Genomic DNA, 54,756 nt, shown 5'->3' with positions numbered 1-54,756 from the left:
GCTCGCCGCTGGCGCGCAAGATCATCGTCTTCAACCTGACGGCCCTCGTCCTGCTGGCCGTGGGGGTTCTGTTCATGAACCCCTTCCGCGACAGCCTGGCCTTGCAGCGCCAACTGGGCATGGTGCGGCAGGCGGAACTGATCGCCTCGGTCTACGAGGCGCATCTGCGGACCGGCAACACCGGCTTCGACTTCCGTGTGCCCTTGCAGGACATCGAACTGGACCCGGTGCTTGAGGTCTTCGTCTTCGATCCGACCGGCCAGCTTCTGGCGTCGCGCGTGGGGCAGGGGACCGGAACGCTGGTGCCGAACCCGGCTCAGCCGACCTTCCTGACCGATTTCCTGGAGAACGTCTGGGATCTTGTGACCGTCCTGTTCCGGCAGGGGCGGCCCGATGTGACCGAGACGATCAACCCCGCCGACAACGCCCGCGCCGCCTTCGAGGGCGCGCGGGGCGGGGACGTCGTGACCCGCGTCACCCGCAACGGCGAAGGCAGCATGTATTTCACCGTGGCCACGCCGATCAACGTGGCCGGCGATCTGGTCGGCGTGGTCGCGATCACCTCGAACAGCCAGGAGATCGACCGCCTGGTGCGCTATGAACGCGAGCAGGTGTTGCAGATGTTCCTGCTGGCGGTGGTGCTGTCGATCAGCCTGAGCCTGATGCTGGCCTCGACCATCTCGAACCCGCTCTCGGACCTTGCCGCCGCCGCCGAAGTGGGCCGCGACCGCGACTCGCGCCGGGTGGCGCCGTCCCGCGTCCGCATCCCCGACCTTGCCGCGCGCCCCGATGAGATCGGGCGGTTGTCGGTGGCCATGCGGGGGATGGTGTCGGCGCTGTATGACCGGATCGACGCCAACGAGCAGTTCGCGGCGGATGTCGCGCATGAGATCAAGAACCCGCTGGCCAGCTTGCGGTCGGCGGTGGGGTCGTTGCGGTTCGTGAAGAAGGACGAACACCGCGACAAGCTGCTGGATGTGATCGAGCATGACGTGCGGCGTCTGGACCGGCTGGTCAGCGATATCTCGAACGCCTCGCGGCTGGATTCGGAGCTGGTGAAGGAGGAGGAGGAAGAGTTCAACCTGCTCAAGACCCTGTCCAACCTCTGCCAGTATCTGAGCCAGCAGGCGGGCGAGAAGGGGGTGGATTTCATCATCGACCTGCCGCCGGACCCGATCGTGATCCACGGGCTGGAGGCGCGGCTGGCGCAGGTCTTCGTGAACCTGGTGACCAACGCGATTTCGTTCTGCGAGGATGGCGATGCGGTCCGCGTCTGGGCGCGCAGGCGGGAAAACCGGGTGCTGATCGTGGTGGAAGACACCGGCCCGGGCATCCCGGAACAGGCGCTGACCAAGGTGTTCAAGCGGTTCTATTCCGAACGCCCGCAATCCGAGTTCGGCAAGCACTCGGGCCTTGGCCTGGCGATTTCCAAGCAGATCGTCGAAGCGCATGGCGGGGTGATCTGGGCCGAGAACATCCGCCCGACGGCGGCCGATCCGACCTCGGACCCGCTGGGCGCGCGGTTCGTCGTCGGCCTGCCGGTGTGACCACGGACAGCATTCTTCTGCACGCAACCTGCGTGGCGGTCGACAACCGGGGGCTCTTGATCCTTGGGCCTTCCGGGGCGGGGAAATCGTCGCTGGCGCTGCGGCTGATCGCGCTGGGCGCGGCGCTTGTATCGGACGACCGGACCCGGGTGACGGCCGAAGCCGGGCGCCTGCGGGCCAGCTGTCCGAACCCGGATCTGACCGGCGTGATCGAGGCGCGGGGCGTGGGGCTTCTGCGCGTGCCGTCCGTGCGGTCAGCCGACATCGGCCTGGTGGCCGACCTGGGCCGGCAGGAGAGCGAGCGCCTGCCGCCGCGCCGCACGGTCACGATCGCGGGAGTTCCCCTCGCCCTTGTCCTGCACGTGCAGAAAGACCATTTTCCAGAGGCGCTGATGCTTTATCTTCGTCATGGACGCGAGGCATGACCGCCCCGGAACCCCGCCAGATGCCAGATCTCGTGACGGATCATCACCTTGTCTTCGTGACCGGCCCCTCGGGCGCCGGGCGGACGACCGCGATCCGGGTGCTGGAGGATCTGGGCTACGAGGGCATCGACAACATCCCGCTGTCGCTGGTGCCGCGCCTGGTCGAGGGCACGCCGCTGGGCCGCCCCATCGCGCTGGGGCTGGACGTGCGCAACCGCGATTTCAACGCGACCGCGCTGATCGAGCTGATCGACAAGCTGACCCGCGACCCGAAGGTCGGGCTTGAGGTGCTGTATCTGGACTGCGCGCCAGGGGTGCTGATCCAGCGCTTTTCCGAAACCCGCCGCCGGCATCCGCTGGCCCCGAACGAAACCCCGGCGCAGGGGGTGGAGCGGGAGATCGACCTTCTGGCCCCGATCCGGGTGCGGGCCGACCATCTGATCGACACCACCGAGCTGACCCAGCACGACCTGAAGGCGGAAATCACCCGTCTGTTCGATGCGGGGACGGGCGGGCGGCTGTCGGTCTCGGTGCAGTCCTTCAGCTACAAGCGCGGGGTGCCGCGCGGCATGGACATGATCTTCGACTGCCGGTTCCTGGCGAATCCCCACTGGCAGCCGGCGCTGCGCCCGCTGGACGGCCGCGACCCGGCGGTCGAATCCTTCGTCCGCGCCGATCCGCGCTTTGCCGAATTCTATCGGAAGGTGAGCGAGCTTCTCCTGTTTCTCCTTCCGGCCCATGTCGATGAGGGCAAGGCGCATCTCGCCATCGGGTTCGGCTGCACCGGAGGGCAACATCGGTCGGTTGCCATGGCGGAAATGGTCGGTTCCGCGCTTGCGGAAGCCGGCTGGCCGGTGTCAAAACGGCATCGGGAACTGGAACGCAAGGCGGCCACCGTGCAGCCGGACGCAACGAAAGTGGCAAGCGCTTGATCGGAATCGTGATCGTGGCACATGGCGGTCTGGCGCGAGAGTATCTCTCGGCGGTGGAACACGTGGTGGGCCGCCAGCATGGGGTGCGGGCCATTTCCATCGAGGACGACCATGACCGCAGCGCCAAGCAGGCGGAAATCTGCGCGGCCGCCGATGATGTCGATACCGGGCACGGGGTGGTGCTGGTGACGGACATGTTCGGCGGCTCGCCCTCGAACCTGTCGCTGCCGGCCTGTGCGGCCTCGGGGCGGCGCATTCTTTATGGCGCGAATCTGCCGATGCTGATCAAGCTGGCCAAGTCGCGCGACCTGAGCGTCCAGGAGGCGGTGACCGCCGCGCTGGACGCGGGGCGCAAGTATATCAACAGCCTCGACCTTGGCGGCGGGGCCTGAGGGACAGAATGACCCGTCGCACCCTGCGCATCGTGAACGAGAAGGGCCTGCACGCCCGGGCCAGCGCGAAGTTCGTCGAAGTGGTGGAGGCGCATGACGCGCGCGTCACGGTCGCCAAGGACGGGATGGAGGTTTCGGGCGATTCGATCATGGGCCTTCTGATGCTGGGCGCCTCGCGCGGAACCTCGATTGACGTGACGTGTCAGGGCGAGGAAGCGGAGAAACTCGCCGATGCGCTGGAGGCGCTTGTTGCGGCGCGCTTCGGAGAGGATTATTGAGGCGGATGCCCTGACTCGTTCCGGGCAGTTCCGGGGAACGCTGCTTCGTGACCGAACACAGCCAGATCGTCGTCGAGGCGCCGCCTGCCTTCCGTGGCAGGTCAGAGCGGAAATACGACATGCGCCGGCTGTCCTATGCCGGCACCTTCAAGAATCCGTGGAAGGCCGGCACGATCCGCGCCATCGAATGGCTGACCGCGAAGGTCCAGCTTCTGCGCCTGATCCGCAAGTTCGAGAAATCCGGCGCCCCCTTCGGCTCGCCCTTCTGGCCGAAGGCGATCCGGCACATGGGGATCACGATCCAGACCCCGCCCGAAGAGATCGCGCTGATCCCGCCGACCGGGCCGCTGGTCGTGGTGTCGAACCATCCGTCCGGCCTGGTGGACGGGATGGTGCTGGCCGAGATGGTCAACCGCGTGCGGTCGGACTTCAAGATCCTGACGCGCAGCCTGCTGACCGGGATCCCCGAGGTCGAGGAGTTCATGATCCCCGTCCCCTTCCCGCACGAGGACAATGCCCGCGAACTGGGTCTGTTGATGCGGGACGAGACGATTGCGCATCTGAAGGCCGGGGGGGTGATCATCCTGTTCCCGGCGGGCAAGGTGGCGATGTCCGAAGGCTGGTGGGGGCCGGCGGTGGAAGCCGAGTGGAACGTCTTCACCCACAAGATCGTCAAGTCCACCGGGGCCACGATCCTGCCGGTCTATTTCCCCGGCCAGAACTCCCGCCTGTTCCTGATCGCGAACAAGATCAGCGACACCCTGCGACAGGGCTTGCTGCTGCACGAGATCAAGCGCTGCCTCTTCAAGCCGACGCGGCCCGTGATCGGTGCGCCGATCCCGGCCGAGGAGCTGAAGAAATGGGAAGGCAACCCGCGCGGGTTCCTGGCCTGGCTGCGCGCGCATACGCTGGCGTTGAAGGACCGGGCGTAGGGTGCGCTGCGGCGCACCGTTGCCCTACCGTGTCGGCACGGGCACCTCGCCCCGGTAGTCGTAGAACCCCCGCTGCGTCTTGCGCCCCAGCCACCCCGCCTCGACATATTTCGTCAGCAGGGGACAGGGCCGGTACTTGGTGTCCGCCAGCCCCTCGTGCAGCACGTTCATGATCGACAGGCAGGTGTCCAGCCCGATGAAATCCGCCAGTTCCAAGGGGCCCATCGGGTGGTTGGCGCCCAGCTTCATCGACTCGTCGATCGACTTCACGTTGCCCACGCCTTCGTAAAGGGTATAGACCGCCTCGTTGATCATCGGCATCAGGATGCGGTTGACGATGAAGCCCGGGAAATCCTCGGAGCTGGAGGCGGTCTTGCCCAGCTTGCGGACCACCTCGTGCAGCGTCTCCCAGGTCTCCTGATCGGTGGCGATGCCGCGGATCAGTTCCACCAGCTGCATCACCGGCACCGGGTTCATGAAGTGGAAGCCCATGAACCTTTCCGGCCGGTCGGTGCGGCTGGCCAGCCGGGTGATCGAGATCGACGAGGTGTTCGAGGTCAGGATCGTCGTCGGCTTCAGATGCGGGATCAGATCCTCGAAGATCGCCTGCTTCACCGTCTCGCGTTCGGTTGCGGCCTCGATGATGAGGTCGCACTGGCCAAGGTCCGCCAGTTTCAGCGTGGTCCGGATCCGCTCCATCGCCGCGCGCTTGTCGGCGGGCAGGACCTTGCCGCGCGCGACCTGGCGGTCGAGGTTCTTCTCGATGGTGGCCAGCGCCTTTTGCAGGCTTTCCTCCGAGATGTCGGTCATCAGCACATCGTATCCCGCCAGAGCGAAGACATGGGCGATGCCATTGCCCATCTGCCCGGCGCCCACGACGCCCACCAGCCTGATCTCCATTGCCCGAACCTCCATCTGTCGCCCCCGGTTATGCCCGGGCGATCCGGCCCGCGCAAGGACGGGCAAAATGCCGGGCCTTTTAGACAACCGCCCGATTTTAGCCATTCGGCAACCACTCTCGGCCACAGATTGTGACGGGTGACTGCAAACGGGTGGTGGGATGATGCATCATGATGCGGGCGCGGGGGCGCTTGACTATTTTCCGTGTCGCTATGGCGCGTCCCGGGCGGTGTTCCGGGGGCCGCAGCGCGACCTGACACGACCTTACGTCGCGGTGCTGGGCGGATCGGCCAGCTTCGGCAGATATGTGGCCCAGCCCTGGCCCGCGCTGCTGGAGCGGGCGCTGGACTGTCCGGTGGTCAATCTTGCCGCGCAGAATGCGGGGCCGGACCTGTATCTGGGCGATCCGGCCACGCTGGAGATTGCCGCAGGCGCGGCGGTGGCCGTGGTCCAGATCACCGGGGCCGAGGGGCTGAGCAATCCGCTTTACAGCGTTCATGCCCGGCGGAATGACCGGTTCCTGGCCGCGACCCCGGCGCTGCGGGCGCTGTATCCGCAGGTCGATTTCACCGAGATCCATTTCACCCGGCACCTGCTGACGGCCCTGCGCCGCGCCGATCCGCTGCGCTTTGCCACGGTGCTGCGGGTGCTTCAGGATACCTGGGTTGACCGGATGCGCAGCCTTCTGGCGCAGCTGCCGGGGGCGCGGGTGCTGGTCTGGCTGTCCGAGACCCCGCCGCCGCCCTCTGCGACCGGGCCTGAGGCCGGGTTCGGCCCTTCGCTGGTCGACAGGCGGATGCTGGCGGCGGTGCAGGGCATGGCGACGCGCCTGGTCGAGATCGTGGCCTCACCCGCCGCGCTGAGCGAAGGGGCGGCGGGGATGCTTTTTCCGCCCACCGAGGTCGAGCAGGCCCGCGCGCTGCCGGGGGCCGCCGTCCATGCCGAGGCGGCAGAGCGGCTTGCGCCGGAGATCGGGCGGCTGGTCGCCAAGGCAAAAGGGGCCACCTTGCGGTGACCCCCTCGTAGGGTGGGCGTTATCGCCTGCCTACCTTACAGCTTTTCGATCATCTCCGGCACGGCCTGGAACAGGTCGGCCACCAGCCCGTAATCGGCGACCTGGAAGATCGGGGCCTCTTCGTCCTTGTTGATCGCGACGATGACCTTGGAATCCTTCATCCCCGCCAGATGCTGGATCGCGCCCGAGATGCCGACGGCGACATAGAGATCCGGCGCCACGACCTTGCCGGTCTGCCCGACCTGCCAGTCGTTCGGCGCATAGCCCGAGTCCACCGCCGCGCGGCTGGCGCCCACGGCGGCGTTCAGCTTGTCGGCCAGCTTTTCGATCAGCGCGAAGTCGGCCTGGCTGCCCACGCCACGCCCGCCCGAGACGACGATGCCCGCGCTGGTCAGCTCGGGCCGGTCGGAGGAGGCCACCTTGTCCTCGACCCAGGCCGAAAGGCTGCCATCAACCGAGGCCGAGACCTTCTCGACCGGGGCCGACCCGCCCTTGCCCGCCGCGTCGAAGGTCGCGGTGCGGATCGTCAGGACCTTCTTCGCATCCGAAGTCCTGACCGTCTGGATCGCGTTGCCGGCATAGATCGGCCGGTCGAAGGTCGCGGCGTCATGCACGGCCAGAACTTCCGAGATCACCATCACGTCCAGCAGGGCCGCCACCCGCGGCAGGACCGATTTCGACAGCGCGCCCGAGGCGGCGGCGATGTGTTCGTAGTCGCCCGAAAGCGACACGATCAGCGCGGCGGTGGGTTCGGCCAGACCATGGGCATAGGCCGCATCCTCGGCCAGAAGCACCTTGGCCACGCCGTCCAGCGTCGCGGCCTCGGCGGCTGCGGCGCCGGCATCGGGACCGGCGACCAGCACGGTGACCGGACCCAGCGATTTCACCGCGGTCAGGGCCTTGGCGACCTGGTCGGTTGCCAGTTTCCCGTCAACGACATCGGCAAGAAGAAGAACGGCCATCTCAGATCACCCCCGCTTCGTCTTTCAGTTTCCGGATCAGTTCATCGACCGAGCCGACCTTCACCCCCGCCTTGCGGCCCGCCGGTTCGACGGTCTTGACCACCGACAGACGCGGCGAGATGTCCACGCCATAGTCGGCGGGGGTCTTGGTGGCCAGCGGCTTGGCCTTGGCCTTCATGATGTTCGGCAGGCTGGCATAGCGCGGCTCGTTCAGCCGCAGATCGACGGTGATGATCGAGGGCAGCTTGACGGAAATCGTCTGCAACCCGCCGTCCACCTCGCGCGTGACGCGGGCCTTGTCGCCTTCGATGGCGATCTCGGAGGCGAAGGTGGCCTGCGACCAGCCCAGAAGGGCGGCCAGCATCTGGCCGGTGGCGTTCATGTCGTTGTCGATCGCCTGCTTGCCGCAGAGGACCACGCCCGGAGCCTCTTCCTTCACCACGGCGGCCAGCAGTTTGGCGACGGCCAGCGGCTCGATGTCCACATGCACGTTGTCGGTGGCCTCGATCAGGATCGCCCGGTCCGCGCCCATGGCCAGCGCGTTGCGCAGCGTCTCCTGCGCCTGCTTGACGCCGATGGAGACGACGACGACCTCGGTCGCCACGCCCTTTTCCTTCAGGCGGATCGCCTCTTCCACGGCGATCTCGTCGAAGGGGTTCATGCTCATCTTGACATTGGCGAGGTCAACCCCCGACCCGTCCGCCTTCACCCGCACCTTCACGTTGTAGTCGATCACCCGCTTGACCGGGACCAATACCTTCATGGGCCGCAACCTCCTCATCCACCGCGGCGCGAGGCCGCACAAGCTCTCGACCGCCTGTTACCGGAACAGGGGGCGTCGGAACAGAGCAAATACGACAGGTTGGCGCGACGCGACGCCGCGTTTTGATCGCTGGCGCCGATCAGACGGTCAGCGCGTCAGGCCCGGCACCCACAGCACGTCGTCCTTGCCGTCATTGTTGGCGATGCGGCCCGCGACGAAGAACCAGTCGGACAGGCGGTTGAGGTAGCGCACCGCCTCGGGGTTCACGTCCTCCATCGTCGCCAGTTCCACCACCAGCCGCTCGGCCCGGCGGCAGACGGTGCGGCAGAGATGCAGCTGCGCCGCCAGCACCGATCCGCCCGGCAGGATGAAGGACCGCAAGGGCGTAAGGCGGTCGTTCATCGCGTCGATCTCGCGTTCAAGCCGCGTTACCTGGCCTTCGATCATGCGCAGGGGCGTGTAGGACAGCGTGGCGTCCAGATGCCGGTCGGGGGTGCAGAGGTCGGCGCCCAGGTCGAACAGGTCGTTGGAGATCCGCTTCAGCGCCTCGGCCATCTCTCCGGTCGCGTGGAGCCGCGCGAGGCCGACGGTGGCGTTGGTTTCGTCCACGGTGCCGTAAGCGCTGACCCGCAGGCTGTGCTTGGCCACCCGCGCGCCGTTGCCAAGCGCGGTTTCCCCGGCATCGCCGGTCTTGGTGTAGATCTTCGACAGGACGACCATGGCTCAGCCCCGCGCCCGCAGCCAGGCGAAGGCGACGATCGCCACCACCGCCACGAATTGCACGCCCAGCCGCCAGCGCATGATCCGGTTGGCGTTGCGCCGGTTGAACTCGCCCCCCCTGGCGAAGGTGCCGATGCCGAACAGCAGGATGGCCAGCACCACGAAACAGGCCACGGCGGCGAAGATGAACAGCGGATCGGACAGCATCGGCATTCTCCCTTTGCGGCTGATCTAGGACAGCGGCGGGCAAAAGCGAAGCCGAATTTCCCGAACCTGACGGCGGGCGCGGGATCCGGCCGAAGTCGAAGCCGGAACGCGGTCAGTCGGCGTAGCCCGGATCCTCGGCATCGAGGATGGCGCGCAGCTCGCGCAGATGTGCCTCGGCAAAGCCCGGATAGTCCTCCCATTCCCGCGCCGTCTTCTCGGCGATCTCGTCGGGCAGGATCCGCAGGGGACGCCCCGTCTGCAAGGCGCGGATGTAGGTCTCGGCGGCGCGTTCGAAGTAGTAAAGCCGGTTGAAGGTCTCGGCCACGCTGCGCCCGATGACCAGGACACCATGGTTGCCCATCACCAGCGTGGTGATCTTCGGATCGGCCAGAAGTCGCGCGCAGCGTTCGCCTTCGGCCTCGAAGGCCATGCCGCCGTAGTGGTCGTCCACCACGTGCCGGTTGTGGAACATCGCCGTGTTCTGGTCGATGGCCGGCAGGCGCGAATCGGCCAGGCTGGCCAGGACCGTGGCATGGACGGAATGGACATGCATCACGCAGGCCGCATGCGGGCAGGCGCGGTGGATGGCGCCGTGCAGGCCCCAGGCGGTCGGATCGGGCGCATCGGGACGGCGCATGGTCGCGGGGTCGGTCGCGTCGATCTCGACCATGGACGAGGCGGTGATCCGGCTGAAATGCCGCCCGTTCGGATTGATCAGAAAGCGCGTGCCTTCGGGAGTCACCGCCAGCGAGAAATGGTTGGCCACCGCCTCGTGCAGGTTCAGCCGCGCGCACCAGCGGAAGGCTGCGGCAAGGTCCTGCCGCCGCTCGATCTCTGTCATGTTGACGTGACGGTTCATCATGGCTCCTCGCCCCGAATCGGATTGCAGCATTGCAATGGGCTGCTTTTCCCCGTGAAATAGGTTAACAGCTTGAGCATCCGAGTCACGGCCGACTGACGGATGATTCATGCAACCAGGGTTTGCAGGCGACTGCGGAAGAGGGCAACTCTGGCGTGAATGTGGCGCGGTAACAGGTATCTTTCTGCAAGTTTCCTTTATTCGGGCAAATGCTCTCCGCATTGTTGGTGTGACTGGCAAGGGATAGTGGAGGAGTGCGCGTGCAGACTTTCATCCAGACCGATCGCCAGGTTTTTGCCTCACATACCCTGGGCGTGCGGGTCATGCTGTTGTCCGACCGGGCCGACAGCCTGACCGCCCGGCGCCTGACCGGCTATGGCAGCCATGTGGACATCGCGGGTGCGCTTGAAGCCGCGGTCGCTGCCATCCTGAACGACCGCTTCGGCTATGACCTGTTCGTGATGGATTGCGACGGGTTCGGCGGTGTGGCGGGGGCCGAACAGGCGATCGCGGCGCTGATCGCCGGGGATGCCAAGATGCGGGTGATGCTGATCAGCCGCGAGTTCGACGTCCCGGTCTATCCGCTGGGCCGCCGCACGGCGGTCTGCCTGCCCGAGGACGTGTCGGACGAAAGTTTCCGCATCGGCTTCGATCACGTGCTGCGCGACAGGGCAGCGGTCACGATCAACTGACGGGGTGACGCGGCGCGATGGCGCCCGGGGTGACGGGGGCGGCAGTCCGCCCCCGCCAGGCAGGCTTACGCCAGCGCCAGATTGGTCGCGGATTCGCGGCCGTCGCGGCCGGCCTCGATGTCGAAGGTGACCGGCTGGCCATCCTTCAGGCTGCGCAGCCCGGCACGCTCCAGCGCGGTGATGTGGACGAACACGTCCTTCCTGCCGCCCTCCGGGGCGATGAAGCCGTAGCCTTTGGTTTCATTGAACCATTTCACGGTGCCCTTGGCCATCGTGAAGTCTCCTGTCTAGTATGCCCGCCCGCGGAAGTGCGGCGGCTTGGCCCCGTCAGCTGTAGTCGATTGCTGTGGCCGATGGTCGGAGACAGTGGTCGAAAAGATAACGTCGCGGGTCGAAGATAGGCTGAATCGCCCCGGATTCCAAGCGGAATTCATCGGAAATCCGTCCGGTCCGGCATCGGGCGATCAATGATATCAACGGCTTGAAAACCGACCCCGCGCCTGGTTCCCCGCATCAGATGCGAAACCCCTTTTCGCCTTGCCCGTTTCGAAATACTTCCGCCCGGGGGATCCGCGACCGGCAGCGGGCGCAAGGACGGAAACGATGATCTTCACGGTGGCAATCGACGGGCCGGCCGCGGCCGGCAAGGGCACGATCAGCCGCGCCGTGGCCGCGCGCTTCGGCTTCCGGCATCTCGACACCGGGCTTCTCTATCGCGCGGTCGGCGCCCTGGGCGGCGATCCCGTCGCGGCGGCGCGCGCGCTATCGCCCGAGGATCTGGCGCGGGATGACCTGCGCACGCTGGAGGCGGGGCAGGCGGCCAGCCGGGTGGCCGCGATCCCCGAGGTGCGCGCGGCCCTGCTGGACTTTCAGCGCCGGTTTGCCCGCAGCGAGGGCGGCGCGGTGCTGGACGGCCGCGACATCGGCACGGTGATCTGCCCCGAGGCCGAGGTGAAGCTGTTCGTCACCGCCAGCCCGCAGGTCCGCGCGCACCGGCGCTGGCTGGAGGTCGGGGGTGACGCGGCGCAGGTCCTGGCCGAGGTCCTCGAACGCGATGCGCGCGACATGGGGCGGGCGGAGGCTCCGCTGCGGGCCGCGGCGGATGCGGTGGTGATCGACACCAGCGCGCTGGGGATCGACGAGGCGGTGGAGGCCGCCTGCGCCGTGGTGGCGCAAAGGCTTCCCCGGACGCGCTGACCGGCGGCTTTCCCTTGCCTCACCGGCCCGATGGGGCTATAGGCCCGGCATCCTGAAAGGATCGCGCTGCGCCGGTTCGCCGGACGGCAGCGCATTTACGTTCAGGGCCAAGACCGGCGGAGCCAACCGCATGGCCAGTGAAAACCACGCAAAGGAAACTGATCTATATGTGCGCTAAAGCAACCATGGAAGACTTCGAAGCCCTGCTGAAGGAAAGCTTCGAGATCGACACCCCCGAAGAGGGCACTGTCGTCAAGGGCAAGGTCATCGCCATCGAGGCGGGCCAGGCCATCATCGATGTCGGCTACAAGATGGAAGGCCGCATCGACCTGAAGGAATTCGCGAACCCCGGCGAGGCTCCGAACGTCAATGTGGGCGACACGGTCGAGGTCTATCTCGAGCGGGTCGAGAACGCCCGCGGCGAAGCCCAGATCAGCCGGGAGAAGGCCCGCCGCGAGGAAGCCTGGGACCGTCTGGAAAAAGCCTATGCCGCCGAGCAGCGCGTCGAGGGCGCGATCTTCGGCCGCGTCAAGGGCGGCTTCACTGTGGACCTGGGTGGCGCCGTTGCCTTCCTTCCCGGTTCGCAGGTTGACGTTCGTCCGGTGCGTGATGCCGGCCCGCTGATGGGCATGAAGCAGCCGTTCCAGATCCTGAAGATGGACCGTCGTCGCGGCAACATCGTCGTCTCGCGCCGCGCGATCCTGGAGGAAAGCCGCGCCGAACAGCGCGCCGAAGTCATCGGCAACCTGTCCGAGGGTCAGGTGGTGGACGGCGTGGTCAAGAACATCACCGAATACGGGGCCTTCGTGGACCTGGGCGGTGTGGACGGCCTGCTGCACGTCACCGACATGGCCTGGCGCCGCGTCAACCACCCGTCGGAAATCCTGTCGATCGGCGAGACCGTCAAGGTTCAGGTCATCAAGATCAACAAGGAAACCCACCGCATCAGCCTGGGCATGAAACAGCTCCAGTCCGATCCGTGGGATGCGGTCGAGAAGATGTATCCCATCGGTTCGGTCCACAAGGGCCGCGTCACCAACATCACCGATTACGGCGCCTTCGTGGAGCTGGAAGCGGGGGTCGAGGGCCTGGTGCACGTCTCGGAAATGTCCTGGACCAAGAAGAACGTGCACCCCGGCAAGATCGTTTCCACCTCGCAGGAGGTTGACGTCATGGTGCTGGAAATCGACAGCGCCAAGCGTCGGGTGTCGCTCGGCCTGAAGCAGACCCAGCGCAACCCGTGGGAAGTCTTTGCCGAGAACCATCCGATCGGCTCGGCAATCGAGGGCGAAGTCAAGAACATCACCGAATTCGGTCTGTTCATCGGGCTGGAGAACGACATCGACGGGATGGTCCACCTTTCCGACCTGTCCTGGGACCAGCGCGGCGAGGAAGCGATCCAGAACTACCGCAAGGGCGACGTGGTCAAGGCCGCCGTCACCGAGGTGGACATCGAGAAGGAGCGTATCTCGCTGTCGATCAAGGCGCTGGGCGACGACAGCTTCAGCGAGGCGGTCGATGGCGTGAAGCGCGGCGCGGTGATCACCGTGACCGTCTCGGCCATCGAGGATGGCGGGATCGAGGTGGAATACAACGGCGCCAAGTCGTTCATCCGCCGCTCGGACCTTGCGCGCGACCGTGCCGACCAGCGGCCCGAGCGCTTCCAGGTGGGTGACAAGGTCGATGTCCGCGTGACCAACATCGACCCCAAGACCCGCAAGCTGGGCCTGTCGATCAAGGCGCGCGAGATCGCCGAAGAAAAGGAAGCCGTCGAACAGTATGGCTCCTCCGATTCGGGCGCCTCGCTGGGCGACATCCTGGGCGCGGCCCTGAAGGACCGCGGCTAGGCCGGGATCGACTGAACCTGCGATTGAACGCGAAGGCCCCGCGCAGCACGCGGGGCCTTTTCCTTTCCGCCAAGTCCCGGTTTTCATTTGCCCGAACCCGAATCCTGCCGCTATAGTCCTGCGAGAACAACAGCGTGGCGGCCTCCTGCCAGGGACCGAACCACAGGGGGGACGACTGATGATCCGTTCGGAACTGATCCAGAAGATCGCGGATGAGAACCCGCACCTGACCCAGCGACATGTCGAGCGGATCGTGAACACGGTCTTCGAAGAGATCATCGAGGCGCTGGCCAGGGGCGACCGGGTGGAGCTGCGCGGCTTCGGTGCCTTCTCGGTCAAGGCGCGCGATGCCCGCATCGGCCGCAACCCCCGCACCGGCGAGGCGGTGAAGGTCGATGACAAGAAGGTGCCCTTCTTCAAGACCGGCAAGCTGCTGCGCGACCGGCTGAACGGCAAGTAGCTGCCCCTGCGACTTGCGCCCGGGCCGGTTCGGGCCGATAGTGCCGACAGAACCGCTGGGGCGCGCGCTGCATGATCCGCTATCTTCGTCTGATCTTCCTGGGCCTCCTGGGCCTTGGCCTTCTGACCGTCGCTCTGGCCAATCGCGCGCCGGTGTCGGTGCGGCTTTTGCCGCCGGACCTTGCGGCACTGACCGGCCTGACCTGGGCGATGGAACTGCCGCTGTTCCTGGTGATCTTCGCGGCGATCATCGCGGGCGTGCTGATCGGCTTTGTCTGGGAATGGTTCCGCGAACATGGCCATCGGGTCACGGCCGCCCGGAAGGCGCGTGAAGTCGCGCGGCTGGAGCGGGAACTGGCGGTATTGAAGGACGCAAGCTCGGTTCCGCCGCAGGACGAGGTGCTGGCGCTCCTGGACAAGCGCTGATGCGCGAGGTCAGGGTCAAGATCTGCGGGCTGAAGACGCCCCAGGACCTGGCTGCGGTGGCGAGGGCCGGGGCGGCCTGTGCCGGGTTCAACTTCTTCCCGAAGTCGCCGCGATATGTGACCCCGGCCGAGGCAAGGGCATTGGCGGTCGCGGCGCCCGAGGGTCTGTGCAAGGTGGCACTTGTGGTCGATGCCGACGACGCGACGCTGGACGGGATCGTCGCCGAGGTGCCCTTGGACATGCTGCAACTGCACGGCCACGAAACCCCCGCCCGGGTGGCCGAGATCAAGGCGCGCTATGGGTTGCCGGTGATGAAGGTGATCGGGGTGGCGGTCGAGGCGGACCTTGCGCCGCTGCTGGATTACCAGCTGGTCGCCGACCAGATCCTGGTCGATGCCAAGGCGCCGAAGGATGCGGTGCTGCCGGGCGGCAACGGGCTGACCTTCGACTGGCGGCTTCTGGTGGGGCGCAAGTGGCTGAAGCCCTGGATGCTGGCCGGGGGACTGACGCCCGGGAATGTGGGCCAGGCGATCCAGCGGACGGGGGCGCGGCAGGTCGATGTGGCAAGCGGTGTCGAAAGCGCGCCGGGGGTGAAGGATGCGGGCCGGATCGCCGCCTTCGTCGAGGCGGCGCAGGGGGTGAAGGGCGGCGTCCCGATCCTCCGCTGAACCCCGATTTCCATTCGGAAATCGGTCCGGAAATCGTTCGATTTCCGGTGCCCCTTTCCGAACCGCGTCAGGAGCGCTAAACCCAATCAGATCAAAGGGGGTGCGCCATGGCCGAGGACGGGTTGAACAGCTTCATGTCGGGGCCGGACGAGCAGGGCCGCTTCGGCCTCTTCGGCGGGCGTTTCGTATCCGAGACGCTGATGCCACTGATCCTGGAGCTGGAAGAGCGCTACGAACACGCGAAGACAGACCCCAGCTTCTGGGCCGAGATGGATGACCTTTGGAAGCACTATGTCGGCCGACCGTCTCCGCTGTATTTCGCGCCGCGGCTGACCGAACACCTGGGCGGCGCCAAGGTCTACATGAAGCGCGACGAACTGAACCACACCGGCGCGCACAAGATCAACAACGTGCTGGGGCAGATCATCCTCGCCCGCCGGATGGGCAAGACGCGGATCATCGCGGAAACCGGCGCGGGGCAGCACGGGGTGGCCACCGCGACGGTCTGCGCCAAGTTCGGGCTGAAATGCGTGGTTTACATGGGCGCGCATGACGTGGAACGCCAGGCGCCGAACGTGTTCCGCATGAAGCTTCTGGGCGCCGAGGTGATCCCGGTGACCTCGGGGCGCGGCACGCTGAAGGATGCGATGAACGACGCGCTGCGCGACTGGGTGACCAATGTGCGCGACACCTTCTACTGCATCGGCACGGTGGCGGGGCCGCATCCCTATCCGGCCATGGTGCGCGACTTCCAGTCGATCATCGGCAAGGAGGTCCGCTGGCAACTGGCCGAGCAGGAGGGCGAGGGGCGTCTGCCCGACGTGGTGGTCGCGGCGATCGGCGGCGGGTCGAACGCGATGGGGCTGTTCTATCCGTTCCTCGACGACCCTTCGGTGCGGATCGTGGGGGTCGAAGCGGGCGGCAAGGGCGTGGACGACCGGATGGAACATTGCGCCTCGCTGACCGGCGGGCGTCCGGGGGTGCTGCACGGCAACCGGACCTATCTGTTGCAGGATGCCGACGGGCAGATCCTGGAGGGCTTCTCGATCAGCGCGGGTCTCGACTATCCCGGTATCGGGCCGGAACATGCCTGGCTGCATGACGTGGGCCGCGCCGAATATGTCAGCATCACCGATGCCGAGGCGCTGGAGGCGTTCCAGCTGTGCTGCCGCCTCGAGGGAATCATCCCGGCGCTGGAGCCGAGCCATGCGCTGGCGCAGGTGATGAAGCTGGCGCCGACCCTGCCCAAGGACCGGATCATCGTGATGAACATGTGCGGGCGCGGCGACAAGGACATCTTCACTGTCGCCAGGCATCTGGGCGTGCAGATGAAGGTCTGACCCCGCGCCAGGCAGGCTGTCAACGGGGCCCGCAGCCAGGCGCTGCGGGCCCCTGCCTTTTCCGCTTGGCTCCGGTCGTCCCGCGCCGTCTGCCTGGTCAAGCGGGCTGTTCCCGTCCGAAGGTCGGAATTCGCCTAAACCCGGGTTTATGCGCACCAACCGCAGGCATAGGCCGCGGAGGTTAAACCTGGGGTCAATGGTCGGACCTGCGGAAAGGCGGCCTTCTGCGGGCAGGCCCTCGACGGCGGCAGCCGCCCCAGGACGAGCAGGCCCTGCAACCAAGGAGACCGCAAATGAAACTCAGATCCAGACTTCTGTGCTACACTGCCGCCATCGCCCTCTCTGCGGGCGCGGCCTTTGCCGCCATCGACGGCAACAGGCTGGCCGACGACTATCTGGCACAGGGCTACACTTTCGTCGAGGTCAAGGTCGGCCCGACCCAGACCAAGGTCGAGGCGATCAAGGGCAACAGCAAGCTCGAAGTCGTCTACGACAACGAAACCGGACAAATCATCAAGCAGGAACTGGAACCCGCGGATCCGGAAGAGGTCGGCCGCACGGGCAAGGAGGTCAAGACCGTCCGCTACGACTTCGAGGAAATCGAAGACGAGGTCGACGATGACGATGACGACCGTGACGACGATGATGACGACGATGACGACGACGACCATGACGACGATGACGATGACGACGACGATGATGACTGAGCCCGTCTGCTGACGGACTGGAGGAAGGCCCCGGTCTTGCCGGGGCCTTCGGCATGGCACATAGTTCGGGGGCAAGGATCGGGGTATCGGAATGAAACGGCGCGAGGTCCTGCTTGGGCTTGCCTTGTGCGTCGCGGGCGTCAGACCTGCGTTGGCCGAGGGCATGGTCGATATCATCCTGCGTCAGCTGCGGCGGCAGGGCTTTCGCAATATCGTGCAGGAACGCACCCTCCTTGGCCGGGTGCGCATCATTGCCCGCCGCAAGGACGGGCGGCGCGAGATCATCCTGAACCCCAGGACCGGCGAGATCCTGCGCGACCTCTGGCTGCCAAATGCCGGCGGCACCGCAGGCCTTGCGATCATCGACGATCGCAAGGGGCGTTCCGGCAAGGACGATGACGACGGTGACGACGACGATGATGATGACGACGATGACGATGACGACGATGACGATGGCGATTGACCCGACCGGCCGGCATCGGGTCGCCGCTTGAAACGCGCGGGCCCCTATATCGCGACTCTGGTGATCCAGGCGCTCTGCGCCTTCTTCTTCGTGTCCGACATCCTGTCATCGCTGGTCGGCTTCCGGACCACCCCGATCAGCTGGGAAATGCGTGAGGCGCTGGAGATCGGCGCCGCATTCGGGCTGATCCTGGGCGTCGTGGTCGGAGGGCTGATGCTGCGGCGGGCCCTGCGCGATCGGCACAAGGCCGAGGAACGGCTGCGCCGCGCCTCGGGCGCCTTTGCCGACCTGCTGGCCGAACGCTTCGAGGAATGGGGCCTGACGCCATCGGAAAAGGATGTGGCGCTGTTCGCGATCAAGGGCCTGTCCACGGCCGAGATCGCGCAGCTGCGCTCTACCAGCGAGGGCACGGTCAAGGCTCAGACCAACGCGATCTACCGCAAGGCCGGGGTGACAGGACGGCCGCAGCTTCTGTCGCTGTTCATCGAGGATCTGATGCGTGACAACGGCCGCATCCGGCCGATGCCCGCGCCCGCGGCGGCCGATCCGGTCCCGGCGAAATAGCCGCGCGTCAGTCGCTGGCGTGCTGTTGCAGGATCTCCAGCGGGACCACGGCCAGCGTGGCCTGGTGGGTCGCGGCAAGGCGCACGCGCGGGGCCGCGCCTTCCGCGTGGGCCTGAAGGAACCGGCTTGCGCAGAGGCACCACTGATCGCCCGGTTTCAGGCCCGGAAAGCCGTATTCGGGCCGCGGCGTCGAGAGGTCGTTGCCAAGGTATTTCGACAGGGCCAGGAATTCCGCCGTCATCAGGGCGCAGACCGTGTGCAGGCCGCGGTCCATCGGGCCGGTGTTGCAGCAGCCGTCGCGGAAGAATCCGGTCACCGGATCAGTCGAGCAGGGCTCCAGCGCCTGGCCAAGGACGTTCAGGGAGGGAAGTTTCATCGCGGCTCCTTTCCCCCGAAAGGGTAGCATCGCGCGCGGCCCTGTCCATGGCCGCTGTCGCCATTTGTCGCGGCGGTCGCTGTCCCCCCCCCCCTCTCCCCCCCACCGGGCGCCGGATGTCGCCCGCAACCGGGGCAAGCGCCGGGCTGGACCGCAGCGGGGCCTTTGTCTATAAGGCCCGCCATGCAGACAGGCGCGGTTGTTTCCTTGCGAATTACCGGCCCGGCGGGCTGAACGCAGCCGCCGGGTTTCTTGTGCTGTCCCTGGTCCCTTCCGACCGCCCGTCCTGATACGAGGTCCGCTTCCCCATGTGCGCCGATACCGCCGCCCCGCCCATCGATTATCGCAATACCGTCTTCCTGCCCGAAACCGCCTTCCCGATGCGGGCGGGCCTTCCCCAGCGCGAGCCGGAGTGGCTGGCGCGGTGGGAGAGGATCGGGGTCTATGACCGGCTGCGAAGCTCGGCTGCCGGGCGCGCGCCTTTCGTGCTGCATGACGGCCCTCCTTACGCCAACGGGCACTTGCACATCGGCCATGCGCTGAACAAGGTCTTGAAGGACATGGTGGTGCGCAGCCAGCAGATGATGGGCAAGGACGCGCGCTATGTGCCGGGTTGGGACTGCCACGGCCTGCCGATCGAGTGGAAGATCGAAGAGCAGTATCGCGCCAGGGGCCTGAACAAGGACGATGTGGACACCGTGGCCTTCCGGCAGGAATGCCGCCGGTTCGCGGAAGGCTGGATCGACGTCCAGCGCGAGGAGTTCAAGCGCCTTGGGGTCACGGGCAAGTGGGACAAGCCCTATCTCACGATGGACTACCACGCCGAGGCGGTGATCGCGGACGAGTTCATGAAGTTTCTCATGAACGGGACGCTCTATCAGGGCTCGAAGCCGGTGATGTGGTCTCCGGTGGAAAAGACCGCGCTGGCCGAGGCGGAGGTGGAGTATCACGACCATACCAGCCATCAGGTTTGGGTGCGGTTCCGGGTGATCGCGGGGGATGCGCTCTTCACCAGGACACCGACCGACGTGGTGATCTGGACCACGACGCCTTGGACCATCCCGCAGAACCGGGCAGTGGCCTTCGGGCCTGAGATCGCCTACGGGCTTTACGAGATCATCGGGCGGCCCGAGGACAGCAGCGCCACCATCGGGCAGCGGGTGATCCTGGCGGACAAGCTGGCCGAGGGCGTGCTGGCGCAGGCCAAGCTGGTCGGCCCGGAGATGGTGCGGCGGTTGGCGGATGTGTCCTCGGACGATCTGAAGGCGATGGTCATGGCGCATCCCTTCCGGGGTGTCGAGGGCGGCAATGGGGAATGGGACTACGACGTCCCGATGCTCCCCGGCGGCCACGTCACCGACGATGCCGGGACGGGCTTCGTCCATACCGCCCCCAGCCACGGCGATGACGACTATCAGCTGGGCGTGAAGTTCGGCCTGCCGATGACCTACAACGTCGAGGCGGACGGGTCCTATCGCGCCGACCTGCCCTTGTTCGGTGGCCAGCACATCATCACGCCCGAAGGCAAGGAGGGGCCGGCGAACGTGTCGGTCATCAAGCAGCTGGCCTATTCGGGGGCGCTGTTCGCCAAGGGTAAGTTCAAGCACCAATATCCGCATAGCTGGCGCTCGAAGGCCCCCGTCATCTACCGCAACACGCCGCAATGGTTCGTGGCCATCGACAAGACGCTGGATGACGGCATGTCCACCTATGGTGACACGATCCGCAAGCGGGCGCTGAACTCGATCAACCAGCTGGTCGAATGGACCCCGGCGACCGGCCGCAACCGGCTCCATTCGATGATCGAGGCGCGGCCCGACTGGGTGCTGTCGCGCCAGCGCGCCTGGGGCGTGCCGCTGACCTGTTTCGTGAAGAAGGGCGCGCGGCCGGACGCGCCGGACTTCCTGCTGAAGAACGCCGAGGTCAACGCGCGGATCAGGGCAGCCTTCGAGGCGGAAGGCGCCGATGTGTGGTATGTGCAAGGATTCAAGGAAAAGGTGCTGCAAGGCATCGTGAATCCGCAGGATTATGAACAGGTCTTCGACGTGCTGGACGTCTGGTTCGATAGCGGCTCGACCCATGCCTTCGTCCTGCGCGACCGCGAGGACGGCAGCCCGGACGGGATCGCGGACCTTTACCTGGAAGGCACCGACCAGCATCGCGGCTGGTTCCATTCCTCCATGTTGCAGGCCTGCGGCACCAAGGGCCGCGCGCCCTATCGCGGCGTGCTGACCCACGGCTTCACGCTGGACGAGAAGGGCATGAAGATGTCCAAGTCGCTCGGCAACACCGTGGCGCCGCAGGAGGTCATCGGCGAATACGGGGCCGACATCCTGCGGCTCTGGGTGGCGCAGTCGGACTACACCGTGGACCTGCGCATCGGGAAGGAGATCCTGAAAGGCGTCGCCGACAGCTATCGCCGCCTGCGCAACACCATGCGCTATATGCTGGGGGCTTTGGCGGGGTTCAGCGAGGCCGAGCGGGTGGACCCGGCCCAAATGCCGGAGCTGGAGCGCTGGGTGCTGCATCGCCTTGCCGAACTCGACGCACAGGTGCGTGAGGGCTATGCGAAATACGACTTCCAGGGGGTGTTCCAGAAGCTGTTCGCCTTCTGCACCACGGACCTGTCCTCGCTCTATTTCGACATCCGCAAGGATGCGCTGTATTGCGACGCGCCCTCGTCCCTGCGCCGCCGGGCCTGCCGGACAGTGATGGACATTCTGTTCCATCGGCTGACGACCTGGCTTGCGCCGGTGCTTGTCTTCACGATGGAAGAAGTCTGGCTGGAGCGGTTCCCGGGCGAGGACTCCTCCGTCCATCTGGTCGATTTCCCCGAGACCCCGGCCGACTGGCGGGACGAGGCGCTGGCGGCGAAATGGGACCGGCTGCGCGATGTGCGCCGCGTGGTGACCGGGGCGCTGGAAGTGCAGCGGACGGCGAAGGTGATCGGCTCCAGCCTGGAGGCCGCGCCGGTGGTGTGCCTGGACCGGGACGATCTTGGCATGGATGCCGAGAGCTTTGCCGAACTGTGCATCACGTCCGGCCTGAAGCTGACAACCGGCGCGCCGACAACGGATGCCTTTGTCCTGCCCGAGGTGCCAGGCGTTGCCGTCCGGTTCGAACCCGCCAGCGGCCAGAAGTGCGAGCGCTGCTGGAAAGTGCTGCCCGACGTCGGCACGCACAGGCACCCCGGCACCTGCCAGCGCTGCAACGACGCCTTGGGCTGATGCCTGGCGCTGAAACTCTTCCGCCGAAACCGTGGTATCCTTCCCTGAAAAGGGGAGGATGTCATGATCCACGCAAGTCCGTTTCCGCCGATCGCGCTGACCGGCGAAAGCATCACCGAACGAATATTCCGCGGCCTGGTGGGTGATCCCGACCGGGTGGTGCTGATCGACGGCCCCTCGGGCCGCGAGATGACCGCCGGGGCGCTGGAAGCGGGCATCCGGCGGCTGGCCGGTGGCCTGAAGGCGCGGGGGATCGGCAAGGGCGACGTGGTCGCGATCCTGGCGCCGAACTGCCCGGAATATGCGGTGGTATTCCACGGGGTCGCCTTTGCGGGTGCCACGGTCACGACGATCAACCCGACCTACACCGCGCCCGAGGTGAGCCATCAGCTGACGGATTCCGGCGCGCGGCTTCTGGTCACGGTCCCGGCATTCCTGGAAACCGCGCGGGCGGCCTTTGCCGGGGAGATCGTGGTCATCGGCGAGGCCGAGGGGGCGACGCCCCTGACCGCGCTGATGGGCGAGCCGCTGGCTGAACAGGTCCCCATCGACGCGGCAACCGACGTGGTGGTGCTGCCCTATTCCAGCGGCACCACGGGCCTGCCCAAGGGCGTGCGACTGTCGCATCGGAACCTGGTGGCGAACGTGGACCAGTGCCTTGCGGTGATCGGCTGCAATCCGGGGGAATGGTCGGTGGGCTTCCTGCCCTTCTTCCACATCTACGGCCAGACCGTGCTGATGAACCTGCACCTTGCCGCCGGGGCGGGGGTGGTGACGATGCCCCGGTTCGACCTGGAACAGTTCCTGACGCTGGCGGCGAAATATCGGACGCCCACGCTCTATTCCGCCCCGCCCGTCGCGGTGGCCTTGGCAAAGCATCCGATGGTGGATCAGTTCGACCTGTCCTGCGTCGAGCGGTTCTTCTCGGGCGCGGCGCCCCTGGGCGGAGATGTCGGCGATGCGGTGGCCGGGCGGATCGGCTGTCTGTCGGTGCAGGGCTACGGCATGACCGAGATGAGCCCGGTCAGCCATGCAACCCCAAGGGGGCAGGCACGGAAGGGCTCGGTCGGGGTGACGCTGCCCTCGACCGAATGCCGGATCGTGGTGGACGGGCGCGACGCGGGGCCGGGCGAGGCGGGGGAGCTTTGGGTGCGGGGGCCGCAGGTGATGCTGGGCTACCACAATCGGCCCGAGGCGACGGCAGAGACTCTGGTGGACGGCTGGCTGCGGACCGGCGATCTGGCCGAGGTTGACGCGGAGGGCTGGGTCTATATCCGCGACCGGCTGAAGGAACTGATCAAGGTCAAGGGCTTCCAGGTCGCGCCCGCTGAGGTGGAGGCGGTGCTGCTGACCTGCCCGATGGTCCGGGACGCGGCCGTGCGGGGCGTGCCGGACGACGAGGCCGGCGAGGTGCCCGTGGCCTTCGTGGTGCCGACCGAAGGGGCCGAGGAGGCCGCGATCCGGGCGCATCTGGCGGGGCAGCTGGCGCATTACAAGCTGCCGAAGCGGATCACCTTCATCGAGGCGATCCCGAAATCGGCCTCGGGCAAGATCCTGCGGCGGATGCTGCCGGTCTGACGGCTCGTCGAAGCCCCTCGGGCGCTTCTGGCAGGGGCGACGAGGAAGGGGCAGACGGGAAAAATCTTCGCCGGGTGTCCCCAGACGCCCGGCGAAGAGTCAGGCCGACTTCACGGGGAGACCGCGGGGCGTCGGCGTCGAATGCAGGCGGGCCGACTTCATCAGCGCGTCGGCAAGATCATCACCACGCCGCAGCGCGATCAGGTCGTCGCGGGTCAGGCCGATGTCGTCCAGAAGATGGTCGTCGTCGCGCTCCAGCAGGAACGCGGTGGAACGGCGCAGCTGCACAAGGGCGATGAGACGGGCGAACATGACGGAACTCCTTTGCTTGAGACCGAGACATAGGAGCGGATTTGACATTGCACAAACGAATAGCTTTGATGGTTAACATGAAATCAGCTTATAGGTAGCCATGCAGCCTCTGGACAGCGACCTGATGCGCAGCTTCCTCGCGGTGGCCGACTGCGGTTCGGTCACGGCGGCGGCGGCGCGGCTGTTCCGCACGCAGTCGGCGGTCAGCCTTCAGATCAAGCGGCTGGAGCAAAGCCTTGGCCAGCCGCTCTTCGTCCGACAGGCCCGGGGGGTTGCCCTGACCCCGCGGGGCGAGCAGCTGGTCCCCTACGCGCGGCGGGTCGTGGCGCTTCTGGACGAGGCGGCGGTGGCGCTGCGGGAGAAGCCGCTGGTCGGGCCGGTGCGGGTCGGCATTCCGGACGAATATTCCGGCACGGTGCTGCCCCGGGCGCTGGCCGCCTTCGACGAACGGCACGAAGGGGTGCAGGTCTCGGTCCGGGTGGACCATTCGACGGCCCAGATCGCGGCGCTGGAGGCCGACGAGATCGACCTCGCGGTGATCTACGACTGGGAATATGTGCAGGAGGGCGAGGTTCTCTGCATCGACCCGACGGTCTGGGTGACTTCGGTGACACATGCCCAGCACCTGCGCCGCCCGGTGCCGGTCGCGGTCTATTTCCGGTCGGAGTGGAGCCGGAACTATGTCGAGCTGTCGCTGGACCGGCTGGGCATGGACTGGCGCGTCGCCTGGTCCTGCGATATGGCCGGGGGGTTCCGGGTGGCGGTGACGAATGGCATGGCGATTGCCCCCCTGTCGCGCAGCACGATCCCGGCGGGCTGCCGGGAACTGACGACCGAGGACGGCTTTCCCATCGTGGACAACGCGCGGGTGGTTCTGCGGCGCAACCCGCGCGGAACCTCGCCGGCGGTGGAAGGCATGGCCGAGGTGCTGCGGGCGGCCTTTGCGCCCCTGCGCGAGGGCGGGCCGTGATCCGGGCGGGCATGACGGGGCCGTTCGGGCCGGCGCAGGCGGTGGGACAGGCCTGCGGGGCCAATCCCCTGCCGATCCGCATTCCCTGCCACCGGGTGACGGGCACCGACGGGTCCGGCGGGCTCTCTGCCCCGGGCGGGATGGGACCGATGGTGGCGCTTCTGCGGCATGAGCGGGGGATTCTCTTGTGACGGCAGAGCTGCGCGCGGCGATCCTGGAGCTGGCCCTGCGGCGCGGCAGGGGTAAATCCTTCTGCCCCTCCGAGGTCGCCAGGGCGCTGGCCGGGAACTGGCAGCGGCTGATGCCCGAGATCCGCGCCGTGGCAGCGGCGATGCCCGAGATCCGGGCGACCCGGCGCGGGGTGGAGGTGGACCCTCTCACGGCAAAGGGTCCGATCCGGCGGCATCTGCGCTGAGCCTATCGAAATCCGGGCTCTGGACCTATCGCGCGGCTTGTGTCGGGCCATGCCGGGGTCTAGCCAGTTCTGTAACGGTTTCATGACGGGTGCGATGTGACCCTCGGCGTGTTCCTGGCCGTCCTTGGCGCGGCCTTCCTGCATGCGCTGTGGAATGCGCTGATCAAGCTGGGGACCTCGAAGGTCGGCGGCATGGTAATCCTGTCGATCGTCGAGGTGCCCATCGGTCTGACGGCGGTCATGCTGACCCCGGCGATCGACCCTGCGGCGGTGCCCTGGGTGATCGCGGCGGGCTGCACGCATTTCGCCTACAAGTTCTTCCTGACCTATGCCTATGACCGCGGCGACCTCAGCCGCGTCTATCCAATCGCGCGCGGTGCCGCCCCGATGATCGTGGCCCTGGTCGGCGCGGTCTCCCTTTCCGATGCGGTTTCGGCGCAGGAATATCTGGCAATTGCCTTGCTGGCGGGGGGTATCCTGCTGATGGCGCGGGGCGTCTTCACCAGCGGCGAGGACCGCAAGCTTGTGCCCTTCGCCCTGGGCAGCGCCCTGGCCACCGCGACCTATACGCTGATCGACGGGACGGGGGCGCGGGTCTCGGGCTCGGCTGCGGCCTATGTGGCCTGGGTCTTCGTGGCCGACGGGACCTTCTTCACGCTTGGGATGCTTGCCCTGCGCGGCCGGGACGTGATCCCGCGGGACTGGCAGACCTGGCGGATGGGGGCCTTCGCCTCGGCGGCCAGCTACGGGGCCTATGCGGTGTCGATCTGGGCGATGACCCTGGCGCCCATTGCCGTCGTGGCGGCCCTGCGCGAGACCTCGATCCTGTTCGCGGTTCTGATCGGCTGGCTGGCCTTCGGCGAGAGGATGAACGGAGAGAAAGCCGTGGCGGCCGGGGTGATCGTCGCGGGCGTCATGCTGATGCGGCTGTAAAGGGCCAAATCTCTTCGAAGAGATTTGCAAAAGCCTTCGAAGGCTTTTGGTCTACCGGACCCGACGGATGCTTTCGGGGACGACCTGCTGCGCGATCCCCGCCAGCATCAGATACATCGAGGTCAGCACCAGAAGCCACTTCGCCACCGGCCCCTCGTTGAAATCCCACCAGGCGGCCCAGGCGGCCAGGACGATCCAGGCCACGCAGACCGCCAGCGAGATTTCGTACCAGCGGCTGGTCCGCACCGGGTGGATGAACTTTAGATTGGTGAACATCGCCACGGTCAGAAGGATGACGACCACCAGAATGACCGCCTCGCCCGGCTTGGTGGCGAACAGCACCAGCACCACCATGTTCCAGCAGGCCGGAAAGCCCGCGAAACTCTTGTCCTTGGTCTTCATCCGTGTGTCGGCGAAATAGACCACCGAGCCGTAGCAGATCACGATGATCGCCAGCCACCCGGTCCACCCCGGCAAGAGGCCCGACTGGAACAGCGCGAAGGCCGGGATGAAGACATAGGTCAGATAGTCCACGATCAGGTCCATCAGGACCCCGTCATAGGTCGGCCAGTTCTTCTGCACGTCGAACCTTCGGGCCAGCGGCCCGTCGATCCCGTCCACGATCAGCGCGACGACCAGCCAGAGGAACATCAGGCTCCAGTTCTCCTGCACGGCGGCAAGCATGGCGAACATCGCCAACACCGCGCCCGAAGCGGTGAGAAGGTGGACCGAGAGGGCTTTGAGACGCGGGGACATGGCGACTTGATGGCGGATTACCAGGCGGGGTGCAACAGCGGGATGGCGGGTTCAGGCACGGGGATGGGCCTTTTCATAGACCTCCATCAGCCGGGCGGCATCCACGGCGGTATAGGCCTGGGTGGTGGACAGCGAGGCATGGCCCAGCAGCTCCTGGATCGCGCGCAGGTCGCCTCCGGCCGACAGAAGATGCGTGGCAAAGCTGTGGCGCAGCGCATGCGGCGTGGCCGTGGCCGGCAGGCCCAGGCGCAGCCGCGCGCGCTCCATCGCGGCCTGGATCAGACGGGGATTGACCGGCCCGCCGCGCGCACCGCGAAACAGCGGGGCCTCGGGGGCAAGGTCGAAGGGACACAGCGCCACATAACCCGCCACCGCCTGCGCCGCGGCCGGGATCACCGGCACCAGCCGGGTCTTGCCGCCCTTGCCGGTGATGCGCAGCACGCCGGGCAGGGGATGGTCGGCCCCGGTCAGCGACAGCGCCTCGGAGATCCGCAGGCCGAGGCCATACAGTAGGGTGGCAATCGCCGTGTCGCGCGCGGCGATCCAGTCCTCGCGCGCATCGGCGCCGATCTCTGCCAGGATCGCCCCGGCGCCGTCCTCGGTCAGCGGGCGCGGCAGCTTGCGGCGGAATTTCGGGGCGCGGGCCGACAGGACGGTGGCCGCATCGGCCCCGCTGCGGTCGGCCGCCCAGGCGGTGAAGCCCTTCACCGCCGACAGCGCCCGGGCCAGCGACCGCGCCGACAGCCCGCGGCCGCGTTCCTCGGCCATCCAGGCGCGCAGGTCGCTCTGGCTGGTCCGGGCGACCGCGGCAAGGCCTTCCGCCCCGCCGCGATGGGCCACCAGGAATTTCAGATAGCGCGTCACGTCGCGGCGGTAGGCCTCCACCGTGTTCGCCGCCGCGCCCTCCAGCGCGGCCAGCTGCGACAGCCACTGTCCCAGCGCCGCCCCCAGGGCCGGGGGCAGAAAGGGATCGCCTAGCCCAGCCACCGGCGCATCGTCCGTTCGAAGACGCCGGCGAAGAAGGCCAGCAGGTCGGTGCCATGGGTGGACTTGAACTGGCTGGGATCTTCCGAGGCAAAGACCAGCATGCCCGGCAGGCGGCCTGGGCCGAGGTCCAGCTTCATCAGGGCCTCGGACCGGATCTCCCCGGCCAGAGGGCCGTAGAAGGCTTCGGCAAGCCCGGTCACCGCGCGCAGCACGACCGGGCGGCCCGGCCCGCCGCGGCCGTTGGTCAGGTAATGGCCGACAAAGCCGCGCGGCACGACCTCCAGCACATCGCCCAGGCGGCGCAGGGTCGGATCGCTGGTGCCGTCCTCTTGCAGGGTCTCCAGCACCAGACGGACATGATCGACGCGCAGGACCTGCGCCACTTCGCCGGTCAGAGCGGCGATGAAGGCCTCGAAATTCGTGGGCTCCAGCAGATGCAGCACCGCGCGATGGACCTGGTTGGTCCCGGCGAGGTTCTCGTAGGCTGCCGCGATGACCGAACGGTGCGTGTCCTCCAGCCGGTCGAGCCGCGCCTCCAGCCGCTGCATGGCGATGCCGCGCAGATCGACGATGTTCGCACCCATGGCGCGTTCGTTCGCCGCCACCAGCGCATTCATCACGTCGCGGTCGTCCAGAAGACGCTCCGGTTCGGCAAGGATGCGGTCGCGCAGGTCGGGTTCGATCATCGGGCAGGTCCAGAAGTTGCGGCGGACATCCCCCGGACTATAGGCGAAAGCCGCGACCTCTGGCGACAGCGAAGTCCGCGGCGCGCACCGGGATGTGCGATCCCTGCAACAGAAGCCGGTCCGGGGCTAGAGAAAGCTCTGCGGGTCGATGTCCACCGCCAGCCGCAGCTCCCGGGGCAGCCTGACCTGCGCCAGCCATTCCGCCAGCCCCGCCTGCAAGGGCGCGCCCTTGTCCGCCTTGACCAGAAGCCGCACCCGGTGCCGCCCCCTTACCCGTGCGATCGGCGCCGGGGCGGGGCCCCAGACCTCGGCCCCGATCCGCCGCAGCGGATCGGCCCGCCGCGCCAGCTCGGCCCCGAAGTCGAAGACCTGCGCCAGATCGGGAGAGGACAGGATGATGCCCGCCATCCGCCCGTAGGGCGGCACGCCCGAGGCCCGCCGTTCCGCCGCCTCGGCCCGCCAGAAGGCCTCTTCGTCGCCGCCCAGGATCGCGCGGATCACCGGATGGTCCGGCTGGTGCGTCTGAAGCCAGGCCTCGCCCTTCCGTTCCGCCGTCCGCCCCGCCCGGCCCGCGACCTGCCGCATCAGCTGGAAGGTCCGTTCCGCCGCGCGCAGGTCGGACCCCTGCAAGCCCAGATCCGCGTCGATCACCCCCACCAGGGTCAGCAGCGGGAAGTTGTGCCCCTTGGCCACGATCTGCGTGCCGATGATGATGTCCGCCCCGCCGCCCGCGATTCCGGCGATGGCCTCCTTCAAGGCCCGGGCCGAGCCGAACAGGTCCGACGACAGCACCGCCACCCGCGCCTGCGGGAACCGTGCCGCCACCTCCTCGGCCAGCCGCTCCACCCCCGGCCCCACGGCGGCCATCCGGCCCTCGACCCCGCAGGCGGGGCAGGCGACCGGCACCGGCTTCGTCGCCCCGCACTGGTGGCAGACCAGCCGCTTCTGGAACCTGTGCTCCACCATCCGCGCGTCGCACTGGTCGCAGCCCACCTGATGCCCGCAGGCCCGGCACAGCGTCACCGGCGCATAGCCGCGCCGGTTCAGGAACAACAGCGCCTGTTCGCCGCGCTGGATCACGGCCTCCACCTTGCGGGCCAGTGTCCCCGAGATCCAGCGATCCCCCGGCAGCTTCTCGGCCCGCATGTCGATCGCCCGCATCTCGGGCAGCTCTGCCGCCCCGAACCGCGACCCCAGATCCAGCCGCCGGTACTTCCCCGCCTCGACATTGGCCCAGGTCTCCAGCGAGGGCGTGGCACTGGCCAGCACCACCGGACAGCCCGCGATCGCCGCGCGCAGCACCGCCATGTCGCGGGCGTTGTACAGCACGCCGTCCTCCTGCTTGTACGAAGTGTCGTGTTCCTCATCGACCACGATCAGCCCCAGGTCCTGGAACGGCAGGAACAGGGCGGACCGCGCGCCCACCACCAGTTCCGCCCCGCCTTCCGACACCATCCGCCACAGCCGCCGCCGCTCGGTCATCGTGACACCGGAATGCCACTCGGCCGGCCGCGCCCCGAACCGCGCTTCCACGCGCGTCAGGAACTCGGCCGTCAGGGCGATTTCCGGCAGCAGGACCAGCGCCTGCCGCCCCTGGCGCAGACATTCCGCGACCGCCTCCAGATAGACCTCGGTCTTGCCCGACCCGGTGACGCCCTTCAGTAGCGTCGCCGCAAAGGCCCCGCGCGCCACATCGGCCACCAGCGCATCGCCCGCCGCCACCTGGTCGCCCGCCAGCCGCATCCCCCGGTCGGCCTTCAGCCGCGGATAGGGCGTGTCGCGGGGGGCGTCCTCTTCGGCCACCACGCCCAGCTTCACCAGCCCTTTCACGACCGAAGCCCCGCACCCCGCCGCCTCGGCCAGTTCCCCCAGGTTCACCGGCGCGCCGCCAAAGTCGCGCAGCGCCTCGATCACCCGGTGCCGGGCCTCGGTCAACTGGTTCGGCACCGGCCCGGCCAGCCGATAGACCCGCCGGGTGGAAGGCGGATCGCCCAGGCCCGGCGCGCGGGTGGCCAGCCGCAGCATGGCGGGCAGGGGGGTCAGCGTGTAGTCGGCGGCGCGGGTCAGGAAGCTGCGCAGTTCGGCGCGCATCGGGCGCGCGTCCAGCACGCGGGTCACGGGGCGGATCCTCGCGGGGTCGAACCCGCCTTCCCCCGGCCCCCAGACCACGCCCAGCACCCGGCGCGGACCCAGCGGCACCTCGACGAAATCCCCGTCGCCGCAGCCGCCCTCGGGTGCGCGATAGTCCAGCACACGGCCCGCCAGGGCGCCGCCGAGAGGCTCGGTGGTCAGCACGCCCACAAGGTCGCCCGCCCGATAGACCCGCTCGCCCAAGCTGCAACCTTTCGCTTACCCGGGCTTTGGGGTAAACCGCGCCCCGAGAGCATTCAACCCCGCCGTTGCGCCCCCCGCAACCGCCCGCCAGCCGAATACCGGAGGACCCCATGAAATTCTTCATCGACACCGCCGACGTGGATGCGATCCGCGAGCTGCATGACCTTGGCATGGTGGACGGCGTGACCACCAACCCCTCGCTGATCCTGAAATCGGGGCGCGACATCCTCGAGGTGACGCGCGAGATCTGCTCCTTCGTCAGCGGCCCGGTTTCAGCCGAGGTCGTGGCGCTGAAGGCCGACGAGATGATCGCCGAGGGCCGCAAGCTGGCCGCCATCGCGCCGAACATCGCGGTGAAGGTGCCGCTGACCTGGGACGGGCTGAAGACCTGCAAGACCCTGACCTCCGAGGGTTTCATGGTCAACGTCACCCTGTGCTTCAGCGCCAACCAGGCGCTTCTGGCGGCGAAGGCGGGGGCGACCTTCATCTCGCCCTTCATCGGTCGGCTGGACGACATCAACCTCGACGGGCTGGACCTGATCGGCGACATCCGCACGATCTACGACAATTACGACTTCAAGACCCAGATCCTGGCCGCCTCGATCCGGTCGCCCAACCATGTGAAGGACTGCGCGATGATCGGCGCCGACGTCGTCACCGCGCCGCCGGCCGTCATCAAGGCGCTGGCCTCCCACGTCCTGACCGACAAGGGGCTGGACCAGTTCATGCAGGACTGGGCGAAGACGGGGCAGAAGATCCTGTAGCGCAATCCTCGGACTTTCTGTCTTGGCCAGATGACCGCGAAAGTCCTGTCCATCGCATTCATCATTGTTTTGCGGCGCGCCGTGACCCGGCGCGCCGTTAATCCTGCGGCTGATCGTGCAGGGCCCAACCCTTGCCATAAACATGCCTGAATGGAGGCCTAGCTTCCATTGCAGACGTGGAAAGGAAGCTGTGCCGTCCCGGGTGATTGTGCGCCGGTTTGGTCAGCCAACAGAAGGCATGGAGATCGACTGGACATGAAGAAGGCGGGTGGGATCATTGCGCTGATTGCCGGAATCTTCGGAACAATCGCGGCGGGCGTAACCCTGTTCATCGGTGGCATCGGTTCGGCGATGAAGGCAGATGGCGGCGACACTGTGATTGCGCTGGGTTGGGGCGGCGTGGCGTTCTCGTTTCTTGCGATCATACTCGGAGCGGTAGCCATGGGAGCTAGGGGGCGCCTGCCAGGTGCCCTCTTGATCGTGACGGCCGTTCTGGGCGCAATCCTGGGTGGAACACTGGTGGCTGTGTTCATGGCGCTTGCACTGGTTGGTGGCGTTCTGGCGCTCTTTGGCAATCAGAACGCTCAGATCCGTCCCGGTCCTTCTGACCAGTCGGCGTAGTCAGCCGGACGCCAAGGGAAACCTGCGCCGACCGGCACGAGGTTCTCGCAGGCAGGACGCCGCGCCGCCCGCAACGCTCCTCGACGCCTTCGGCTCTCGTCGCTGCCCAGCGAGGAGAAGACGAAGTCGCACGACGAGCCGCGCCTCAGTCGTCCGACAGGTCGGCCGGCGGGGGCGAGACGAAGACATGCGCGCGCCCCCGTGCATCGGTGATCACCACCTCGGCCATGGGCGCGACCGCGCCCTCGGCCCCCAGCGCCGCAGTCAGCCCGGTGAAGATCCGGCGCAGGATGTTGGGGTTCTCGACCACCCGGACGGCATAGCCGAAACCCGGTCCGCAATCGTCCATCCGGCCCGTGCCACCGGCTTCGGCCCAGCGGGCGCGGCAGGTGGTGCCGTCGGCCAGGGTCAGCGTCAGCACATCGGCCGACAGCCGCGCCGCCTGCGGCACCGGCGGTTGCCCCGCCGCCGCGCAGCCCGCCAGCAGTCCCGCGATCATCACTCGGCGCATCGGCGCGTTCCTTCCTACAGGGGCCAGATCAGCGGGATCAGGGCGCAGACCACCAGCATCAAGAGGATGTTCAACGGCACCCCCACCCGCGCGAAGTCCGAGAACCTGTAGCCCCCCGGCCCATAGACCATCATGTTGGTCTGATACCCCACCGGCGTGGCAAAGGCGAGCGTGGCCGAGAACATCACCGCCACCACGAAGGGGCGGGGGTCGTGGCCCAGGTTCTCGGCCAGCCGGATCGCGACCGGCGTGTAGATGACCGCCACCGCGTTGTTCGACAGGAATTCCGTCAGCACCAGTCCGATGAAATAGACCACCAGAAGCAGGGCGAAGGGACCCAGATTCTCCATCCAGGGCGCGACGGCGTCCACCATCAGCTCGACCGCGCCGGACTGGTCCAGCCCCTCGCCGACCGCCAGCATCGCGAAGATCATCGCCAGCAGGCGCCCGTCGATGAACGAAAACGCCTCGTCGCTGTCCACGCAGCGCGTGATCAGGATGCCCGCCACGGCGATCACCGCCAAGGGCAGGATCGGGGCGACCTCCAGCGCCGAAAGCGTGACGATCAGCGCCATCGCCGCCAGCGCGATCGGCGCCTTCGACCGCCGGAACGCCATCACGCGCGGGCGGTTCACGTCCAGAAGGTTCATGTCCGCCGCCAGGCGCTGGATGTCCTCGATCGTGCCTTCCAGCAGCAGCGTGTCGCCCACCCGCACGATCAGGTCGTCCAGCTGCCGGCCGATGTTCTGGTTGTGCCGGTGCACCGCCAGCACATAGACGCCATAGCGCCGCCGCAGGCGCAGATCGCCCAGCCGGTGCCCCTCCATCCGGCAGCCCGGGCCGATCAGCACCTCGACCGTCTCGGTCTTGACCGAGGACAGCTTGTCCACCAGATGCACGTCCTTGCGCGCGTGCAGGCCCATGAGTTCCGTCATCTCGGTGCGCAGCACCACGCGGTCCCCGGCCGCAAGCGTCACCGCAGCCAGGTCGCGCCGCAGGCTGGCATCGCCGCGCAGCACGTCGATCACCCGCACGCCGTCGCGCTTGAAGATGTCGATGTCCAGCACCGGCTGGCCGATCAGCGTGCTGTCCTCGGGCACTGCGACCTCGGTGAAGAACTTCATCTTGCGCTTTTCGCTCAGCAATACCCCCATCGACTGCCGCACCGGCAGCAGCCGGTCAGCGAACAGCGCCAGGAAGGCGCCTCCGACCAGCGTGACGGCAATCCCCAGCGGGGCGATCTCGAACAGCCCGAAATGCGCCAGACCCTTGTCGGCCGCCACCCCGTCCACCAGCAGGTTGGTCGAGGTGCCGATCAGCGTGATCATCCCCCCCATCACCGTCATGTAGCTGAGCGGGATCAGCAGTTTCGACGGCGCCGTGCCGATCCTGATCGCCAGCTGCATCACCACCGGGATCATCACCGCGACCAGGGGCGTGTTGTTCATGAAGGCCGAGGCCAGCGCGACCACCCCGATCAGCACCACGACCGTCGGCCCGGGGCGGTCGCCCGCCTGACGCGTCACCAGGCTTACGACCGCCTCGACCGCGCCGGTCCGCACCAGTCCGCCCATGACCAGGAACAGCATCGCGATGGTCCAGGGGGCGGGGTTGGCCAGGACCGCCGTCGCCTCCTTCACCGGCAGGATTCCAAGGATCAGCATCAGCGCCGCGCCGCCGATGGCCGTGACCTCGACAGGGGTCCGTTCCAGCACGAAAAGGACGAACATCACCAGCAGGATGGCCAGGGCGACCCAGGGCTCGGCCTGGGGGGAAAGGGCAATGCCGAACATCAGACCTCCACCTCGCGCGATTGCGGCTGGCGCGACTGCACCAGTGCCACCCCCGCCAGCATCACCACCACCGCCAGCCAGACCGTCACCGACGGGCGTTCGCCCAGAAGCAGCATGGCCCAGATCATCCCGGCCGCGGTCACCAGATAGCTCGAATGCGCCGCAAAGACCGATCCGGCCCGCGCCGCCAGCCAGACATAGGTGGCGTAAAGCAGCCCGTGCAGCGCCGAGGACAGGATCAGCGCCGCCTCCGCGCGCCCCACCGGCCAGGGAACCCGGCCCTGACCCGTGACCAGCATCATGGGCAGCGTCAGCAGCGCCGCGACCAGGCTGACCCCGAACATCGCCTGCACCGCATCCATCCCCGCCGTGCCGTACCGGGCGACGAAGGTCGCCTCCAGCGCGTAAAGCAGCGGCCCGCACAGCGCCAGCGGCAGGAAGGCGATCATCCCGCGATCGGGCAGGCTGGTCCCCGGCAGGGCGATCAGCGCCACCGCGGCCAGACCCAGAACCAGGCCCAGGAACCGCACCCGGTCGAACCGCTCCATCCCCAGGATCAGCGCCAGGGGAAAGGCCATCAGCGGAATGGTCGAGATGATGATCGACATGATCCCCGACGGCAGCCGCTCGACCGAGGTGTAGAAGGTCAGCCCCGGCAGGACGGTGCCCAAGGCCGCAACCACCGCGTAAAAGACCAGCGCCGGGCGGGTGAAGACCAGCCCGCGCCCGCGCAACAGCGTGAGCGCCCCCAGCGTCACCGTGCCGATCACCGCCTGCCAGAAGGTCAGCGCCAGCGGGCCCGCCCCGCCCTGCGTCGCGATCTTGCCCAGCGGCTGGGTCGCGCCCCAGCCGATCCCGAGCCACAGAAGGATGCCCGGGAACAGCCAGTGACCGGACGGGCGCGCACCGCCCCCCGGCCGCGATGGCGGGGCAGGCTGCAACGGGGACGGCGCGGCCACGTCCCGCTGGCTCATGGCAGGGCCTCCTGCAACCGGCCGCCGACCCGGATCATCCGCACCCTTGTCGCAAGGCCGGTCCTGTCGTCGGTCTCGACATAGACCCCCGACAGGGTGGCCTCGCCGCCCGCCGGCTCGAACCGGCCTTTCGGCATGCCGGTAACGAAGCGGCGCAGGGGCTCCAGCTTCTCCATCCCGATCACGCTGTCATAGTCGCCGCACATGCCGGCATCCGACTGATAGGCCGTGCCCTTGGCCAGGATCATCGTGTCACCGGTCGGCACATGGGTATGGGTGCCCACGACAAGGCTGGCCATCCCGTCGCACCAGTGGCCCACGCCCATCTTCTCGGACGTCGCCTCGGCATGGAAATCCACGATCGCCGCCTGCACCACACCGCCCAGAGTATGCTGCTTCAGCACCGTCTCCAGCGCGCTGAACGGGTCATCGAAGGGCCGCTTCATGAACACCTGGCCCAGGGCCTGCGTCACCAGGACCTTGCGGCCCTGGGTCGCCTCGAACACCTTGAAGCCCCGGCCCGGCGCCACCTTGGAGAAATTCAGCGGCCGCAGGATCCGCGGCTCGGCTTCGATGAAACTCAGCATGTCCTTCTGGTCGAAGGCGTGGTCGCCCAGCGTCAGGCAATCCGCCCCCGCCGCCAGCAGTTCCTTCGCATGGTCGCCGGTGAGGCCCGCCCCCTGACTGGCATTCTCGCCATTGACCACGACGAAATCCAACCCCCAGGCCGTCCGGAGCCCCGGAAGCCGACTGATCACCGCCGTCCGGCCCGACCGGCCCACGACATCGCCAAGGAATAACAGTCTCATGCGGCTTGGCTTAGGCGGGGGCCGGGGTTCCGGCAAGCGGAATGACGCAGCCGCTGCTGAAAAAGCGCCGCAGTTCCGGCGGCATCGCAAAGGCTGGAACAACTGCCCGCGGGGCAAGGGGACCGGTGGAAATCCTCCGCCAGGGCAAGGGCGCCCCGCCTGGCCGAATCGTTGCCCGCTCTCGCGTCCCGGTTTCCCTGATCGCCGCAGCGGACTATCTAGAACGCATGATGACGCTGCCTCCCGCCCTTTCCCGCTGGTTCGCCGCCAAGGGCTGGACGCTGCACCCCCACCAGCAGGAGATGCTGGCCCGGTCGCGGGACCCCGCGACGCTTCTGATCGCGCCCACGGGGGGCGGCAAGACGCTGGCCGGCTTTCTGCCCACCCTGGCCGAACTGGGGGAGACTCCGCCCTCCGGCCTGCACACCCTGTATGTCTCGCCGCTGAAGGCGCTGACCGCCGACATCCGCCGCAATCTGGGCACCCCCATCGACGGCGCGGGCCTGAAGATCCGGGTCGAGGACCGGACCGGCGACACCTCCTACACCCAGCGGCGACGCCAGCGCGCCGACCCGCCGCATATCCTGCTGACCACGCCGGAAAGCCTTGCGCTTCTTCTGTCCTACGAGGATTCGCCCAGGATTTTCAAAGGCCTGCAACGGGTTGTCATCGACGAGATCCACGCGCTGGCCGAAAGCAAACGCGGCGACCAGCTGGTCCTTCAGATCGCCCGCCTTCAGTCTCTGAACCCCGGGCTTCGCCGCATCGGCCTTTCGGCCACGGTGGAAAACCCGGCCGCGCTGGCCCGTTTCCTCGCCCCTGACGCGACGATCCTTGCGGCCGACCCCGGCCCCGACCCCGACATTTCCATGCTGGAAACCGACGAAGCCCCCCCATGGAGCGGTGGCGGCGGTCGTTACGCCATTCCCGCGATCCTGAACCAGATCGCGCGCCATCGGACCACCCTCATCTTCCACAACACCCGCGCGCAGGCCGAGCTTTTCTTCCACGACCTCTGGCTGGCCAATACCGAGGACCTGCCGATCGGCATCCACCACGGCTCGCTGTCCCGCGAACAGCGCGAGAGGGTGGAACAGGCGATGACGGCAGGCGCCTTGCGGGCCGTCGTCTGCACCGGCTCGCTCGACCTCGGGATCGACTGGGGCGATGTCGATCTGGTGATCCAGGTCGGCGCCCCGAAGAACGTGAAACGCCTGGTGCAACGGATCGGCCGCGCCAATCACCGCTACAACGCGCCGTCGAAGGCGCTGCTGGTGCCCGCCAACCGCTTCGAAGTGGTGGAGTGTCAGGCCGCCCTCGATGCCGTCCGCGCCCATGCGCTGGACGGCGAACCGCGGGGGCCGGGGCCGAGGGATGTCCTGTGCCAGCACATCCTGGCCACCGCCTGCGCCGGCCCCTTCGACGCCGACGCGCTTTACGCCGAAGTCACCACCGCCGGGCCCTATGCCCGTCTCTCCCGCGCGGACTTCGATGCATGCCTCGATTTCGTGGCCACCGGCGGCTACGCGCTGAAAGCCTACGACCGCTGGCAGCGCCTGAAAAAGACCGGCGGAAAATGGCACCTGCGCGACCCCCGCGCCGCGACGCTGATCCGGCAGAACCTCGGCACGATCATCGACATCGAGACCCTGAAGGTCCGCCTGCGCAACCACGGCACCCCGCTGGGCGAGGTCGAGGAAAGTTTCGCCGCCACCCTTACCCCCGGCGACACTTTCCTGATCGGCGGCCAGATCGTGCGCTACGAGGGCCTGCGCGAGATGACGGTGGAGGTCTCAAGGACCCCCGGCCGCGACCCGAAGGTCGCCGTGTTCAACGGCACCAAGTTCGCCACCTCGACCCTGCTTGCCGACCGCATCCTCGACATCTTCCAAAGGGACAGCTGGCCCGACCTTCCCGCCCACACCTCTTGGTGGCTGGCGAAACAACGCGAGGTTTCCCGCCTGCCCGACGCCCACTCGCTTCTCCTGGAATCCTTCCCCCACGACGGCCGCGAACACCTTGTCATCTACGGTTTCGCGGGGCGCAACGCCCAACAGACCCTCGGCCTTCTGGTGACGAAACAGATGGAACAACAGGGCCTTGCCCCCCTGGGCTTCGTCGCCACCGACTATGCCACGCTGATCTGGGGCCTCGACCCCGTGACCGACCCCGCACCGCTCTTCGACCTCGCCACCCTGCGCGAAGGGCTTGACACCTGGCTTGCCGGGAACGCGGTGATGAAGCGCACCTTCCGGTCCACCGCCATCATCGCGGGCCTGATCGAACGCAGCCACCAGGGCCGCCGCAAGACCGGGCGGCAGGCCACCTTCTCGACCGACATCCTCTACGACACGCTGCGCCGCTACGACCCCGACCATCTGCTGCTCCAGATCACCCGGGAAGAGGCCCTGCGCGGCCTGATCGACTTCTCCCGCATCGAGGCCATGCTCGCCCGCATCCAGGGCCGCATCGACCTGAAACGCCTCTCCCGCATCACCCCGCTCGCCGCGCCGATGTTCTTCGAGCCCGGCCGCATCCCCGTCCACGGCGAAGGCCGCGACCGGCTGGCCAGCGCGCAGGCCCAGGCCCTGATGGAAGCCGCGGGCCTGGCCTAAGCCATTGCTCTTTTTCCAAATACTCCCGCCGGAGGCAGAACGCTTGCCACAGGCGCGGCGCTGGGGCATCCAGCACTCCATGCACCACGCGCTTTTCTTCCACGGCGAAACGCTGCACCTGATGCCCAACGGCGCCCTGTTCTGGCCTGCCCGCAAGCTGCTGACGGTCTCCGACCTGCACCTGGGCAAGTCCGAACGCCTTGCCCGGCGCGGGGGCACGCTCTTGCCGCCCTATGAGACGCTGGCCACGCTGGAGAAACTGGACCGCGACCTGGAGGCGACAGGGGCGGAAACGGTCATCTGCCTTGGCGACAGCTTTGACGACCTTGCGGCGTTTGACCGGATCGAGGACAGCGCGCGGCTCTGGCTGGCGCGGCTGATGGCGGGGCGCGACTGGACCTGGATCACCGGCAACCACGACCCGGGGCCGATCGAGATCGGCGGCACGCACCGGGCCGAGGTGCACCTTGCCCCCTTCACCTTCCGCCATATCGCCAAGCCGCAGGAAACGGCAGAGATTTCAGGTCACTACCATCCCAAGGCCCGACTTGCAGGCCAGTCGAGACCCTGCTTCCTGGCCGACGCCCAACGTCTGATCCTGCCCGCCTACGGGGTCTATACCGGCGGCCTGCGGTCGCATGACGCCACGCTCACCGCGCTCATGGACCGGGACGCCCTGGCCATCCTGACCGGCCCGCGCGCCCTGGCGATCCCGATGCCCCGGTAGGGTGCGCGACCGCGCGAGCTATGCCGTCAGTCCCTCCGGCTCGGCCAGACCATGGGCCCGGCAGCAGGCCGTCAGCGTATTGGCCAGCAGGCAGGCGATGGTCATCGGCCCCACGCCCCCGGGCACCGGAGTGATCGCCCCCGCCACCGCCGCCGCGCTTTCATAATGCACGTCGCCGACGAGTTTCGCCTTGCCGTCGCGTTCGATCCGGTTGATGCCCACGTCGATCACCGTCGCCCCCGGGCGCACCATGTCGCCGGTGATCATCTCGGGGCGACCCACGGCCGCCACGAGAATGTCGGCACGGCGGCAGACCTCGGCCAGGTCCCGGGTGCGGCTGTGCGCGATGGTCACGGTGCAGCTGTCGCCCAGCAGAAGCTGCGCCATCGGCTTGCCCACGATGTTCGACCGCCCCACCACCACGGCATTCAGGCCCGACAGCTTGCCATGGTGATCGCGCAGCATCATCAGACAGCCCAGGGGCGTGCAGGGCACCATCGCCTTCTGCCCGGTCCCCAGCAGGCCGACGTTCGAAATGTGGAATCCGTCCACATCCTTCGCCGGGTTGATCCGGTTGATGACAAGCTCGGCGTTCAGGTGGCCCGGCAGCGGCAATTGCACGAGAATCCCGTGCACCTTCGGGTCGGCATTCAGCTGGTCGATCAGCGCCAGAAGCTCGGCCTCGCTGGTCGCGGCATCCAGCCGATGTTCGAAGGATGCCATTCCGACCTCGATCGTCGAGGCATGTTTGTTCCGCACATAGACCTGGCTCGCCGGGTCCTCGCCCACCAGCACAACGGCGAGGCCGGGGGTCAGCCCGTTCTCTTCCTTCAGCCGCGCCACATGCTCGGCAACCTGCGCCCGCACCCTGGCCGCAAAGGCCTTGCCGTCGATCACCTTGGCCGTCATTCCCTCATCCCTTCCGCAAGCTGTCCGGCCCGAGGCGGCTTTCCTCGCGCGCGATGGACCAGTCGATCAGCCGCCGCCACAGCTTTTCCACCAGATCGGGCGGCAGCCCGTAGGTGGCGGCGTGGCGGCGCACATTTCCCACCACTTCCTCGACGCGAGCCTCGATCCGGGCCGGCAGATCCACCTCGGCCTTGATCTCGGCGGCCCGGTCGATGAAGGCCGCCCGCTCTGCAAAGAGGCGCACGAGATCCTCGTCCAGCCGGTCGATCTCGGCCCGGATCTCGGCCATCGTGGTGCAGTCGGCGGGCTTTCGCATCTTCGTCTCCCTTGGGCCAAGGCTGCCCCCGAGATAAGGGGAAGCCCGCCCAAGGGCAACGCGTCAGAACAGCCCTTCGACCTGGCCCTGATCGTTCAGCCGGATCACCTCGGCCGAGGGCACCTTGGGCAGGCCCGGCATCGTCATGATCTCGCCGCAGATCGCCACAATGAACCCGGCACCTGCCGACAGCCGCACTTCGCGGACCGGCACCGTGTGGCCGGTGGGGGCGCCGCGGACGGTCGGGTCGGTGGTGAAGGAGTACTGGGTCTTGGCCACGCAGATCGGCAGATGGCCGTAGCCGGCGGCTTCCCAGGCCTTCAACTGGTCGCGGATCGACTTGTCGGCGATCACGTCGTCGGCATGGTAGATGCGCTTGGCGATGGTTTGCAGCTTCTGGAACAGCGGCATCTCGTCGGGGTAAAGCGGCGCGAAATTCGCAGCCCCGGATTCGGCCAGTTGCACGACCTTGTTCGCCAGATCCTCGATCCCCGCGCTGCCCAGCGCCCAATGCTTGCAGAGGATCGCCTCGGCCCCCTGTTCGGCGACATAGGCCTTCACGGCGGCGATTTCCGCATCGGTGTCGCTGTAGAAATGGTTGATCGCCACGACGACCGGGACGCCGAAGCTCTTCACATTGGCGATGTGGCGGCCGAGGTTCGGGCAGCCCTTCTTCACCGCCTCGACATTCTCGGTGCCAAGGTCGGCCTTGGCGACGCCGCCGTTCATCTTCATTGCCCGGACGGTCGCCACGATCACGGCGGCCGCCGGTTTCAGCCCCGCCTTGCGGCACTTGATGTCGAAGAACTTCTCGGCGCCGAGGTCCGCGCCGAAGCCGGCTTCGGTGACGACATAGTCCCCCAGCTTCAGCGCGGTCCTGGTCGCGATGACGCTGTTGCAGCCGTGGGCGATGTTCGCGAAGGGGCCGCCATGGACGAAGGCCGGGTTGTTCTCCAGCGTCTGCACCAGGTTCGGCTGCATCGCATCCTTGAGGAGAACGGTCATCGCGCCATCGGCCTTGAGGTCGCGGCAGTAGATCGGCTTCTTCTCGCGGGTGTAGGCAACGACGATGTCGCCCAGCCGCTTTTGCAGGTCCTCAAGGTCGTTCGACAGGCACAGGATCGCCATGACTTCCGAGGCCACGGTGATGTCAAAACCCGTCTGGCGCGGGAAGCCGTTGGCGACGCCGCCAAGGTTCACCACGATGTCGCGCAGCGCGCGATCGTTCATGTCCATCACCCGGCGCCAGACGATGCGGCGTTCGTCGATGGCAAGCTCGTTGCCCCAGTAGATGTGGTTGTCGATCATCGCGGCCAGCAGGTTGTGCGCGGATGTGATCGCGTGGAAGTCGCCGGTGAAGTGAAGGTTCATCTCCTCCATCGGCACGACCTGGGCCATGCCGCCGCCCGCGGCCCCGCCCTTCATCCCGAAGTTCGGGCCAAGCGAGGCCTCGCGGATGCAGATCACCGCCTTCTTGCCGATCCGGTTCAGACCATCGCCCAGACCCACGGTGGTGGTGGTCTTGCCTTCGCCCGCAGGCGTCGGGTTGATCGCGGTGACGAGGATCAGCTTGCCATCGGGTTTGCCCGCAAGGCCCTTGATGAACTCCTGGCTGACCTTGGCCTTGTCATGGCCGTAGGGCAGCAGGTGTTCGGACGGAATGCCCAGCCTGGCCCCGATCTCCATGATCGGCTTCTTCTTCGCTTCGCGCGCAATCTCGATGTCGGTCTTGAAGGCCATGTGCGTCTCCCCGGGGGCAGAGTGTTCCGTTTGCGACGTGATACCGGGCCAATCGGCAGTTCCAAGGCCGGTTTCCGACCTGAATCCCGCGAAATTCGCCAGCCCGCGTTTCCGATGCGAAACCCGCGCCGCAAACCCGGACAATTCGATTCAAATTGTCCTTGCCCATGTCGCAAAAACTCCACGGGGGTCCGGGGGTGTGAAACCCCCGGGGGCGGGTCCGGGCTACCCTCGCCAGGCCCGTTGCGCGGGGATGTGCAGCCGAACCTCGTCACCCAGCCGCAGGGTGCCTTCACGTTCGACCCAGGCGGTGACGCCCCGCTTGCCCTCTGCCGCGCGCTTGAAGCCCTTGCCCTGGCCGGGAAGCGCCTTGTCGATCGTCACGGCGGGCTCCTGGCAGGGCAGGTTCTCCATGTCCACCACCAGCGTCACCCCGTCCGGCCCCTGCAAGCGGCTGGAGGGCGGCAGGTGGGTCAGGTCGGGGATGCCCTCCAGCACCACGGACGCCCCGACCCAGGCATAGTCCATCGCGGGCAGGCCCATGTCGGCGGCGACCTCGGCCATTTCCTCGGCGCTGACCACGCAGAGCTGGCGGACGTTGCGGATCTCGGTGCCCTTCGGATGCTGCTTCATCACCCGGCTGCACGAGGGCCGCGTCAGCCCGGCATGTACCTCTCCCTCATATCCCGCGAAGGTCAGCGGCATCACGTCCAGCGGGGCAGAGGTGATGACCAGTTTCTCGACCGGCACCGGCTGGTAGCCCAGCCAGACGACGCGGGCGATATGGTCAGTGGGGATCAGCGCGGGCATCAGGAACGCTCCAGAACAAAGAAGATGCGGGTGAAGGGGAAGAGAACGCGGCCATCGGGCAGGGGGCGGTAGGCGAAGGTCAGGATCTCGTCATAGGCGGCAACGAAGGCGCGTCGTTCGTCGGGGGTCAGGTCCTTCACATAGGGCCGCATCGCGCTGCTTTCGGTGAAGGCGCGGACGGGATGCCCCTCGGCCACGGGGTCAAGCATGTGCAGGTAATCCGTGCTCCAGGCGTTGACCCGGCCCAGGGGCAGCAGCAGGCGCGCATAGTCCCCGGCCGCCATGACCGGAGAGGGGGCGACCTTGATCCGGTCAGGGAACAGCGTCTCGGCCACCTCGCGCAGCATCCGGTGCGACCGTGCGCCGCCCTGCCGTGGCATCTGCACCGCCAGCACCCCGCCCGGGGCGAGCTGCGCGGCAAGGCGCGGGATCAGCGTGGTATGGTCCGGCACCCAGTTCAGCGCGGCGTTGGCATAGATCAGCGCGGGCGGCGTGTCGGGCTGCCAGTCGACGATGTCTGCCAGGTCCAGCCGCTCGTAGCAGCGCCGGAGCGCGGCATTGGCCAGCATGGCGTCCGAACTGTCCACCCCCACCAGGCTGCGCGCCGGATAGCGCGACAGAAGCGCCGGACCGACCGCCCCGTCGCCGCAGCCAAGGTCCACGATCTCGCCGCGCGGCAGGTCCGGCACCTGGGCCAGAAGGTCCAGCGCGGGGCGCAGCCGCAGGTCGCGATAGGCGGCGTAGCGGGCCGGCTCCCAGTCGGTCACAGCCACTTCTTCCAGCGGAAGAACAACCAGGGCACCACGGCCGAAACCACCATCATCCCCAGCGCCATCGGATAGCCCCAGGTCCAGGACAGTTCCGGCATGTGTTCGAAGTTCATCCCGTAGATGCTGGCGATCAGGGTGGGGGGCAGGAAGACGAAGGCCACGACCGAGAAGATCTTGATGACATCGGACTGCCGGATGTTGATGACCCCCAGCGTTGCGTCCAGAAGAAAGCGCACCTTGTCGGCCTGCGCCGCCGTCACCTCGCGCAAGGACCGGATGTCCTGAAGCAGCGTCTTGGCCTGGGTGCGCGTGGCCTGCGACATGCGCAACGAGGCGTGATTTTCCTTGTCCACCGTCAGATAGCCCGCCAGCCGGACCAGGGTGCCAAGGCTTTCGTTCACCTTCGCATTCACATCCTCGGCCTGGCCGATCCGGTTGAGCACGTCCGACAGGTCTTCCGAGCTGCCCTTGGTGCGATCCCTGGCGAACAGGGCCTTGGACAGGCTGTCATGGCGCCGGGCCTCGGCTTCCAGGATATCGGCAAGCCGGTCCACCACCGCTTCCAGCAGACCAAGCAGCGCATCGACCCCGCAGCTGATCGGCGTGTCATGGCGCGAGGCCCATTCGGCGAAGAACTCGAAGGATCCGGGGTGATGGTAGTGCACGCTGACCAGCCGGTCGGGCAGGACGACAAAGGTCACGGGGCCGATCTCGATCTCGCGATCTTCATTGGTGGCCACGACCTGCGCGGTCAGGAACAGGGCGCCGTCCTCGCGGTAGATCCGGGACGAGACCTCGATTTCCTGCATGTCCTCGCGTGTCGGAATGTCGATCCCGAGGGCCGCCTCTACCGCGTCTTCCTCGGCCACGGTCGGTGCCTCTAGGTCGATCCAGACCGCATCGCGCAGGTGCTGAAATGTGTGGTCAAGCCGGGCCAGTCTCTGGCCCTGGGAAACAAATGCTGTAATCACGCCGTCGCTCCTGCCGTTCGGGCGCAAAGACTATCGGCACCTGATCACAAGAAAAAGGCCCCGCGAACGCGGGGCCCTTGTCGGTCTGTCCCGTCCCGAAGGGCGGTGCGGTCACAGAGGCGCCGGTTCGGGCTCGGCTCCGGGTTTCTTCGACCGCGGCTTGGTCTTGGGGATCGCCGCCACCGAAGCCGTCCCGCCCCCGGACGCGGGCGTGTCGGCATTGTCGTCGCCACCCAGCGGCTCGCCCGCGATGACCTTGCGGATCTCGTCCCCGGTCAGGGTTTCGTATTCCAAGAGCCCCTTGGCCAGCCGTTCCCATTCCTCGTTCTTCTCGATCAGGATGCGGCGGGCGGTTTCATAGCCTTCGTCGATCAGGCGCTTCACTTCCTGTTCGATCAGGCGCTTGGTCTCGGCGCTGACGGAAAAGCCTGCGGTGTTGCCGGTATAGCCGTCCGCCGCCTCGGCATAGTCGACGTTGCCGACGACATCCGACATCCCCCAGCGCAGGACCATCGCGCGGGCCAGGGCCGAGGCCTGCTGGATATCGCCCGAAGGCCCGTTCGACACCGAATCCTCGCCCCATTTCAGGACTTCGGCGGCCTTCCCGGCCATGGTCATCGCGATGCGCTGCTTGCACTGGTCGCGGTGCCAGTTCAGGCGGTCCATCTCGGGCAGGCTCATCACCATGCCAAGCGCACCGCCGCGCGGGATGATCGTCGCCTTGTAGACCGGATCGCATTTCGGCAGGGACATGCCGACGATGGCATGGCCGGCCTCGTGATAGGCGGTCATTTCCTTCTGGTCCTGGGTCAGGACCATGCTGCGACGTTCCGCGCCCATCATCACCTTGTCCTTGGCCGATTCGAAATCGACCATGGTGACGAAGCGGCGCCCGGCCCGCGCGGCCATCAGCGCGGCCTCGTTCACCAGGTTCATCAGGTCGGCACCAGAGAACCCCGGCGAGCCGCGCGCGATGGTGCGCAGGTCCACGTCCGGCCCAAGGGGCACCTTGCGGGCGTGGACCGAAAGGATCTTCTCGCGCCCCTTGATGTCGGGGTTCGGGACGTGGATCTGGCGGTCGAACCGGCCGGGGCGCAGCAGCGCCGGGTCCAGCACGTCCTTGCGGTTGGTGGCGGCGATGATGATGACGCCTTCGTTCGCCTCGAACCCGTCCATCTCGACCAGAAGCTGGTTCAGCGTCTGTTCGCGTTCGTCATTGCCGCCACCGATGCCCACACCGCGCGCGCGGCCCACGGCGTCGATCTCGTCGATGAAGACGATGCAGGGCGCGTTCTTCTTGGCCTGTTCGAACATGTCGCGGACGCGCGAGGCGCCGACGCCGACGAACATTTCCACGAAATCCGAACCCGAGATGGTGAAGAACGGCACCCCCGCCTCACCCGCGATGGCGCGGGCCAGCAGCGTCTTGCCGGTGCCCGGAGGGCCGACCAGCAGCGCGCCTTTCGGGATCTTGCCGCCCAGGCGGCTGAATTTCTGCGGATTTCTCAGGAACTCGACGATTTCCTCAAGCTCTTCCTTGGCCTCGTCGATGCCCGCCACATCGTCGAAGGTCACGCGCCCCTGCTTTTCGGTCAGCAGCTTGGCGCGGGATTTCCCGAACCCCATGGCCCCGCCGCGCCCGCCGCCCTGCATCCGGTTCATGAAGTAGATCCAGACACCGATCAGCAGCAGGAAGGGCAGGAAGGACAGTAGAACCGAGACGAAGCCCGACTGCGCCTGCGGCTCGGCCTGGACCTGGACGCCCTTGGCGATCAGATCGCGCGACAGGTTGTCCGTCACGACGTCGCCCGGCGGCCTGATCGTCACATAGCTGTTGCCGTCCTTGCCGATGACGACGACCCTTTCGCCATCCAGCACGACCTTCGAGACCTGCCCGGCCTCGACCCGTTCGATGAAATCGGAATAGGTGAGCGATCGTGACGACATCGTGGTCTGGTTGCCCGAAAACAGCTGGAACAGCGCCATGACCAGAATCAGCAGCACGACCCAGAAGGCGATATTGCGTGCGTTACCCAAGGTGAGGGATCTCCCGTATGCGCCGTGTGCCCCCCATGGGGCCGAGGCGGCTTTGGCCACAAGATAGACTTTTGGGGGCGGGGTTCAATCCGTTCGTCCGAAAAGGTGGAACGGTCGGACAAGTTCGGCCTGTCCGCCCCCTGACAGACCGGCAAGCGGGGCCGATACCAGCACCGCACCGCGCCAGATGGCCGGGGTGACCAGCAGAACCTCGCGCGGCAGGCCCGTCGCCCGCCAGTCCGGCACCTGGCGCAGCCCGGCAGCGCCCAGCGCGCGGACCTCTCCCGCAGGCCCGGTCACGCGCCAGCGCCCGTCCCAGACCTGACCCACCGGCACCGGCCCGCCCACCGCACGCGGTTCGCGCATCAGCCATGTGTCCTTGAACCGGCACCCCGCGAGGGTGGCCTGCCGCGGTTCCACCATGGCCGCGATCAGCCGCTCCAACTCTCCGGCCCTGGGGGCGTAGTCCGCCCCCGTCAGCCATCGCAGGGCCTGCGCGACCAATTGCCGCCGCACCTCTGCCGGTTCCTCATGGATGCCGGGCAAGACCTGCAACGCGCCGGCCGCCTGACGGACCACCCGGGCGCCTGCGGCCGCGACCTGCGCCCGTAACGCCTCTTGCACCTGCGCGAGATGTCCTGCCACCTCGGCCAGCCGCGCGCCCGTGATCCCCAGCGGCGCAAGGGCCGCAAGGGCCTTTCTGGCCCTCACCCGCGTGAAGCGCGCATTGTCGTTGGTCGGATCGTCGATCCAGCCGATCCGCCGTTGCCGCAGCCAGTCGCGCAGTTCCTCGCGTCCCGCGGCAAGCAGCGGACGGCGGAACCGGATCCCCCCCTGGTCCCATGCGCGCCGCATGCCGGACAATCCGTCGATACCCGCCCCCCGGGACAGCCCCATCAGCACCGTCTCGGCCTGATCGTCCCGCGTGTGGCCCAGCGCAACCACGCCGATCCCCCGCGCCCGCGCCCAGTCCGCGACCAGCCCCATGCGCGCCCGCCGCGCCTGATCCATCAGGTTGCCCCGGATCGGGCCATGCTCCCAGAGAAGCACCTCATGCGGCACCCCCAGCGTACGGCACCCGGCCCCCACCGCCGCCGCCTCTGCCGCGCTTTCCGGGCGCAGGGCATGATCCACCGTCACCGCCTCGACCTTCAGCCCGGCCGCGAGGCACAGATGCAGAAGGGCGGTGGAATCTCCACCGCCCGACAGCGCAACCCCGACCGTTTCGCCCGCTGGCAAGCCGTCCCGGATCAACCCGACCAGCCGGCCCGCCGCTACCGGCACCCGAACCCCTGCATCGCCACAGTCGATTGGGTGGCCGCCATGCTGCCGGGAAAGCGCGCACCGACCTCGGCTAGGGTCACGCAGGCCTCGGGGATCTGACCCAGGGCGCCCAGCCCCTCGCCCAGCTTCAGCAGCGCATCCGGCGCGAAGGGCCCCTCGGGTGCTGCGGAAAACGCATCCAGATAGGCCCGCGCCGCATTGCCGGTGTCGCCCAGCTGCGACAGCGCCTCGCCGCGCAGGTAATGCGCCTCGGGGATCAGCGGCCCGCCAGGATAGGATTGGGCATAGGTCGCAAAGAGCGCCGCAGCCCCTTGAAAGTCACCTTGACCGAGCACCTCCTTGGCCCGGTCGAAGTCCTGCTGTTCTGCCACTGCCAGTTCCGCCCCGCCCGCGCCTGCCGTCGCCGAGCCCGCCGTCGCCGAGCCTGCCGTCGCCGGAGCCTGGGCCACCGGAGCCGCCGCGCCGCCCGAGGCCCCGCCGAGGACCGAGGTCGCCCCCAGATTGGCCGGGTTGCAGCCCTCGGTCACTTCGCAGAGACGGTATTCCAGATCGCCGATGCGGTTGGTCCCGTCGCTGATCACCCGGTTCAGCCGCAGCTCGACCTCTTCGGTGCGCGCGGTCAGCCGGGCCATCGCGGCTTCGATCGAGTCCAACCGGGTCAGCGCATCGCCGCCGGCCGCCCCGCTGCTGATCGCGCCGGTCGAGATCAGCTCGGATTTCAGCGCGTTGAACTCGGCAGCCAGCGCCGCCAGTTCGGCACGGATGTCGGCCAGCGTCTGTGCCCGGTTCTGGGCGTGGCCCAGAACCGGCAGAAGACAGAGGACCAGGGTCAGGCCAAGGCGCCGCATGCGTCTAGACCCCGGCGCCCGCCGACAGCACGGTCACGGCGCGGCGGTTCTTCTGGTAGCAGGCTTCCGACGAGCAGACCTCGATCGGACGTTCCTTGCCGTAGCTGATGGTGCGCATCCGGCTTGCCGACACGCCCTGGCTGATCAGGAAGTTCTGCACCGCCGCCGCGCGCCGGGCGCCGAGCGCAAGGTTGTATTCCCGCGTGCCCTGTTCGTCGGCATGGCCCTCGATGATCGCGGCATAGCCGGGGTTCTGGTTCAACCACTGGGCCTGGGCGGTCAGGATCTGACGCGCCTCGGGCGAGAGGGTGGACTGGTCAACGGCAAACAGCACCCGGTCGCCGACGCGCTGGTTGAAATAGGCGATCGAGGTCGGGTTGTTCGGATCGCCAAGCCCGGTGGTGTTGATGCCGCCACCCGCGCCACCCGCGCCGCCGGTACCGCCCGCGCCACCGGCGCCGTAGCGGTCAGGGTTGTTGCAGGCCGCAAGCGCAAGGGCGGCAACCAGAAGCAGCGATTTCGCGGCAAGGCTCATGTGGGGGCATCCTTCTTGTTGGTTCACTGGCTCGATCGCGGGCCAGATTAACAGCTTTGCGCCGCCGAGGGAATCGGCGGCGCGTCACATTTCACGGCAGAAGCGGCGACCAGGCGGGGTCGCTGGCAGGACCATCGGTCGGAATCTGCTTGAGGTTGCGCCCGGTGATGTCCACCGACCAGAGCGACGTCTGCCCGCCGGCGCCTGCCGTTTCGCGGGTGAACATGAGCACGCGCCCGTTCGGCGCCCAGGTCGGCCCCTCGTCCAGGAAGCTGGCGGTCAGCAGGCGTTCCTCGCTGCCGTCCGTGCGCATCACGCCGATATGGAAGCGGCCCGCGTTCTGCTTGGTGAAGGCGATGTAGTCGCCGCGCGGGCTCCAGACCGGGGTGCCATAGCGGCCCTCGCCGCCCGAGATCCGCGTGCCTTCGCCACCCGAGGCCGGCATGACATAGATCTGCGGCACGCCCGTGCGGTCGCTTTCGAACACGATCTTGCTGCCGTCGGGGCTGAAGCTGGGCGCGGTCTCGATCGAGGGTGCGTTGGTCAGCTGGCGCAGCCCGCCGCCGTTCAGCGACAGCGCGTAGATGTCGGTGTTGCCGCCGCGTTCCAGGCTGAAGACCACGGTCTGCCCGTCGGGCGAGAAGCGCGGGGCGAAGGTCATGGTGCCGGGCTGTTCCTCCAGCGTCCGGCGGCGCAGAGAGCCCACGTCCATCAGCGTGATCCGGGGGAATCCGGTCTCGTAGCTGGTGTAGAGGATGCGGTCGCCGGTGGGCGAGAAGCGCGGCGCCAGCACGATGGCGCTGGAATCGGTCAGATACTGCACATTGGCGCCGTCGTAATCCATCACCGCCAGGCGCTTGGCGCGGGCGTTCTTCGGGCCGCTTTCGCTGACAAAGACCACGCGGCTGTCGAAATAGCCGCCCTCGCCGGTGATCTTGGAATAGACCACGTCCGCGACCTTGTGCGCCATGCGCCGCCAGCCCTGGGTGGTGCCGGCGAATTGCAGCGCGGCCCCCTCCAGCGTCTGCCCGTTGAACACGTCATAGGCGCGGAACTTCACCGTGATCCGGTCGCCCGCCACGCTGACCGCGCCGGTCACCAGCACCTGCGCGTTGATCGCCTTCCAGTCCTCGAAGGCGATGCCGCCGTCGAAGCTGGTGATCCGGCTGATATGCGCATCCTCGCCGATGGTGCGGAAGAACCCGGTGCCTTCCAGGTCCGAGATCACCACCCGGGTGATCTGGCGCGCGTAATCCCCCGCGCCGCCTTCATCGATGAAGGTGGGCACCGCGATCGGCATCGGCTCGATCACGCCGGGGCCGATGACGATCCGCGGCGGGCTGGACTGCGCCAGGGCCGGGCCGGCCGCAAGCGCGCAGATCCCCAGGACAAGTGCCAGCAGGGTGCGGAAAGGGGGTCTCATGGGTCTGGTCATCGGCCTCATGCTCCGTTCTCTTGGTTGTGCTTGCCCGCCTGCCCGGCGAGGGAAAAGGGGAAATGCGCGCCTTCGGTTCCCGGTCATCTTGCCCTCATCCCATTGGCATCGAAGACCAGGTCAAGCACGCGCCAGGTGTCGTACTTGTCGGGCGGCAGCGGAAGTCCGCCGTCCGCATGCGCCCGGTTCACCGCCCGGCGCGCGGTTTCATAAAGCGTGCTGATGCCGCCCTGGCTTGGCCCGCTGGATTCGATCAGCTCGAACCCGGTCGGCGTGCCGTCGGCGGCAAAGGTGACGCGCACCACGACCAGCGAACTCAGCGCATCGGTCGAGGAGGCGCCAAGGTTCCATTTCCGCGAAATGGCCGAGGCGATGTTGCCCATCTCGCCCCCGGTCAGCGGCGGGCCCTGCGGCCGGTTCTGCCCGCCCGAGGTCGAGGGTCGCTCGGCCGGCGTCTCGACCGGCGTCTCCACCGCCTCGCCCAGAAGGGCGGCGATGGCATCCTCGGTCGCCCGGTCGTCCACCGGCTGCACCCGCAGCTCGGCCGAGGCCGTGGGCGCCGGGTCGGGCTGTGGCGCGGGCGTCGGGCGCGCGGGCTTGGCGCGGGGGCGCAGCGAGGTGGCCATGCCGGTTTCGGCGGTCTGGGTCTGGTTCGCCTCGGTCCGCGTCACGTCGCCGGTGTCGCGCGGCGCGGTGGCCTCGGTCGGCTCCTGCGGGATCACCTCTTCGGCCGTCACATCCGCGCTGATCGCGGGTTCGGGCGTGTCGGAGGTCGGTGCCTCGGTCTCGGGCTGCACCGGATCGGGGGCGATGATGTCCTCGGCCTCGGGCAGGGGCTGGATCTCGGTCGATTCCGTCTCGATCAGCTGTTCGGTCTCGGCCTGCGCCAGGTCGCTGGGCTGCGGCTGCGGGGTCGGTTCGGGCTCGGGCACAGGCTCGGGCTCGGGCTCCGGGGCTGGCTCGGGTGCTGGTGCGGGTTCGGGCGCGGGTTGGGGGCGGGCCGCGGGCCGCGTCGCCGGCATCTCGGGGGCAGGTTCATCGGCCGGATCGGGGGTTGATGCCGCCTGCAACGCGTCGAATTCGGCGCTGGTCAGGGTCGAGACATTCATCACCAGCGGTTCAGGCGGCGCCGAGGCCGGAAACAGCCAGTCGCCGACCAGCACCCAGAGGATCACCCCCAGATGCCCGGCCGCCGATACCACCGTTCCCGTCTCGAAGCGCTTCTCCATCCGCCTCAGCCGCCACCGTTGCCGGAATTGGACGCAGGCCCCGACCCAAAGCTTGGCCCCGCGCCATCGGTGACCAGGCCGATCTCGTTGAACCCGCCCGCGTTCAGCGCGCCCATGACCTGGGCCACGCGCTCGTAGGGGATCGCCCCGTCGGCTCGCAGGAAGATCTTGCGCGATTTCCGTTCGGCCGCGATGGCGGTCAGCTTCGGGATCAGTTCGGTATCGGCGATCTCGGTGGTCTGGATCGCCAGCCGCCCGTCGGCGGTGATGGTGACGGTCAGCGGCTCTTCCTGCTCGGTGGGCAGGGCGGTCGCCGCGGTCTTGGGCAGTTCGACCGGCACCCCCACGGTCAGCATCGGCGCCGCGACCATGAAGATGATCAGCAGCACCAGCATCACATCGACCATCGGCGTGATGTTGATCTCGTGCATGGCGGCCGCCCGTCCGCCGCGCCGGCGGCGCCGCCCGCCGCCTGCCTGTCCGGTTACGCCCATGCCCATGGCCTAGGAATCCAGCTGGCGCGACAGGATGGTCGCGAATTCGTCGGCAAAGGCCTCATAGCCCCCGACCACCCGGTCGATGTCGGCCGACAGCTTGTTGTAGAAGACCGCCGCCGGAATGGCCGCGACCAGGCCGACGCCGGTCGCGAGCAGCGCCTCGGCGATGCCCGGCGCCACCACGGCCAGGCTGGTGTTCTGGCTGATGGCGATCTGTTCGAAGCTGTGCTTGATGCCCCAGACCGTGCCGAACAGGCCGATGAAGGTCGCGGTCGAGCCGGTGGTGGCCAGGAAACTGAGGCCCCGGTTCATCACCTCGCTTTCGCGCGCGATGGCGACGTTCATCGCCCGGTCGATGCGCGACTGCGCCCCCGCGATCAGCCCGCCGTCCTGTCTGTGGCTGCGGCGCCATTCCAGCATGCCGGCCGCGAAGATTCGTTCCGAGGACCCCTGCGGATCGGGACCGATCCGTTCGAACAGCTCGTCCAGCGGCTCGCCCGACCAGAAGGCGCGGTCGAAGATCGAGGCTTCCCCTTTCGCCTTCCGCAGCATGATGTGTTTCTGGATGATGATCGCCCAGGACCAGAAGGACATGACGAACAGCATGATCATGACCAGCTTGACCGTCAGGGTCGCGCGGGCAAACAGCGCAAACATGGAGAAGTCGATCTCCTGCGCCATCGCAAGGGTGTTGGGTTCCATACGCCTGCTCTTGTTTGTCGGGCCATTTGTCGGCTCCGTTACAGGCTTTTCTATCAAGAATGGAGGGGGATTGCCAACACAACTCTGTGGCCGGCGGCGATTCGCCCTTGAAGAAGGTTGACGCCGCCGCCCGAACCGCCTCCTCGTGCGCCTGCGTCTTGTCGTCGCTGGGGGCCGGGCCGTGTGGGTCGCGGGGGCGTGGCGCGGCTGCCGGATGCGCCGCGATGTCTAGTGCAGAGGGCCCGAAAGCCGCGCCCGCAGGTCCGGTGGCAGCCGGGCAGCGTGCCCGTCATCGGTCAGGCAGACCAGCGTGACGCTGGCCTGGAACAGCCGTTCGGCGCCGCGCAGGACGCTCTGGTCCAGCAGGATGCGCGCGCCGCCCAGACTGTGCAGCAGGGTCTCCACCACCAGATCGTCGCCGAACCGGGCCGGGCGCAGGAAGTCGGCTTCGACCCGGCGCACGGCAAAGACGATGCCCTCGCGCGCTTTCAGCGCCATCTGGTCCACGCCAAGGCTCGCCACCCATTCGCTGCGCGCGCGTTCGATGAATTTCAGGTAATTCGCGTAATAGACGATGCCCGCAAGGTCGGTGTCCTCGTAATAGACGCGCAGGCTGAAACGGTGCGGGGTCATACGGGCTCCTCGGGGGGTCTTTGAAAGCCTAGGGCGCGGAACAGCACGCGGCAAGTCGTTAACCGGAAATGAACGGCCCCGGCCAAGGCATTGTTTTTGCTTGCATGGGAAAGGGCGCCGCGCGTGGCGCCTCAGTTGGGGGCGATCCGGGCCAGCAGCCGCAGGGCATGGGAGGCATCCCGTGCCATGGCCGGCAGGACCGGATCATAGCCGGCGCGGATCACCGCTCCGATCTCGGGCCGCAGGATCACCCGGTCTCCCATCCTGGCCAGCGGCGAGGTTCCGTCGAAGGCCCGGTCCGACCAGAGCACGACCGTCTGCACCGCCTGTGCCAGGGCCAGCGTCTCGGCCTCCATC

At 67.6% G+C, this 54,756-nt stretch carries 60 protein-coding genes (2 of these 60 cut by a window edge); 27 read left to right on the top strand and 33 right to left on the bottom strand.

Annotation, left to right across the window (positions count from 1 at the left end; all coding sequences use genetic code 11):
- The 6 genes in view from G8O29_RS05345 to G8O29_RS05320 are tightly spaced (at most 47 nt apart) and all read left to right on the top strand, a layout consistent with a single transcriptional unit that may run on beyond the window.
- Positions 1–1,547, top strand: partial view of a sensor histidine kinase gene (locus G8O29_RS05345; protein WP_166402217.1) — the 3' portion only. 148 nt of this gene lie to the left of the window's left edge; 1,547 of the gene's 1,695 nt are visible here — the last part of the coding sequence; its start codon lies beyond the left edge, outside the window; its stop codon occupies positions 1,545–1,547.
- The gene (locus G8O29_RS05340) at positions 1,544–1,972 is read left to right on the top strand and encodes an HPr kinase/phosphorylase (RefSeq protein ID WP_166402216.1); all 429 of its coding nucleotides are present in this window, start codon (positions 1,544–1,546) and stop codon (positions 1,970–1,972) included. The genes G8O29_RS05345 and G8O29_RS05340 overlap by 4 nt, the downstream gene beginning before the upstream one ends.
- 20 nt (positions 1,973–1,992) lie before the next feature.
- Complete coding sequence (rapZ, locus tag G8O29_RS05335) at positions 1,993–2,904, top strand: RNase adapter RapZ (protein ID WP_166402215.1); 912 nt, start codon at positions 1,993–1,995, stop codon at positions 2,902–2,904.
- Entirely contained in the window at positions 2,901–3,296 is a 396-nt protein-coding gene (locus G8O29_RS05330) for a PTS sugar transporter subunit IIA (RefSeq protein WP_166402214.1), read from the top strand. The genes rapZ and G8O29_RS05330 overlap by 4 nt, the downstream gene beginning before the upstream one ends.
- 8 nt (positions 3,297–3,304) lie before the next feature.
- Entirely contained in the window at positions 3,305–3,574 is a 270-nt protein-coding gene (locus tag G8O29_RS05325; RefSeq protein ID WP_166402213.1) for an HPr family phosphocarrier protein, read from the top strand.
- A gap of 47 nt (positions 3,575–3,621) precedes the next feature.
- Positions 3,622–4,506 carry a lysophospholipid acyltransferase family protein gene (locus G8O29_RS05320; RefSeq protein WP_367890130.1) on the top strand — a complete coding sequence of 295 codons (885 nt, stop codon included), beginning with the start codon at positions 3,622–3,624 and terminating at the stop codon, positions 4,504–4,506.
- Positions 4,507–4,530: 24 nt separating this feature from the next.
- Here the strand turns inward: G8O29_RS05320 and G8O29_RS05315 are convergent, their stop codons facing one another.
- Complete coding sequence (locus tag G8O29_RS05315; protein ID WP_166402437.1) at positions 4,531–5,406, bottom strand: 3-hydroxybutyryl-CoA dehydrogenase; 876 nt, start codon at positions 5,404–5,406, stop codon at positions 4,531–4,533.
- Positions 5,407–5,566: 160 nt separating this feature from the next.
- On the opposite strand from G8O29_RS05315, the gene G8O29_RS05310 reads away from it, so the two are divergent.
- Positions 5,567–6,421: a DUF6473 family protein gene (locus tag G8O29_RS05310; RefSeq protein ID WP_166402212.1), complete on the top strand. Its 855-nt coding sequence runs from the start codon at positions 5,567–5,569 to the stop codon at positions 6,419–6,421.
- Between the two features lie 35 nt (positions 6,422–6,456).
- Here G8O29_RS05310 and G8O29_RS05305 read toward each other — a convergent pair whose 3' ends face one another.
- The 5 genes from G8O29_RS05305 to G8O29_RS05285 all read right to left on the bottom strand — a co-directional run bounded on the left by G8O29_RS05305 (position 6,457) and on the right by G8O29_RS05285 (position 9,935).
- Entirely contained in the window at positions 6,457–7,383 is a 927-nt protein-coding gene (locus G8O29_RS05305) for an electron transfer flavoprotein subunit alpha/FixB family protein (protein WP_166402211.1), read from the bottom strand.
- A gap of 1 nt (position 7,384) precedes the next feature.
- Complete coding sequence (locus tag G8O29_RS05300) at positions 7,385–8,146, bottom strand: electron transfer flavoprotein subunit beta/FixA family protein (protein ID WP_166402210.1); 762 nt, start codon at positions 8,144–8,146, stop codon at positions 7,385–7,387.
- Positions 8,147–8,293: 147 nt separating this feature from the next.
- Positions 8,294–8,866 (bottom strand): cob(I)yrinic acid a,c-diamide adenosyltransferase, encoded by a 573-nt coding sequence (locus G8O29_RS05295; RefSeq protein WP_149076151.1) that lies wholly within the window; start codon positions 8,864–8,866, stop codon positions 8,294–8,296.
- A 3-nt stretch (positions 8,867–8,869) separates the two neighbouring features.
- Positions 8,870–9,073, bottom strand: a complete 204-nt coding sequence (locus tag G8O29_RS05290) for a twin transmembrane helix small protein (protein ID WP_166402209.1) — start codon at positions 9,071–9,073, stop codon at positions 8,870–8,872.
- Between the two features lie 112 nt (positions 9,074–9,185).
- Positions 9,186–9,935 carry a class II aldolase and adducin N-terminal domain-containing protein gene (locus G8O29_RS05285; RefSeq protein WP_166402208.1) on the bottom strand — a complete coding sequence of 250 codons (750 nt, stop codon included), beginning with the start codon at positions 9,933–9,935 and terminating at the stop codon, positions 9,186–9,188.
- 257 nt (positions 9,936–10,192) lie between these two features.
- Between G8O29_RS05285 and G8O29_RS05280 the strand changes: the two genes are divergently transcribed.
- On the top strand, positions 10,193–10,624 hold the full coding sequence (locus tag G8O29_RS05280) for a hypothetical protein (protein WP_166402207.1): 432 nt from the start codon (positions 10,193–10,195) through the stop codon (positions 10,622–10,624).
- Positions 10,625–10,689: 65 nt separating this feature from the next.
- On the opposite strand, the gene G8O29_RS05275 is transcribed toward G8O29_RS05280, so the two are convergent.
- Positions 10,690–10,896, bottom strand: a complete 207-nt coding sequence (locus G8O29_RS05275; RefSeq protein WP_166402206.1) for a cold-shock protein — start codon at positions 10,894–10,896, stop codon at positions 10,690–10,692.
- 331 nt (positions 10,897–11,227) lie between these two features.
- On the opposite strand from G8O29_RS05275, the gene G8O29_RS05270 reads away from it, so the two are divergent.
- The 9 genes from G8O29_RS05270 to G8O29_RS05230 all read left to right on the top strand — a co-directional run bounded on the left by G8O29_RS05270 (position 11,228) and on the right by G8O29_RS05230 (position 18,295).
- Positions 11,228–11,821 (top strand): (d)CMP kinase, encoded by a 594-nt coding sequence (locus tag G8O29_RS05270; RefSeq protein WP_166402205.1) that lies wholly within the window; start codon positions 11,228–11,230, stop codon positions 11,819–11,821.
- Between the two features lie 167 nt (positions 11,822–11,988).
- Positions 11,989–13,668 (top strand): 30S ribosomal protein S1, encoded by a 1,680-nt coding sequence (rpsA, locus tag G8O29_RS05265; protein WP_166402204.1) that lies wholly within the window; start codon positions 11,989–11,991, stop codon positions 13,666–13,668.
- A 178-nt stretch (positions 13,669–13,846) separates the two neighbouring features.
- On the top strand, positions 13,847–14,128 hold the full coding sequence (gene ihfB / locus G8O29_RS05260; RefSeq protein ID WP_166402203.1) for an integration host factor subunit beta: 282 nt from the start codon (positions 13,847–13,849) through the stop codon (positions 14,126–14,128).
- Positions 14,129–14,199: 71 nt separating this feature from the next.
- Positions 14,200–14,553, top strand: coding sequence for a LapA family protein (locus G8O29_RS05255; RefSeq protein WP_166402202.1), 354 nt, complete (start codon positions 14,200–14,202; stop codon positions 14,551–14,553).
- Positions 14,553–15,221: a phosphoribosylanthranilate isomerase gene (locus tag G8O29_RS05250; protein WP_166402201.1), complete on the top strand. Its 669-nt coding sequence runs from the start codon at positions 14,553–14,555 to the stop codon at positions 15,219–15,221. Before G8O29_RS05255 ends, G8O29_RS05250 begins: the two co-directional genes overlap by 1 nt.
- A gap of 107 nt (positions 15,222–15,328) precedes the next feature.
- Complete coding sequence (gene trpB / locus G8O29_RS05245; protein WP_166402200.1) at positions 15,329–16,561, top strand: tryptophan synthase subunit beta; 1,233 nt, start codon at positions 15,329–15,331, stop codon at positions 16,559–16,561.
- A gap of 293 nt (positions 16,562–16,854) precedes the next feature.
- The gene (locus G8O29_RS05240) at positions 16,855–17,268 is read left to right on the top strand and encodes a PepSY domain-containing protein (protein ID WP_166402199.1); all 414 of its coding nucleotides are present in this window, start codon (positions 16,855–16,857) and stop codon (positions 17,266–17,268) included.
- 91 nt (positions 17,269–17,359) lie between these two features.
- Entirely contained in the window at positions 17,360–17,731 is a 372-nt protein-coding gene (locus tag G8O29_RS05235) for a hypothetical protein (RefSeq protein WP_207623672.1), read from the top strand.
- A 27-nt stretch (positions 17,732–17,758) separates the two neighbouring features.
- Positions 17,759–18,295, top strand: a complete 537-nt coding sequence (locus G8O29_RS05230) for a helix-turn-helix transcriptional regulator (protein WP_166402198.1) — start codon at positions 17,759–17,761, stop codon at positions 18,293–18,295.
- A gap of 7 nt (positions 18,296–18,302) precedes the next feature.
- Here the strand turns inward: G8O29_RS05230 and G8O29_RS05225 are convergent, their stop codons facing one another.
- Positions 18,303–18,671 (bottom strand): DUF2237 family protein, encoded by a 369-nt coding sequence (locus tag G8O29_RS05225; protein WP_166402197.1) that lies wholly within the window; start codon positions 18,669–18,671, stop codon positions 18,303–18,305.
- Between the two features lie 308 nt (positions 18,672–18,979).
- On the opposite strand from G8O29_RS05225, the gene ileS reads away from it, so the two are divergent.
- Both ileS and G8O29_RS05215 read left to right on the top strand, forming a co-directional pair.
- A complete protein-coding gene (gene ileS, locus G8O29_RS05220; protein WP_166402196.1) occupies positions 18,980–21,898 on the top strand; it encodes an isoleucine--tRNA ligase in 2,919 nt (972 codons plus the stop codon).
- Between the two features lie 63 nt (positions 21,899–21,961).
- The gene (locus G8O29_RS05215) at positions 21,962–23,476 is read left to right on the top strand and encodes an AMP-binding protein (protein WP_166402195.1); all 1,515 of its coding nucleotides are present in this window, start codon (positions 21,962–21,964) and stop codon (positions 23,474–23,476) included.
- Between the two features lie 99 nt (positions 23,477–23,575).
- Here the strand turns inward: G8O29_RS05215 and G8O29_RS05210 are convergent, their stop codons facing one another.
- Positions 23,576–23,788 carry a DUF1127 domain-containing protein gene (locus G8O29_RS05210; RefSeq protein WP_166402194.1) on the bottom strand — a complete coding sequence of 71 codons (213 nt, stop codon included), beginning with the start codon at positions 23,786–23,788 and terminating at the stop codon, positions 23,576–23,578.
- Between the two features lie 100 nt (positions 23,789–23,888).
- Here G8O29_RS05210 and G8O29_RS05205 point away from each other — a divergent pair, with 100 nt between their 5' ends.
- The 4 genes from G8O29_RS05205 (at position 23,889) to G8O29_RS05190 (ending at position 26,106) form a co-directional block, all read left to right on the top strand.
- The gene (locus tag G8O29_RS05205; protein ID WP_166402193.1) at positions 23,889–24,758 is read left to right on the top strand and encodes a LysR family transcriptional regulator; all 870 of its coding nucleotides are present in this window, start codon (positions 23,889–23,891) and stop codon (positions 24,756–24,758) included.
- Positions 24,755–24,949 carry an MGMT family protein gene (locus G8O29_RS05200; protein ID WP_166402192.1) on the top strand — a complete coding sequence of 65 codons (195 nt, stop codon included), beginning with the start codon at positions 24,755–24,757 and terminating at the stop codon, positions 24,947–24,949. Before G8O29_RS05205 ends, G8O29_RS05200 begins: the two co-directional genes overlap by 4 nt.
- The gene (locus G8O29_RS05195; RefSeq protein ID WP_166402191.1) at positions 24,946–25,173 is read left to right on the top strand and encodes a DUF3253 domain-containing protein; all 228 of its coding nucleotides are present in this window, start codon (positions 24,946–24,948) and stop codon (positions 25,171–25,173) included. The genes G8O29_RS05200 and G8O29_RS05195 overlap by 4 nt, the downstream gene beginning before the upstream one ends.
- A gap of 96 nt (positions 25,174–25,269) precedes the next feature.
- On the top strand, positions 25,270–26,106 hold the full coding sequence (locus G8O29_RS05190) for an EamA family transporter (RefSeq protein ID WP_166402190.1): 837 nt from the start codon (positions 25,270–25,272) through the stop codon (positions 26,104–26,106).
- 51 nt (positions 26,107–26,157) lie between these two features.
- Here the strand turns inward: G8O29_RS05190 and G8O29_RS05185 are convergent, their stop codons facing one another.
- The 4 genes from G8O29_RS05185 to G8O29_RS05170 all read right to left on the bottom strand — a co-directional run bounded on the left by G8O29_RS05185 (position 26,158) and on the right by G8O29_RS05170 (position 30,836).
- The gene (locus tag G8O29_RS05185; protein ID WP_166402189.1) at positions 26,158–26,862 is read right to left on the bottom strand and encodes a CDP-alcohol phosphatidyltransferase family protein; all 705 of its coding nucleotides are present in this window, start codon (positions 26,860–26,862) and stop codon (positions 26,158–26,160) included.
- A gap of 51 nt (positions 26,863–26,913) precedes the next feature.
- A complete protein-coding gene (locus tag G8O29_RS05180; protein ID WP_166402188.1) occupies positions 26,914–27,849 on the bottom strand; it encodes a tyrosine recombinase XerC in 936 nt (311 codons plus the stop codon).
- On the bottom strand, positions 27,837–28,535 hold the full coding sequence (locus G8O29_RS05175) for a DUF484 family protein (RefSeq protein WP_166402187.1): 699 nt from the start codon (positions 28,533–28,535) through the stop codon (positions 27,837–27,839). The genes G8O29_RS05180 and G8O29_RS05175 overlap by 13 nt, the downstream gene beginning before the upstream one ends.
- Before the next feature lie 126 nt (positions 28,536–28,661).
- On the bottom strand, positions 28,662–30,836 hold the full coding sequence (locus tag G8O29_RS05170; RefSeq protein ID WP_166402435.1) for a primosomal protein N': 2,175 nt from the start codon (positions 30,834–30,836) through the stop codon (positions 28,662–28,664).
- Positions 30,837–30,979: 143 nt separating this feature from the next.
- Here G8O29_RS05170 and fsa point away from each other — a divergent pair, with 143 nt between their 5' ends.
- Positions 30,980–31,633, top strand: a complete 654-nt coding sequence (gene fsa / locus G8O29_RS05165; RefSeq protein ID WP_166402186.1) for a fructose-6-phosphate aldolase — start codon at positions 30,980–30,982, stop codon at positions 31,631–31,633.
- Positions 31,634–31,888: 255 nt separating this feature from the next.
- Entirely contained in the window at positions 31,889–32,254 is a 366-nt protein-coding gene (locus tag G8O29_RS05160; RefSeq protein ID WP_166402185.1) for a hypothetical protein, read from the top strand.
- A gap of 145 nt (positions 32,255–32,399) precedes the next feature.
- Here the strand turns inward: G8O29_RS05160 and G8O29_RS05155 are convergent, their stop codons facing one another.
- Genes G8O29_RS05155 through G8O29_RS05140 form a run of 4 tightly spaced genes read right to left on the bottom strand, consistent with a single transcriptional unit; the run spans position 32,400 to position 36,341 of the window.
- On the bottom strand, positions 32,400–32,765 hold the full coding sequence (locus G8O29_RS05155; RefSeq protein ID WP_166402184.1) for a hypothetical protein: 366 nt from the start codon (positions 32,763–32,765) through the stop codon (positions 32,400–32,402).
- Between the two features lie 14 nt (positions 32,766–32,779).
- Complete coding sequence (locus tag G8O29_RS05150) at positions 32,780–34,558, bottom strand: SLC13 family permease (protein WP_166402183.1); 1,779 nt, start codon at positions 34,556–34,558, stop codon at positions 32,780–32,782.
- Positions 34,558–35,532, bottom strand: a complete 975-nt coding sequence (locus tag G8O29_RS05145; RefSeq protein ID WP_166402182.1) for a DMT family transporter — start codon at positions 35,530–35,532, stop codon at positions 34,558–34,560. The genes G8O29_RS05150 and G8O29_RS05145 overlap by 1 nt, the downstream gene beginning before the upstream one ends.
- Positions 35,529–36,341 carry a TIGR00282 family metallophosphoesterase gene (locus tag G8O29_RS05140; protein WP_166402181.1) on the bottom strand — a complete coding sequence of 271 codons (813 nt, stop codon included), beginning with the start codon at positions 36,339–36,341 and terminating at the stop codon, positions 35,529–35,531. The genes G8O29_RS05145 and G8O29_RS05140 overlap by 4 nt, the downstream gene beginning before the upstream one ends.
- Before the next feature lie 227 nt (positions 36,342–36,568).
- Here G8O29_RS05140 and G8O29_RS05135 point away from each other — a divergent pair, with 227 nt between their 5' ends.
- Both G8O29_RS05135 and pdeM read left to right on the top strand, forming a co-directional pair.
- The gene (locus G8O29_RS05135) at positions 36,569–38,956 is read left to right on the top strand and encodes a ligase-associated DNA damage response DEXH box helicase (protein ID WP_166402180.1); all 2,388 of its coding nucleotides are present in this window, start codon (positions 36,569–36,571) and stop codon (positions 38,954–38,956) included.
- 79 nt (positions 38,957–39,035) lie between these two features.
- Positions 39,036–39,683, top strand: coding sequence for a ligase-associated DNA damage response endonuclease PdeM (gene pdeM, locus G8O29_RS05130; protein WP_166402179.1), 648 nt, complete (start codon positions 39,036–39,038; stop codon positions 39,681–39,683).
- 18 nt (positions 39,684–39,701) lie between these two features.
- Here pdeM and folD read toward each other — a convergent pair whose 3' ends face one another.
- From folD to G8O29_RS05050, 16 genes are all read right to left on the bottom strand, one after another.
- Positions 39,702–40,592: a bifunctional methylenetetrahydrofolate dehydrogenase/methenyltetrahydrofolate cyclohydrolase FolD gene (folD, locus tag G8O29_RS05125; RefSeq protein ID WP_166402178.1), complete on the bottom strand. Its 891-nt coding sequence runs from the start codon at positions 40,590–40,592 to the stop codon at positions 39,702–39,704.
- Between the two features lie 4 nt (positions 40,593–40,596).
- Positions 40,597–40,908 carry a chorismate mutase gene (locus G8O29_RS05120; RefSeq protein WP_166402177.1) on the bottom strand — a complete coding sequence of 104 codons (312 nt, stop codon included), beginning with the start codon at positions 40,906–40,908 and terminating at the stop codon, positions 40,597–40,599.
- 63 nt (positions 40,909–40,971) lie between these two features.
- Positions 40,972–42,648 (bottom strand): formate--tetrahydrofolate ligase, encoded by a 1,677-nt coding sequence (locus G8O29_RS05115; protein WP_166402176.1) that lies wholly within the window; start codon positions 42,646–42,648, stop codon positions 40,972–40,974.
- Positions 42,649–42,873: 225 nt separating this feature from the next.
- On the bottom strand, positions 42,874–43,458 hold the full coding sequence (locus tag G8O29_RS05110; protein ID WP_166402175.1) for an MOSC domain-containing protein: 585 nt from the start codon (positions 43,456–43,458) through the stop codon (positions 42,874–42,876).
- Positions 43,458–44,225 carry a methyltransferase domain-containing protein gene (locus G8O29_RS05105; RefSeq protein WP_367890129.1) on the bottom strand — a complete coding sequence of 256 codons (768 nt, stop codon included), beginning with the start codon at positions 44,223–44,225 and terminating at the stop codon, positions 43,458–43,460. The genes G8O29_RS05110 and G8O29_RS05105 overlap by 1 nt, the downstream gene beginning before the upstream one ends.
- Positions 44,222–45,199 (bottom strand): magnesium transporter CorA family protein, encoded by a 978-nt coding sequence (locus G8O29_RS05100; RefSeq protein ID WP_166402174.1) that lies wholly within the window; start codon positions 45,197–45,199, stop codon positions 44,222–44,224. The genes G8O29_RS05105 and G8O29_RS05100 overlap by 4 nt, the downstream gene beginning before the upstream one ends.
- A gap of 111 nt (positions 45,200–45,310) precedes the next feature.
- Positions 45,311–47,236, bottom strand: a complete 1,926-nt coding sequence (gene ftsH / locus G8O29_RS05095; protein ID WP_166402173.1) for an ATP-dependent zinc metalloprotease FtsH — start codon at positions 47,234–47,236, stop codon at positions 45,311–45,313.
- Between the two features lie 84 nt (positions 47,237–47,320).
- Entirely contained in the window at positions 47,321–48,520 is a 1,200-nt protein-coding gene (tilS, locus tag G8O29_RS05090) for a tRNA lysidine(34) synthetase TilS (RefSeq protein WP_367890128.1), read from the bottom strand.
- Positions 48,511–49,368: a tol-pal system protein YbgF gene (gene ybgF, locus G8O29_RS05085; RefSeq protein ID WP_166402172.1), complete on the bottom strand. Its 858-nt coding sequence runs from the start codon at positions 49,366–49,368 to the stop codon at positions 48,511–48,513. The genes tilS and ybgF overlap by 10 nt, the downstream gene beginning before the upstream one ends.
- A 4-nt stretch (positions 49,369–49,372) precedes the next feature.
- The gene (gene pal / locus G8O29_RS05080; protein WP_166402171.1) at positions 49,373–49,903 is read right to left on the bottom strand and encodes a peptidoglycan-associated lipoprotein Pal; all 531 of its coding nucleotides are present in this window, start codon (positions 49,901–49,903) and stop codon (positions 49,373–49,375) included.
- 91 nt (positions 49,904–49,994) lie between these two features.
- Complete coding sequence (gene tolB / locus G8O29_RS05075; RefSeq protein ID WP_166402169.1) at positions 49,995–51,326, bottom strand: Tol-Pal system beta propeller repeat protein TolB; 1,332 nt, start codon at positions 51,324–51,326, stop codon at positions 49,995–49,997.
- Between the two features lie 95 nt (positions 51,327–51,421).
- Positions 51,422–52,567 carry a cell envelope integrity protein TolA gene (gene tolA / locus G8O29_RS05070; RefSeq protein WP_166402167.1) on the bottom strand — a complete coding sequence of 382 codons (1,146 nt, stop codon included), beginning with the start codon at positions 52,565–52,567 and terminating at the stop codon, positions 51,422–51,424.
- A 5-nt stretch (positions 52,568–52,572) separates the two neighbouring features.
- On the bottom strand, positions 52,573–53,067 hold the full coding sequence (tolR, locus tag G8O29_RS05065) for a protein TolR (RefSeq protein ID WP_166402165.1): 495 nt from the start codon (positions 53,065–53,067) through the stop codon (positions 52,573–52,575).
- Positions 53,068–53,070: 3 nt separating this feature from the next.
- Positions 53,071–53,766: a protein TolQ gene (gene tolQ, locus G8O29_RS05060; RefSeq protein WP_166402163.1), complete on the bottom strand. Its 696-nt coding sequence runs from the start codon at positions 53,764–53,766 to the stop codon at positions 53,071–53,073.
- A 228-nt stretch (positions 53,767–53,994) separates the two neighbouring features.
- Positions 53,995–54,399 (bottom strand): tol-pal system-associated acyl-CoA thioesterase, encoded by a 405-nt coding sequence (gene ybgC, locus G8O29_RS05055; RefSeq protein WP_166402161.1) that lies wholly within the window; start codon positions 54,397–54,399, stop codon positions 53,995–53,997.
- 131 nt (positions 54,400–54,530) lie between these two features.
- Positions 54,531–54,756, bottom strand: the 3' portion of a protein-coding gene (locus tag G8O29_RS05050) for a hypothetical protein (RefSeq protein WP_166402160.1). The gene runs 395 nt beyond the window's last position; only the last 226 of its 621 coding nucleotides appear in the window; the start codon falls outside the window, past its right edge; the stop codon is at positions 54,531–54,533.

This window comes from Rhodobacter calidifons (genome assembly GCF_011174775.1).
In the GTDB taxonomy this organism is placed as follows: domain Bacteria; phylum Pseudomonadota; class Alphaproteobacteria; order Rhodobacterales; family Rhodobacteraceae; genus Tabrizicola; species Tabrizicola calidifons.
This window is presented reverse-complemented; position numbering and strand designations above follow the sequence as displayed.

What these genes read in the sequence shown, in the direction of transcription:
- rapZ (WP_166402215.1), top strand. Translation starts at nt 1,993, where the DNA reads ATGCCAGATCTCGTGACGGATCATCACCTTGTCTTCGTGACCGGCCCC.
- G8O29_RS05145 (WP_166402182.1), bottom strand. Translation starts at nt 35,532, where the DNA reads ATGAGCCAGCGGGACGTGGCCGCGCCGTCCCCGTTGCAGCCTGCCCCG.
- G8O29_RS05250 (WP_166402201.1), top strand. Translation starts at nt 14,553, where the DNA reads ATGCGCGAGGTCAGGGTCAAGATCTGCGGGCTGAAGACGCCCCAGGAC.
- tolB (WP_166402169.1), bottom strand. Translation starts at nt 51,326, where the DNA reads ATGAGACCCCCTTTCCGCACCCTGCTGGCACTTGTCCTGGGGATCTGC.
- G8O29_RS05150 (WP_166402183.1), bottom strand. Translation starts at nt 34,558, where the DNA reads ATGTTCGGCATTGCCCTTTCCCCCCAGGCCGAGCCCTGGGTCGCCCTG.
- G8O29_RS05155 (WP_166402184.1), bottom strand. Translation starts at nt 32,765, where the DNA reads ATGCGCCGAGTGATGATCGCGGGACTGCTGGCGGGCTGCGCGGCGGCG.
- G8O29_RS05175 (WP_166402187.1), bottom strand. Translation starts at nt 28,535, where the DNA reads ATGATCGAACCCGACCTGCGCGACCGCATCCTTGCCGAACCGGAGCGT.
- tolR (WP_166402165.1), bottom strand. Translation starts at nt 53,067, where the DNA reads ATGGGCATGGGCGTAACCGGACAGGCAGGCGGCGGGCGGCGCCGCCGG.
- G8O29_RS05285 (WP_166402208.1), bottom strand. Translation starts at nt 9,935, where the DNA reads ATGATGAACCGTCACGTCAACATGACAGAGATCGAGCGGCGGCAGGAC.
- tolA (WP_166402167.1), bottom strand. Translation starts at nt 52,567, where the DNA reads ATGGAGAAGCGCTTCGAGACGGGAACGGTGGTATCGGCGGCCGGGCAT.
- G8O29_RS05135 (WP_166402180.1), top strand. Translation starts at nt 36,569, where the DNA reads ATGATGACGCTGCCTCCCGCCCTTTCCCGCTGGTTCGCCGCCAAGGGC.
- ileS (WP_166402196.1), top strand. Translation starts at nt 18,980, where the DNA reads ATGTGCGCCGATACCGCCGCCCCGCCCATCGATTATCGCAATACCGTC.
- G8O29_RS05305 (WP_166402211.1), bottom strand. Translation starts at nt 7,383, where the DNA reads ATGGCCGTTCTTCTTCTTGCCGATGTCGTTGACGGGAAACTGGCAACC.
- G8O29_RS05300 (WP_166402210.1), bottom strand. Translation starts at nt 8,146, where the DNA reads ATGAAGGTATTGGTCCCGGTCAAGCGGGTGATCGACTACAACGTGAAG.
- pdeM (WP_166402179.1), top strand. Translation starts at nt 39,036, where the DNA reads ATGCACCACGCGCTTTTCTTCCACGGCGAAACGCTGCACCTGATGCCC.
- G8O29_RS05215 (WP_166402195.1), top strand. Translation starts at nt 21,962, where the DNA reads ATGATCCACGCAAGTCCGTTTCCGCCGATCGCGCTGACCGGCGAAAGC.
- rpsA (WP_166402204.1), top strand. Translation starts at nt 11,989, where the DNA reads ATGTGCGCTAAAGCAACCATGGAAGACTTCGAAGCCCTGCTGAAGGAA.
- G8O29_RS05120 (WP_166402177.1), bottom strand. Translation starts at nt 40,908, where the DNA reads ATGCGAAAGCCCGCCGACTGCACCACGATGGCCGAGATCCGGGCCGAG.
- G8O29_RS05240 (WP_166402199.1), top strand. Translation starts at nt 16,855, where the DNA reads ATGAAACTCAGATCCAGACTTCTGTGCTACACTGCCGCCATCGCCCTC.
- tolQ (WP_166402163.1), bottom strand. Translation starts at nt 53,766, where the DNA reads ATGGAACCCAACACCCTTGCGATGGCGCAGGAGATCGACTTCTCCATG.
- fsa (WP_166402186.1), top strand. Translation starts at nt 30,980, where the DNA reads ATGAAATTCTTCATCGACACCGCCGACGTGGATGCGATCCGCGAGCTG.
- trpB (WP_166402200.1), top strand. Translation starts at nt 15,329, where the DNA reads ATGGCCGAGGACGGGTTGAACAGCTTCATGTCGGGGCCGGACGAGCAG.
- G8O29_RS05295 (WP_149076151.1), bottom strand. Translation starts at nt 8,866, where the DNA reads ATGGTCGTCCTGTCGAAGATCTACACCAAGACCGGCGATGCCGGGGAA.
- G8O29_RS05140 (WP_166402181.1), bottom strand. Translation starts at nt 36,341, where the DNA reads ATGAGACTGTTATTCCTTGGCGATGTCGTGGGCCGGTCGGGCCGGACG.
- G8O29_RS05275 (WP_166402206.1), bottom strand. Translation starts at nt 10,896, where the DNA reads ATGGCCAAGGGCACCGTGAAATGGTTCAATGAAACCAAAGGCTACGGC.
- G8O29_RS05290 (WP_166402209.1), bottom strand. Translation starts at nt 9,073, where the DNA reads ATGCTGTCCGATCCGCTGTTCATCTTCGCCGCCGTGGCCTGTTTCGTG.
- G8O29_RS05270 (WP_166402205.1), top strand. Translation starts at nt 11,228, where the DNA reads ATGATCTTCACGGTGGCAATCGACGGGCCGGCCGCGGCCGGCAAGGGC.
- ihfB (WP_166402203.1), top strand. Translation starts at nt 13,847, where the DNA reads ATGATCCGTTCGGAACTGATCCAGAAGATCGCGGATGAGAACCCGCAC.
- G8O29_RS05210 (WP_166402194.1), bottom strand. Translation starts at nt 23,788, where the DNA reads ATGTTCGCCCGTCTCATCGCCCTTGTGCAGCTGCGCCGTTCCACCGCG.
- G8O29_RS05225 (WP_166402197.1), bottom strand. Translation starts at nt 18,671, where the DNA reads ATGAAACTTCCCTCCCTGAACGTCCTTGGCCAGGCGCTGGAGCCCTGC.
- pal (WP_166402171.1), bottom strand. Translation starts at nt 49,903, where the DNA reads ATGAGCCTTGCCGCGAAATCGCTGCTTCTGGTTGCCGCCCTTGCGCTT.
- ybgC (WP_166402161.1), bottom strand. Translation starts at nt 54,399, where the DNA reads ATGACCCCGCACCGTTTCAGCCTGCGCGTCTATTACGAGGACACCGAC.
- G8O29_RS05235 (WP_207623672.1), top strand. Translation starts at nt 17,360, where the DNA reads ATGAAACGGCGCGAGGTCCTGCTTGGGCTTGCCTTGTGCGTCGCGGGC.
- G8O29_RS05185 (WP_166402189.1), bottom strand. Translation starts at nt 26,862, where the DNA reads ATGTCCCCGCGTCTCAAAGCCCTCTCGGTCCACCTTCTCACCGCTTCG.
- ybgF (WP_166402172.1), bottom strand. Translation starts at nt 49,368, where the DNA reads ATGCGGCGCCTTGGCCTGACCCTGGTCCTCTGTCTTCTGCCGGTTCTG.
- G8O29_RS05315 (WP_166402437.1), bottom strand. Translation starts at nt 5,406, where the DNA reads ATGGAGATCAGGCTGGTGGGCGTCGTGGGCGCCGGGCAGATGGGCAAT.
- G8O29_RS05255 (WP_166402202.1), top strand. Translation starts at nt 14,200, where the DNA reads ATGATCCGCTATCTTCGTCTGATCTTCCTGGGCCTCCTGGGCCTTGGC.
- folD (WP_166402178.1), bottom strand. Translation starts at nt 40,592, where the DNA reads ATGACGGCCAAGGTGATCGACGGCAAGGCCTTTGCGGCCAGGGTGCGG.
- G8O29_RS05325 (WP_166402213.1), top strand. Translation starts at nt 3,305, where the DNA reads ATGACCCGTCGCACCCTGCGCATCGTGAACGAGAAGGGCCTGCACGCC.
- G8O29_RS05205 (WP_166402193.1), top strand. Translation starts at nt 23,889, where the DNA reads ATGCAGCCTCTGGACAGCGACCTGATGCGCAGCTTCCTCGCGGTGGCC.
- G8O29_RS05110 (WP_166402175.1), bottom strand. Translation starts at nt 43,458, where the DNA reads ATGCCCGCGCTGATCCCCACTGACCATATCGCCCGCGTCGTCTGGCTG.
- G8O29_RS05115 (WP_166402176.1), bottom strand. Translation starts at nt 42,648, where the DNA reads ATGGCCTTCAAGACCGACATCGAGATTGCGCGCGAAGCGAAGAAGAAG.
- G8O29_RS05310 (WP_166402212.1), top strand. Translation starts at nt 5,567, where the DNA reads ATGATGCATCATGATGCGGGCGCGGGGGCGCTTGACTATTTTCCGTGT.
- G8O29_RS05160 (WP_166402185.1), top strand. Translation starts at nt 31,889, where the DNA reads ATGAAGAAGGCGGGTGGGATCATTGCGCTGATTGCCGGAATCTTCGGA.